Annotated in this window: 69 protein-coding genes, 1 tRNA gene and 4 pseudogenes; 24 read left to right on the top strand and 50 right to left on the bottom strand. The window is 56.7% G+C overall.

Features of this window, described 5'->3' with window-relative positions; all coding sequences use genetic code 11:
* Positions 1-122: 122 nt before the first annotated feature.
* The 11 genes and pseudogenes from AB7M29_RS14410 to AB7M29_RS14360 form a co-directional block, all read right to left on the bottom strand.
* On the bottom strand, positions 123-542 hold the full coding sequence (locus AB7M29_RS14410; RefSeq protein WP_454247108.1) for a hypothetical protein: 420 nt from the start codon (positions 540-542) through the stop codon (positions 123-125).
* 127 nt (positions 543-669) lie between these two features.
* A complete protein-coding gene (locus tag AB7M29_RS14405) occupies positions 670-1,452 on the bottom strand; it encodes a glycoside hydrolase family 19 protein (protein ID WP_454247107.1) in 783 nt (260 codons plus the stop codon).
* Between the two features lie 100 nt (positions 1,453-1,552).
* Positions 1,553-1,948: a hypothetical protein gene (locus AB7M29_RS14400; protein WP_454247106.1), complete on the bottom strand. Its 396-nt coding sequence runs from the start codon at positions 1,946-1,948 to the stop codon at positions 1,553-1,555.
* 27 nt (positions 1,949-1,975) lie between these two features.
* Positions 1,976-2,215, bottom strand: a complete 240-nt coding sequence (locus AB7M29_RS14395; protein ID WP_454247105.1) for a hypothetical protein — start codon at positions 2,213-2,215, stop codon at positions 1,976-1,978.
* On the bottom strand, positions 2,199-2,501 hold the full coding sequence (locus AB7M29_RS14390; protein ID WP_454247104.1) for a hypothetical protein: 303 nt from the start codon (positions 2,499-2,501) through the stop codon (positions 2,199-2,201). The genes AB7M29_RS14395 and AB7M29_RS14390 overlap by 17 nt, the downstream gene beginning before the upstream one ends.
* Entirely contained in the window at positions 2,501-2,773 is a 273-nt protein-coding gene (locus tag AB7M29_RS14385) for a hypothetical protein (protein WP_258615238.1), read from the bottom strand. The genes AB7M29_RS14390 and AB7M29_RS14385 overlap by 1 nt, the downstream gene beginning before the upstream one ends.
* Positions 2,774-2,860: 87 nt before the next feature.
* Positions 2,861-3,472 carry a DUF2589 domain-containing protein gene (locus tag AB7M29_RS14380; protein ID WP_258615239.1) on the bottom strand — a complete coding sequence of 204 codons (612 nt, stop codon included), beginning with the start codon at positions 3,470-3,472 and terminating at the stop codon, positions 2,861-2,863.
* Between the two features lie 19 nt (positions 3,473-3,491).
* On the bottom strand, positions 3,492-3,989 hold the full coding sequence (locus tag AB7M29_RS14375; RefSeq protein WP_454247103.1) for a DUF2589 domain-containing protein: 498 nt from the start codon (positions 3,987-3,989) through the stop codon (positions 3,492-3,494).
* A 188-nt stretch (positions 3,990-4,177) separates the two neighbouring features.
* Complete coding sequence (locus AB7M29_RS14370) at positions 4,178-5,173, bottom strand: helix-turn-helix domain-containing protein (RefSeq protein WP_454247102.1); 996 nt, start codon at positions 5,171-5,173, stop codon at positions 4,178-4,180.
* Between the two features lie 289 nt (positions 5,174-5,462).
* Positions 5,463-5,571: pseudogene (locus AB7M29_RS14365) on the bottom strand (Y-family DNA polymerase); the annotation flags it as partial.
* A gap of 148 nt (positions 5,572-5,719) precedes the next feature.
* Complete coding sequence (locus tag AB7M29_RS14360) at positions 5,720-6,259, bottom strand: TetR/AcrR family transcriptional regulator (protein WP_454248712.1); 540 nt, start codon at positions 6,257-6,259, stop codon at positions 5,720-5,722.
* A 158-nt stretch (positions 6,260-6,417) separates the two neighbouring features.
* Between AB7M29_RS14360 and AB7M29_RS14355 the strand changes: the two genes are divergently transcribed.
* Together AB7M29_RS14355 and AB7M29_RS14350 are read left to right on the top strand one after the other, a co-directional pair.
* On the top strand, positions 6,418-7,497 hold the full coding sequence (locus AB7M29_RS14355) for a sugar phosphate isomerase/epimerase family protein (protein WP_454247101.1): 1,080 nt from the start codon (positions 6,418-6,420) through the stop codon (positions 7,495-7,497).
* A gap of 2 nt (positions 7,498-7,499) precedes the next feature.
* Positions 7,500-8,390, top strand: coding sequence for an alpha/beta fold hydrolase (locus AB7M29_RS14350; RefSeq protein WP_454247100.1), 891 nt, complete (start codon positions 7,500-7,502; stop codon positions 8,388-8,390).
* A 397-nt stretch (positions 8,391-8,787) separates the two neighbouring features.
* On the opposite strand, the pseudogene AB7M29_RS14345 reads toward AB7M29_RS14350, so the two are convergent.
* The 4 genes and pseudogenes from AB7M29_RS14345 to AB7M29_RS14330 form a co-directional block, all read right to left on the bottom strand.
* Positions 8,788-9,815: pseudogene (locus tag AB7M29_RS14345) on the bottom strand (IS110 family transposase).
* A 663-nt stretch (positions 9,816-10,478) separates the two neighbouring features.
* Positions 10,479-11,078: a reverse transcriptase domain-containing protein gene (locus AB7M29_RS14340; RefSeq protein WP_454247099.1), complete on the bottom strand. Its 600-nt coding sequence runs from the start codon at positions 11,076-11,078 to the stop codon at positions 10,479-10,481.
* Between the two features lie 467 nt (positions 11,079-11,545).
* Positions 11,546-12,109 carry a carboxymuconolactone decarboxylase family protein gene (locus AB7M29_RS14335; protein WP_454247098.1) on the bottom strand — a complete coding sequence of 188 codons (564 nt, stop codon included), beginning with the start codon at positions 12,107-12,109 and terminating at the stop codon, positions 11,546-11,548.
* Positions 12,110-12,122: 13 nt separating this feature from the next.
* Entirely contained in the window at positions 12,123-13,451 is a 1,329-nt protein-coding gene (locus tag AB7M29_RS14330) for an aspartate aminotransferase family protein (RefSeq protein ID WP_454247097.1), read from the bottom strand.
* A gap of 360 nt (positions 13,452-13,811) precedes the next feature.
* On the opposite strand from AB7M29_RS14330, the gene glnH reads away from it, so the two are divergent.
* The 5 genes from glnH (at position 13,812) to AB7M29_RS14305 (ending at position 18,006) form a co-directional block, all read left to right on the top strand.
* A complete protein-coding gene (gene glnH / locus AB7M29_RS14325; protein ID WP_454247096.1) occupies positions 13,812-14,555 on the top strand; it encodes a glutamine ABC transporter substrate-binding protein GlnH in 744 nt (247 codons plus the stop codon).
* Positions 14,556-14,587: 32 nt separating this feature from the next.
* Positions 14,588-15,244 (top strand): glutamine ABC transporter permease GlnP, encoded by a 657-nt coding sequence (gene glnP, locus AB7M29_RS14320; RefSeq protein ID WP_454247095.1) that lies wholly within the window; start codon positions 14,588-14,590, stop codon positions 15,242-15,244.
* Positions 15,241-15,963: a glutamine ABC transporter ATP-binding protein GlnQ gene (glnQ, locus tag AB7M29_RS14315; protein WP_454247094.1), complete on the top strand. Its 723-nt coding sequence runs from the start codon at positions 15,241-15,243 to the stop codon at positions 15,961-15,963. Before glnP ends, glnQ begins: the two co-directional genes overlap by 4 nt.
* A 9-nt stretch (positions 15,964-15,972) precedes the next feature.
* Positions 15,973-17,013: a C45 family autoproteolytic acyltransferase/hydolase gene (locus AB7M29_RS14310; protein ID WP_454247093.1), complete on the top strand. Its 1,041-nt coding sequence runs from the start codon at positions 15,973-15,975 to the stop codon at positions 17,011-17,013.
* Between the two features lie 87 nt (positions 17,014-17,100).
* Positions 17,101-18,006, top strand: a complete 906-nt coding sequence (locus tag AB7M29_RS14305) for a MurR/RpiR family transcriptional regulator (RefSeq protein WP_454247092.1) — start codon at positions 17,101-17,103, stop codon at positions 18,004-18,006.
* A 118-nt stretch (positions 18,007-18,124) separates the two neighbouring features.
* On the opposite strand, the gene AB7M29_RS14300 is transcribed toward AB7M29_RS14305, so the two are convergent.
* A complete protein-coding gene (locus AB7M29_RS14300) occupies positions 18,125-18,565 on the bottom strand; it encodes a substrate binding domain-containing protein (protein ID WP_454247091.1) in 441 nt (146 codons plus the stop codon).
* Between the two features lie 392 nt (positions 18,566-18,957).
* On the opposite strand from AB7M29_RS14300, the pseudogene AB7M29_RS14295 reads away from it, so the two are divergent.
* From AB7M29_RS14295 to AB7M29_RS14285, 3 genes and pseudogenes are all read left to right on the top strand, one after another.
* A pseudogene (locus AB7M29_RS14295) lies at positions 18,958-19,245 on the top strand (creatininase family protein); the annotation flags it as partial.
* A gap of 74 nt (positions 19,246-19,319) precedes the next feature.
* Complete coding sequence (locus AB7M29_RS14290) at positions 19,320-19,595, top strand: GNAT family N-acetyltransferase (RefSeq protein WP_454247090.1); 276 nt, start codon at positions 19,320-19,322, stop codon at positions 19,593-19,595.
* 121 nt (positions 19,596-19,716) lie between these two features.
* Entirely contained in the window at positions 19,717-20,163 is a 447-nt protein-coding gene (locus tag AB7M29_RS14285) for a hypothetical protein (RefSeq protein ID WP_454247089.1), read from the top strand.
* A gap of 67 nt (positions 20,164-20,230) precedes the next feature.
* Here AB7M29_RS14285 and AB7M29_RS14280 read toward each other — a convergent pair whose 3' ends face one another.
* The 3 genes from AB7M29_RS14280 to AB7M29_RS14270 are packed head-to-tail and all read right to left on the bottom strand — an operon-like array spanning position 20,231 to position 20,822.
* Entirely contained in the window at positions 20,231-20,449 is a 219-nt protein-coding gene (locus tag AB7M29_RS14280; protein ID WP_454247088.1) for a hypothetical protein, read from the bottom strand.
* A complete protein-coding gene (locus AB7M29_RS14275; protein ID WP_204125469.1) occupies positions 20,446-20,634 on the bottom strand; it encodes a hypothetical protein in 189 nt (62 codons plus the stop codon). The genes AB7M29_RS14280 and AB7M29_RS14275 overlap by 4 nt, the downstream gene beginning before the upstream one ends.
* Positions 20,631-20,822: a hypothetical protein gene (locus tag AB7M29_RS14270; RefSeq protein WP_454247087.1), complete on the bottom strand. Its 192-nt coding sequence runs from the start codon at positions 20,820-20,822 to the stop codon at positions 20,631-20,633. The genes AB7M29_RS14275 and AB7M29_RS14270 overlap by 4 nt, the downstream gene beginning before the upstream one ends.
* Positions 20,823-20,954: 132 nt before the next feature.
* On the opposite strand from AB7M29_RS14270, the gene AB7M29_RS14265 reads away from it, so the two are divergent.
* Positions 20,955-21,296 carry a hypothetical protein gene (locus AB7M29_RS14265; RefSeq protein WP_454247086.1) on the top strand — a complete coding sequence of 114 codons (342 nt, stop codon included), beginning with the start codon at positions 20,955-20,957 and terminating at the stop codon, positions 21,294-21,296.
* A 53-nt stretch (positions 21,297-21,349) separates the two neighbouring features.
* Here AB7M29_RS14265 and AB7M29_RS14260 read toward each other — a convergent pair whose 3' ends face one another.
* From AB7M29_RS14260 to AB7M29_RS14245, 4 genes and pseudogenes are all read right to left on the bottom strand, one after another.
* Positions 21,350-21,664, bottom strand: a complete 315-nt coding sequence (locus AB7M29_RS14260) for a phage holin family protein (RefSeq protein WP_454247085.1) — start codon at positions 21,662-21,664, stop codon at positions 21,350-21,352.
* A 270-nt stretch (positions 21,665-21,934) separates the two neighbouring features.
* Positions 21,935-22,342, bottom strand: coding sequence for an alpha-pore-forming tripartite toxin MakABE regulator (gene makC, locus AB7M29_RS14255; protein ID WP_454247084.1), 408 nt, complete (start codon positions 22,340-22,342; stop codon positions 21,935-21,937).
* Between the two features lie 479 nt (positions 22,343-22,821).
* Complete coding sequence (locus AB7M29_RS14250) at positions 22,822-23,019, bottom strand: hypothetical protein (RefSeq protein ID WP_454247083.1); 198 nt, start codon at positions 23,017-23,019, stop codon at positions 22,822-22,824.
* 199 nt (positions 23,020-23,218) lie between these two features.
* Positions 23,219-23,756: pseudogene (locus AB7M29_RS14245) on the bottom strand (hypothetical protein); the annotation flags it as partial.
* Positions 23,757-23,837: 81 nt separating this feature from the next.
* Here AB7M29_RS14245 and AB7M29_RS14240 point away from each other — a divergent pair.
* Positions 23,838-24,233, top strand: coding sequence for a hypothetical protein (locus AB7M29_RS14240; RefSeq protein ID WP_454247082.1), 396 nt, complete (start codon positions 23,838-23,840; stop codon positions 24,231-24,233).
* A gap of 291 nt (positions 24,234-24,524) precedes the next feature.
* Here AB7M29_RS14240 and AB7M29_RS14235 read toward each other — a convergent pair whose 3' ends face one another.
* Positions 24,525-25,043: a DUF1993 domain-containing protein gene (locus AB7M29_RS14235; RefSeq protein WP_454247081.1), complete on the bottom strand. Its 519-nt coding sequence runs from the start codon at positions 25,041-25,043 to the stop codon at positions 24,525-24,527.
* 214 nt (positions 25,044-25,257) lie between these two features.
* On the opposite strand from AB7M29_RS14235, the gene AB7M29_RS14230 reads away from it, so the two are divergent.
* The 3 genes from AB7M29_RS14230 (at position 25,258) to AB7M29_RS14220 (ending at position 25,985) form a co-directional block, all read left to right on the top strand.
* Positions 25,258-25,470: a hypothetical protein gene (locus tag AB7M29_RS14230; RefSeq protein WP_454247080.1), complete on the top strand. Its 213-nt coding sequence runs from the start codon at positions 25,258-25,260 to the stop codon at positions 25,468-25,470.
* Between the two features lie 111 nt (positions 25,471-25,581).
* Positions 25,582-25,749, top strand: coding sequence for a hypothetical protein (locus AB7M29_RS14225; RefSeq protein ID WP_454247079.1), 168 nt, complete (start codon positions 25,582-25,584; stop codon positions 25,747-25,749).
* A complete protein-coding gene (locus AB7M29_RS14220; RefSeq protein WP_454247078.1) occupies positions 25,746-25,985 on the top strand; it encodes a hypothetical protein in 240 nt (79 codons plus the stop codon). The genes AB7M29_RS14225 and AB7M29_RS14220 overlap by 4 nt, the downstream gene beginning before the upstream one ends.
* Positions 25,986-26,076: 91 nt before the next feature.
* Here the strand turns inward: AB7M29_RS14220 and AB7M29_RS14215 are convergent, their stop codons facing one another.
* Both AB7M29_RS14215 and AB7M29_RS14210 read right to left on the bottom strand, forming a co-directional pair.
* Complete coding sequence (locus tag AB7M29_RS14215; RefSeq protein ID WP_454247077.1) at positions 26,077-26,583, bottom strand: hypothetical protein; 507 nt, start codon at positions 26,581-26,583, stop codon at positions 26,077-26,079.
* Positions 26,584-26,632: 49 nt separating this feature from the next.
* Entirely contained in the window at positions 26,633-26,986 is a 354-nt protein-coding gene (locus tag AB7M29_RS14210) for a hypothetical protein (protein ID WP_454247076.1), read from the bottom strand.
* 45 nt (positions 26,987-27,031) lie between these two features.
* Here AB7M29_RS14210 and AB7M29_RS14205 point away from each other — a divergent pair, with 45 nt between their 5' ends.
* Complete coding sequence (locus AB7M29_RS14205) at positions 27,032-27,970, top strand: DNA adenine methylase (protein WP_454247075.1); 939 nt, start codon at positions 27,032-27,034, stop codon at positions 27,968-27,970.
* A 287-nt stretch (positions 27,971-28,257) separates the two neighbouring features.
* On the opposite strand, the gene AB7M29_RS14200 is transcribed toward AB7M29_RS14205, so the two are convergent.
* The 10 genes from AB7M29_RS14200 to thrS form a co-directional block, all read right to left on the bottom strand.
* The gene (locus AB7M29_RS14200; protein WP_454247074.1) at positions 28,258-28,542 is read right to left on the bottom strand and encodes a hypothetical protein; all 285 of its coding nucleotides are present in this window, start codon (positions 28,540-28,542) and stop codon (positions 28,258-28,260) included.
* A gap of 192 nt (positions 28,543-28,734) precedes the next feature.
* Positions 28,735-28,811: transfer RNA gene (locus AB7M29_RS14195), tRNA-Pro, on the bottom strand.
* Positions 28,812-28,900: 89 nt separating this feature from the next.
* Complete coding sequence (locus tag AB7M29_RS14190; RefSeq protein WP_003179985.1) at positions 28,901-29,257, bottom strand: MerR family transcriptional regulator; 357 nt, start codon at positions 29,255-29,257, stop codon at positions 28,901-28,903.
* Positions 29,238-29,540 (bottom strand): integration host factor subunit alpha, encoded by a 303-nt coding sequence (gene ihfA, locus AB7M29_RS14185; protein ID WP_002553164.1) that lies wholly within the window; start codon positions 29,538-29,540, stop codon positions 29,238-29,240. The genes AB7M29_RS14190 and ihfA overlap by 20 nt, the downstream gene beginning before the upstream one ends.
* Before the next feature lie 3 nt (positions 29,541-29,543).
* The gene (pheT, locus tag AB7M29_RS14180) at positions 29,544-31,925 is read right to left on the bottom strand and encodes a phenylalanine--tRNA ligase subunit beta (protein WP_454247073.1); all 2,382 of its coding nucleotides are present in this window, start codon (positions 31,923-31,925) and stop codon (positions 29,544-29,546) included.
* A gap of 26 nt (positions 31,926-31,951) precedes the next feature.
* Positions 31,952-32,968: a phenylalanine--tRNA ligase subunit alpha gene (pheS, locus tag AB7M29_RS14175; RefSeq protein WP_007905876.1), complete on the bottom strand. Its 1,017-nt coding sequence runs from the start codon at positions 32,966-32,968 to the stop codon at positions 31,952-31,954.
* Positions 32,969-33,077: 109 nt separating this feature from the next.
* Positions 33,078-33,434, bottom strand: coding sequence for a 50S ribosomal protein L20 (rplT, locus tag AB7M29_RS14170; RefSeq protein WP_007905879.1), 357 nt, complete (start codon positions 33,432-33,434; stop codon positions 33,078-33,080).
* A 28-nt stretch (positions 33,435-33,462) separates the two neighbouring features.
* Positions 33,463-33,657, bottom strand: a complete 195-nt coding sequence (rpmI, locus tag AB7M29_RS14165; RefSeq protein WP_002553160.1) for a 50S ribosomal protein L35 — start codon at positions 33,655-33,657, stop codon at positions 33,463-33,465.
* A gap of 60 nt (positions 33,658-33,717) precedes the next feature.
* Positions 33,718-34,269: a translation initiation factor IF-3 gene (gene infC / locus AB7M29_RS14160; RefSeq protein ID WP_172435341.1), complete on the bottom strand. Its 552-nt coding sequence runs from the start codon at positions 34,267-34,269 to the stop codon at positions 33,718-33,720.
* On the bottom strand, positions 34,269-36,191 hold the full coding sequence (gene thrS, locus AB7M29_RS14155; protein ID WP_123498780.1) for a threonine--tRNA ligase: 1,923 nt from the start codon (positions 36,189-36,191) through the stop codon (positions 34,269-34,271). Before thrS ends, infC begins: the two co-directional genes overlap by 1 nt.
* 374 nt (positions 36,192-36,565) lie before the next feature.
* On the opposite strand from thrS, the gene AB7M29_RS14150 reads away from it, so the two are divergent.
* Together AB7M29_RS14150 and AB7M29_RS14145 are read left to right on the top strand one after the other, a co-directional pair.
* The gene (locus tag AB7M29_RS14150; RefSeq protein ID WP_217857915.1) at positions 36,566-36,868 is read left to right on the top strand and encodes a hypothetical protein; all 303 of its coding nucleotides are present in this window, start codon (positions 36,566-36,568) and stop codon (positions 36,866-36,868) included.
* 290 nt (positions 36,869-37,158) lie between these two features.
* A complete protein-coding gene (locus AB7M29_RS14145) occupies positions 37,159-37,371 on the top strand; it encodes a cold-shock protein (protein ID WP_007905882.1) in 213 nt (70 codons plus the stop codon).
* A 72-nt stretch (positions 37,372-37,443) separates the two neighbouring features.
* Here the strand turns inward: AB7M29_RS14145 and AB7M29_RS14140 are convergent, their stop codons facing one another.
* Positions 37,444-37,761, bottom strand: coding sequence for an I78 family peptidase inhibitor (locus AB7M29_RS14140; protein WP_038980107.1), 318 nt, complete (start codon positions 37,759-37,761; stop codon positions 37,444-37,446).
* Positions 37,762-37,925: 164 nt separating this feature from the next.
* A complete protein-coding gene (locus tag AB7M29_RS14135; protein ID WP_454247072.1) occupies positions 37,926-38,231 on the bottom strand; it encodes a hypothetical protein in 306 nt (101 codons plus the stop codon).
* 132 nt (positions 38,232-38,363) lie between these two features.
* On the opposite strand from AB7M29_RS14135, the gene AB7M29_RS14130 reads away from it, so the two are divergent.
* Positions 38,364-38,570 carry a hypothetical protein gene (locus tag AB7M29_RS14130; RefSeq protein WP_052965360.1) on the top strand — a complete coding sequence of 69 codons (207 nt, stop codon included), beginning with the start codon at positions 38,364-38,366 and terminating at the stop codon, positions 38,568-38,570.
* Between the two features lie 38 nt (positions 38,571-38,608).
* Here AB7M29_RS14130 and AB7M29_RS14125 read toward each other — a convergent pair whose 3' ends face one another.
* The 8 genes from AB7M29_RS14125 to AB7M29_RS14090 form a co-directional block, all read right to left on the bottom strand.
* The gene (locus tag AB7M29_RS14125) at positions 38,609-39,637 is read right to left on the bottom strand and encodes a nucleoside hydrolase (protein WP_052965361.1); all 1,029 of its coding nucleotides are present in this window, start codon (positions 39,635-39,637) and stop codon (positions 38,609-38,611) included.
* A 33-nt stretch (positions 39,638-39,670) separates the two neighbouring features.
* Entirely contained in the window at positions 39,671-40,075 is a 405-nt protein-coding gene (rbsD, locus tag AB7M29_RS14120; protein WP_217857916.1) for a D-ribose pyranase, read from the bottom strand.
* Positions 40,072-40,989, bottom strand: a complete 918-nt coding sequence (gene rbsK / locus AB7M29_RS14115; protein ID WP_454247071.1) for a ribokinase — start codon at positions 40,987-40,989, stop codon at positions 40,072-40,074. Before rbsK ends, rbsD begins: the two co-directional genes overlap by 4 nt.
* Positions 40,990-41,031: 42 nt before the next feature.
* Positions 41,032-42,051 (bottom strand): LacI family DNA-binding transcriptional regulator, encoded by a 1,020-nt coding sequence (locus AB7M29_RS14110; protein WP_052965364.1) that lies wholly within the window; start codon positions 42,049-42,051, stop codon positions 41,032-41,034.
* Positions 42,052-42,054: 3 nt separating this feature from the next.
* Positions 42,055-43,032, bottom strand: a complete 978-nt coding sequence (locus tag AB7M29_RS14105) for an ABC transporter permease (protein WP_052965365.1) — start codon at positions 43,030-43,032, stop codon at positions 42,055-42,057.
* Positions 43,029-44,582 carry a sugar ABC transporter ATP-binding protein gene (locus tag AB7M29_RS14100; protein WP_217857918.1) on the bottom strand — a complete coding sequence of 518 codons (1,554 nt, stop codon included), beginning with the start codon at positions 44,580-44,582 and terminating at the stop codon, positions 43,029-43,031. Before AB7M29_RS14100 ends, AB7M29_RS14105 begins: the two co-directional genes overlap by 4 nt.
* A 55-nt stretch (positions 44,583-44,637) precedes the next feature.
* Complete coding sequence (locus AB7M29_RS14095; RefSeq protein WP_123356334.1) at positions 44,638-45,594, bottom strand: sugar ABC transporter substrate-binding protein; 957 nt, start codon at positions 45,592-45,594, stop codon at positions 44,638-44,640.
* 179 nt (positions 45,595-45,773) lie between these two features.
* Positions 45,774-46,226, bottom strand: coding sequence for a hypothetical protein (locus AB7M29_RS14090; RefSeq protein WP_454247070.1), 453 nt, complete (start codon positions 46,224-46,226; stop codon positions 45,774-45,776).
* Between the two features lie 336 nt (positions 46,227-46,562).
* Here AB7M29_RS14090 and AB7M29_RS14085 point away from each other — a divergent pair, with 336 nt between their 5' ends.
* The 3 genes from AB7M29_RS14085 to AB7M29_RS14075 all read left to right on the top strand — a co-directional run bounded on the left by AB7M29_RS14085 (position 46,563) and on the right by AB7M29_RS14075 (position 48,798).
* On the top strand, positions 46,563-47,651 hold the full coding sequence (locus AB7M29_RS14085) for an asparaginase (RefSeq protein ID WP_217857920.1): 1,089 nt from the start codon (positions 46,563-46,565) through the stop codon (positions 47,649-47,651).
* A gap of 162 nt (positions 47,652-47,813) precedes the next feature.
* On the top strand, positions 47,814-48,104 hold the full coding sequence (locus AB7M29_RS14080) for a DUF1654 domain-containing protein (RefSeq protein ID WP_052965370.1): 291 nt from the start codon (positions 47,814-47,816) through the stop codon (positions 48,102-48,104).
* A gap of 4 nt (positions 48,105-48,108) precedes the next feature.
* Positions 48,109-48,798, top strand: a complete 690-nt coding sequence (locus AB7M29_RS14075; RefSeq protein ID WP_217857922.1) for an endonuclease — start codon at positions 48,109-48,111, stop codon at positions 48,796-48,798.
* 73 nt (positions 48,799-48,871) lie between these two features.
* Here AB7M29_RS14075 and AB7M29_RS14070 read toward each other — a convergent pair whose 3' ends face one another.
* Positions 48,872-49,237, bottom strand: coding sequence for an SPOR domain-containing protein (locus AB7M29_RS14070; protein ID WP_123720990.1), 366 nt, complete (start codon positions 49,235-49,237; stop codon positions 48,872-48,874).
* A gap of 248 nt (positions 49,238-49,485) precedes the next feature.
* Between AB7M29_RS14070 and csrA the strand changes: the two genes are divergently transcribed.
* The gene (csrA, locus tag AB7M29_RS14065; RefSeq protein WP_007905913.1) at positions 49,486-49,680 is read left to right on the top strand and encodes a carbon storage regulator CsrA; all 195 of its coding nucleotides are present in this window, start codon (positions 49,486-49,488) and stop codon (positions 49,678-49,680) included.
* A gap of 191 nt (positions 49,681-49,871) precedes the next feature.
* Here the strand turns inward: csrA and AB7M29_RS14060 are convergent, their stop codons facing one another.
* Complete coding sequence (locus tag AB7M29_RS14060) at positions 49,872-50,327, bottom strand: DUF2214 family protein (protein ID WP_454247069.1); 456 nt, start codon at positions 50,325-50,327, stop codon at positions 49,872-49,874.
* 112 nt (positions 50,328-50,439) lie between these two features.
* On the opposite strand from AB7M29_RS14060, the gene AB7M29_RS14055 reads away from it, so the two are divergent.
* Complete coding sequence (locus tag AB7M29_RS14055) at positions 50,440-51,654, top strand: MFS transporter (RefSeq protein ID WP_454247068.1); 1,215 nt, start codon at positions 50,440-50,442, stop codon at positions 51,652-51,654.
* A gap of 54 nt (positions 51,655-51,708) precedes the next feature.
* Here the strand turns inward: AB7M29_RS14055 and AB7M29_RS14050 are convergent, their stop codons facing one another.
* Positions 51,709-52,194, bottom strand: a complete 486-nt coding sequence (locus tag AB7M29_RS14050; protein ID WP_454247067.1) for a hypothetical protein — start codon at positions 52,192-52,194, stop codon at positions 51,709-51,711.
* 177 nt (positions 52,195-52,371) lie between these two features.
* Positions 52,372-52,839: an anti-virulence regulator CigR family protein gene (locus AB7M29_RS14045; protein WP_123356320.1), complete on the bottom strand. Its 468-nt coding sequence runs from the start codon at positions 52,837-52,839 to the stop codon at positions 52,372-52,374.
* Between the last annotated feature and the right edge of the window lie 74 nt (positions 52,840-52,913).

Genomic DNA, 52,913 nt, shown 5'->3' with positions numbered 1-52,913 from the left:
AGATTAAAAGCTGCCGAACTTTAGCGAGGCTGCGATGGTGTCAGTCCTGCCAACATTGATGTTGGATGGGGCATTGCCATCGCTGCCTCGCTAACGCTCGACAGCTCCCACAGGAGACCGACTTATGCCGTAGCCTCCCGGTGATGGCTCAGGTCGACCGCCATATCGGTATCACCTTCGCAACCGAACAAGCGCAGGTTCGGAAGCCCGGCGCGAATCAGCGGGAGTACGTTCTGGGCAAAGGCATAACCGTTGCATATATCGAAGTACAGGCTGCCGCTCCACCCTCCCGGCGGGTATGCCAGCAGTACATCGGCGAACTGACGGGGGGTGAAATCGGTGAAGCTGACGCCTTCTTCACCGAAGGCTTGCGGTGAGCCGTGTGCGGTAATGATCAGGGTGTCGCCATTGCGCAGGCGCCCGAGTGTCGCCGGCAGGGCTGCGCGGCGGCAGCCGCTGTAGCGATAATCAGCGGGGAAATTACGCGCGGCGGCGGTGAGCTGGGTGTCATCGCGGCACCAGCAAAGCAGGGTTGTGCTCATGGTCTTGCTCCTTGCATGAGGTTACGAACATTGAGAGGTTGCTTTCACATCTATTCCCTTTTCAAAGGGGGGCGCGGTTGCGCCCTTCTCCCGCGCCTCGTAGCGCAGGAAAGCCGTCAAAACAGGATCAGCTCACCAGCAGCCACTTGGCCCGTTCGAGGTACGCGGTACGCTCGGCAAGGCCGTTGACACCGCCGTTGATTTTCCGCGTGACTTTTTCCACGTTGTCGGTATCGGCCAAGTCATTGAGGCTATTGCTCGACCAGAACCAGCCTGCGACGTCCACGGCCAGGCCACGGTCTGTGCTCACCAGGTCGGGTGCATCACGGTTCTCGAAGTCCCGGTGGCAGGCCAGCCCGTACTGGCGATAGTTGGCGCGACCGGTGAGCTGGATCAGCCCCCGGCCCTTGAACAGCTTTCCATCGCCTGTTTGCGTATTGCCGAGGCCTGCGCGGCCTTCATAAGCAGCGCCCGAAGCCAGCTCTTCGGTGTAGAGCAGGCACCCACTTTCGTGGGCGATCTGCGCCAGGAAATGCGCGATGCGCAGCGGTGTATTGATCTTGTAGCGCGCGAGCACATCGACAATCGGCTGGTAAAACTCGGCGACGCGCGAGGCGCTGGCGGTGGTCATGATGATGCGCAGCTTTTCCACCGTCAGGCTTGGGGGCAGCCCTTTGCGCAGCGCCGCCATCGTCTGGTCGCCCGGCGCCACCAGCGCGCCCGGGGCCACACCAACGCCTTGCTGGAAACTCTTGAGGGCCCCGCGTGAACCGCTCCCCCACGCACCATCGGTGGCGAGATTGCAGGCCAGGCCGTGTTGGCCGCTATTGAGGTTGAGCAGAAATTGCAGGCTGCGAACATCTGCCGGAGTATTCTTGCCGCCGTCGCCGACCGTATTGCTAATGCACATGGCTTGCTCCTCGCCGCAGGCATACGTTCCCCGTCAGACGACGGAAAACGTGCCTTACTGGATTTGACTGAAGGTGGAATTCAGGAAGCGGTGGTGATCGTCAGTTGCTCGGAAGGACCAGATCGACGGTGTAGACTGGGTCCTTGTGGGTACGATCAAACAGTTGAATGACGGTGCTGCCGTCAGCACCTGCCCCCCGGTGCAAATAACCGGATGCCAGGGCAATGCAGCGGCCCGACCCTGCCCCCTGCAAGGAATAGACGTCGACCTTGTCGCGGTTTTTGGAGAACTGCAGCGCGAAGCCGCACTTCCACTGGTCCTCGAAGCGGATCTGCCCGGCAGCGCTACCCGGTTGCTTGGTAGCAGTGATGGTCAGGGCGACCGGGATATCGTCGTTACCGTCGCTGATGGTGCCTGCGAACTTTTCATCGGCAGAGGCCGGCAGGATGCTGGCCAGTAACATCGCGCCGGCGAATATGGATGTGATATGTCTCATGTTGACTCTCCTTGTTAAGTGATTGGTTTAGAACCACAGCTCCAGCAAAAGGCCCGCCAATTTGGCAATGGCTATCGCCATATCGGGCTTGACCATCCCGAGTACCACCAGGGCGAACAGGAAGACAGCGCTCAACCCGCACAACGCACGCTTGGGCAGCGACATCCGTTCGGGCCCTTCAACTTTTGGCTTGATGATGTCTCTCAACGTCTTCGTCTCCTGTTCCGACAGGGTCAACAACATCGAACGGTCAGCGCGCTTCGCCATCACCATGCCCCCTGTAGCGCCCAAGCAGATCGCCGTCGAGGCGAACGGTGATCGCCTCGGCACCATTGCCCGGGACCTCGATAAACAGCTGATGAGAGGTCGCCGTGCCCCGTGGTGCGCGCCCAATCCGCAGCGCCAGCGCCCCGGATGCAGTCCGCTCCACTGTGGCGTCCATGACCACCTCCATGCCCGCCACGTAAGTACCGGGCCACAAGCGGCCTGAGGCCACCTGCGCCTGGTGCATTTCGCCGCCCAATGCCCGGATGAACTCCTCCAGGCGGGTCATCAAGACTGTCCTTCGTCATCAGGCAGCCAGTACGGTTTGCGGGCAAAGCCCAGGTGATAGATCAGGGCTTGCAGTACCACCTGGTGCTCACCAATGTTGAGCAAAGTGAAATTCTTTTCGATGCCAACAATCCGCCCCTTGGGGGTTTCGGTCAGGCAACGATTGAGCAGCGCGGCCTGCGCCTGCACCACCACTTCGGGAGTCAGCTTTTCCGGATCGATACTGCCGACCACGATGCGCTTCACGTATCCCACGTCCGTCAGGTCAAACATCCTGGGTCTCCTTTCCGGAAAAGCCTGACGACCAGCGCCGGGTTAATCCCCTATAGCCGCTGGCTGTTAAGCGCTAGCGATGCCGGCTTACGCCGCCTGGGTAATCGCCTTGGGCGCGACGGACTGGGCGATCATGTCGAGCACCCGGGCCAACCCTTCAGGCATGCCATCGTCCGAGGCATGTACCTCGACGTGATACTTGGCAGACTGGTCGCTTGATCGCGTGTTTTCCTTGTGGGAAGACACCGAGCCCGAGATGTTCACCTTGGCGCTGAACGGGCCCCAGCCGATCTTCGCCTCGGCCGACAACGCCGCCTGGGAGTCGCTGGACTCGCGGGATTGCTCGGAGTTTTTCACTTCCATGTCGAAGCTGATGTCGACCTTGTTGATGGACAAGTTCGGCACCTTGACCACGGCCAGAAGCGGTACTTGCAGCTCCACCGTTTCCATCGGGTTCGCCCCGGCCGTGCCTGGGTTGGCTTGTGAAGGTCGATCGAAACGGAACATCACCGTTCGCACACCACCGACCGCGTTGGGATCGTCGTCGGTAGCGGGCGGCAGAAAGCCAATCACCTTGATGAAGTCAGCGGTGGCATTGGCCAGGCGTACTTGGGCATCGCAAGCGGCGGTCAGGGGACCGCCGATCAGGTCACCCATGGGAAGGCCGCGGAATTGGTCACCCATCGAGAAGTTAGGCATAAGTCATCTCCATTTGTACTCAGATCAATTTATCGAGGTTTTGAACCAGCCGAGCCATCCCCTCGGACGAGGGTTGGGTTTCGACTCTGAGGGTGACGCGCGCGAGTGGCCCGCCTTCCCCATTACGGCGAGCGCCGAGATCGACGCTCAAAGGCTTGTGGGATTCAGTCGGCCATGGGGAATCGGCATCGCCTGCGTCGGGCACCGCGTTTTGCACAGGGGTCGGTGCGCCACTTTCATCGGCGTTGAGGCCAACCTCGAAGGAGATTTCCATGTCCTTCACGGCAAGCAGCCGTGAGCCTACGAGGGAAAGCAGTGGTATGGAGACCACGCGTTCCTCACCTTCCTTTGCCCCATGGGACGTGGATGGCAACCGGACCTCGATACTGACCGGCCGGTTATCTTCATCGAAATACTGGCGCACCGTGGACACCTGGAAGCGCTGGATCTTGTCCTGTGCTTCGGCGACGGCCCCAGCGATGCTCTGGATGAGAAGGTGCAGAGATTGGTTCGCCACGCGAGACACTCCTTGTCAGATGTCAGTGCCAATGCAGAATGCTGTGCCTGGCAACGCCACTTACTAATGGGTTGGTTGGTGAGTCGAGGTTATGCCCGGGGGCCTGGCGATGTCTGTGGACGTGCGTCCCGAAAACCTGGATGCGCGTCCCAAAAAGCGGTCGTCCGGTTGAACGGCCGCTGAAGGGTTTAGCTGCTGGTCAATTCACGCACCCAATCCGCAAGCCCGGGCGTATCGCCCGCGTATGGCACCAGAGGTGCAACCCCCGCCAGATCACCGCGCTGCATGGCGGCTTTGGCAGCCCGCGGCGACAGCCCGAAGGCCTTGCGAAACAGCCGGCTGAAATGCGCTTCATCGGCGAAGCCATGGTCGTAGGCAAGGTCCGAAATGCGCCTTGCGGCGTTGCCCGGATCGCAGAGCGCGAACAGACACCGGCGCAGGCGACGTTGAAGGAGGTAGTGGCGCACACCGCCAAATTTTTCGAACTCCCGATAGAGCTGGCTGCGAGAAACCCCCAGCTCCTTGGCAAGCACGCCGGGCGTGAGGTCTTCGCGCTGCAGATTCTGTTCGATGTAAAGGCGCACTCTGCGGCCAAGATGGGCTGGGCCGGAGCGCGGCGCAGCGGCTGTACGGGCCGCTACCTGGCCCAGGCAGGCGGCGACCATGCCGAGCATGGGCAGGGTGAGCCTGAAGGCCTCATCCATCGAAAGCCTCGGCACCGCGATCGCCAGTGATGACAACAGTTGGGCCAGCAGTGCGCCGGATGCGCTCTCCCGGCGCAGCACCAGGCCATGCAGTTGGCCAGTGTCATACAGCAAAGGCGACAGTGCCGTGCGCGGAATCAGCAGGCTGACGCCCTCGCCTGCCGCCATGGAAAAGCCGGCCGGTTGAGACAGGTCAAGCACCACCACATCCAGCGGACGCACCCGTAAGCCATTGCCGCACACCAGGCCTCTGTGCAAGGGAAGATGAAGCAGGTAATGATCCAGATCGCACCATCCCAACCGTGCCCTGTCGCGGCAGTAGCGGGCGCCATCCAGGCTACCCATGCAAAACAGAAAACGGTTGAAATGGTAAACCGCCATTGAGGCGGAAAAGTCGTTGGTATCAAGAGCGCTTGCGTCAAACAGAACCTCGATGGTCTGCCGCCAAACTGCAAAGCCTTGATTGCTGGAAGTGCCCACCGTTGCACTGTGGAAACTCGGAATCGCTGCGTCACCCTGTCCTTCGTTGTTGCTATTACCCTTAGCAGAATAAGATTCCATCGTACCGACCCATCCATAGTTGAGTCGGTTAATGGCTTAGAGAGGGAACGGGGAATACGCCACTAATTTGGCATCACGCCCCCACAAATAAAATTCTATGCCCGGCCGTTATCGATCTGCCTGGCCGACGCTCAACCTCTGCTTCGCGCCGCTGTTGCATGAAATTGAGGCTTGGCAGCGCGCGCCCCAGCCACCAGTGCCTCGAGTGATCACCTGGTATACCGGCTAAATCTGCGAAGGCCTCATCAATGCTATAGACCTCAACTTTCGGCACAATCGACTCGATAACACTCATTACCGCGTTCGCTCATATCGGCGTTTATGTGGAATAGAAAATCAACAGGACATGTCGCTACCATCCGATCTGTGGTTATTACGGCCCGCCCGGCCCATGATCACGCCCGATTTGAGGGTATCGTGAAGCCTCGAACTTACGTTTTGGCCTGTGCAGTCAAAACATTTCCTCTAGGCCTTCACTGGCAGTAAGCCCACTGCGTAGTCAACAGCTTCAAGCAATGCATCTCTTGATACGCCATCACGCGCTTGGACAGAAATCCCATGCAAAAATGTTGCGTAGAAATTTCCTAGTGCCTGAACATTTACCATTCTGCTCAACTGCCCATCTCTGCTGGCCGCTTCCAGGCGAAAGATGATCGACTCCGTCCGGTGGCGCCGATGCTCCGAGAGCCAAGCGAGTACCGGCGTATTTTCGGGTGCCACGCTATTAGCTGCGCTGACCACAAGGCACCCCCAAGGCCTATGCGGGGAGGTGTAGGTATTGACGGCCTCGCACAGCATTTGCCGGATCGCCTGACTAATATCAGCTAGCTCCAGGGTGCGCTCTGCAAATCCTCCCTCTCCAGCCTCATAAAGCCCGACAGCCTCTTCAAACAGCCGCTGCTTACTACCGAATGCTGCATAAATGCGGGCAGATGCAATGCCTAACGCATCGACAAGCGCTGACATGGAAGTACCTTCGTAGCCGTGCTCCCAAAAAAGGAGCATGGCCTTTGTCAACGCCTGTTCTTTGTCGAATTCCCGTGGTCGCCCTGCCATACCGTTATGCCCAAAAAATCAGATGGCGCATTTTAGCGCAAATCAACTTGACGAATATCGCTTAGCAAACCTATTCTTTGTCGATCAACAAAGAATAGGTTTGCACGATGAAAACATTAAAAGGCCCAAGCCTACATCTGGCTCAGTTCAGCACCTCCCAAGCCCCTTTCGATAGCTTGGCCCACATCAGCAAGTGGGCAGCGGGCCATGGGTTCAAAGCATTGCAGATTCCCGCCTGGGATGAGCGATTGTTTGACGTCGCCCAAGCAGCACAAAGTCAGGTCTACTGTGATCAGATCAAGGGCACACTCGCAGAGCACGGATTACAAATCAGCGAATTGACGACGCATATCTATGGTCAACTTGTCGCGGTGCATCCAGCCTATGATGCTATGTGGGATGCCTTTACACCGGCCCGCCTGCAGGGTCGCCCCCAAGCTCGCACCGAGTGGGCAGTAGAGAAAATGAAGTTGGCTGCACGCGCATCTGCTCGCCTTGGCTTGAGCGAGATGGGTACGTTTTCCGGGTCGTTGGCCTGGCCGTATCTGTTCCCATTCCCGCAGCATCCAGAGGGATTGATAGACGCCGCTTTCAGCGAACTTGCAAAGCGCTGGCGCCCTATCTTGAATCTGTGCGACGAGGTGGGCATCAATCTCTGCTACGAAATTCATCCCGCCGAAGATCTGCATGACGGTACCACCTTCGAACGTTTCTACGCGCTGGTGGATGAACATCCACGGTGCAACATCCTGTTTGACCCCAGTCACTTCGTACTCCAGCAGCTCGATTACCTGAGCTACCTGGACATCTACCACGAGCGCATTCGCATGTTCCACGTCAAGGATGCCGAGTTCAATCCCACGGGACGCCAGGGTATTTACGGCGGCTACAGTAACTGGAACGATCGTGCCGGCAGGTTTCGCTCCCTAGGCGATGGTCAGGTGGACTTCAAAGGGATTTTTTCCAAGCTTGCCCAGTTTGACTATCCGGGGTGGGCGACTCTTGAATGGGAGTGCTGCCTCAAGAACCAGGAAGACGGTGCACGGGAGGGCGTGGCATTTATCAATCAACACATTATCCAGGTGACTGACCGCGTGTTCGACGACTTCGCTTGTGCACCCGTCAACTTTCAGCAAATTCAGTCAATGCTCGGTATGGCCACTGCGCCCATGGAAGGAATAGCGTAAATATGAACAAGGCCGTCGATCTTACCTCCCCCATTGAAGCTCACTTCACTCACCGTTATGTGCGAATCCAGGGGATCCGTATTCATTGCGTAGTTGCCGGAACCGGTGATCCTGTTCTGTTGGTGCCTGGCTGGCCACAAACCTGGTATGCGTGGCGTCATGTGATGCAAGCATTGGCCACTCAAGGATATATGGCGATCGCCGTGGATCCGCCTGGACTGGGTGATTCCGACCGCCCCGAACAGGGGTATGACACCGGCAGCGTGGCGCAAATACTGCACCAAACGATGGAACAATTGGGTTTCGGTCGTTACCACTTGATCGGGCATGATGTCGGTATGTGGATTGCGTATGCTATTGCTAGTGACTACCCGGAGGCGGTACGGACATTAGCTGTAACGGAAGCCGTCATACCCGGATTAGCCGAAGCACCGCCTATATTCGTAGCCCCGGAGGAAAACATCTTTCTGTGGCATTTTTTGTTCAATCAGGTCAGGGATCTGCCCGAGCTGTTGATCACAGGAAGGGAGGCCACCTATCTCAACTTCATGTTTGACCGCTGGGCGTTCAAGCGTAATGCGGTCGCCTCCGAAATATACATTCAGGCCTACTCCTCACCTGGCGGGCTGCGGGGAGGGTTTGCTTATTACCGTGCGATCCCCGAAACAATTCGTCAGAACAAGCAACGCTCCCTACGACCGCTGACGATGCCGGTGCTGGCGATAGGTGCCGAGTACGCCACGAAGGATGCCCCATTGCTCACGCTCAAAGATCACGCTAGTAACTTGCGTGGCGCGATTATCGCCGAGTGTGGCCATTTTGTAATGGAGGAAGCAGCTGATGATTTTATCCACCATCTAATGACGTTTCTTGAAGACCATATCGCCATATGACCTTTCGCAGTGCCTAGGAGCAGACCGCGTCCATGTAGTGTGGTTCCTGACTTTGAAAGCTATTATCGGCTGGCACAAAGGGTCGCGGTAGGGATGGCAGTTACCTGCCACCCCCCGCACATACATGGACGCCCCCGGGTTGCCAAGCTTTCAATCTGTGACGGCTCGATGGTAGAGATTGCACTCATACATCCGGACTTTCGGTGCAGCGTTGCCGCTGTCCCTGATGGAATCCGCTGGCCGAGTTCTCAATAGATCCGTGTGCTCATGGCACGCTGTGCGGGTCAGATTTTCTTGGCCACGGTCTTACCAGTTTTTCCATCAATTCATGATCACCTGAGCAACCAATAGCGTTGGTCTACTACAGGGTTGAGTTGACGTCTTCAAGCCGCTCCGATTACGCGACGACGGTCGTGTAATCGGAGCGGAACTCGCGGTCGCCGGCCAACAAGACCCATATAATTCGGGCGTTTTTATTTGCCAGTGCAACGGCTGCCACATTGGTGTTACGCCGCTTAAGTAGCCGGCCAAGCCAGCTGTCAGAGATATCTTTTCGTTGTGCTGCGTAGATCATCGACCGTGACCCCTGGATCAGTAGCGTCCGTAGATAGGAGTCCCCCCGCTTACTCATCCCCAACAGCACCGTCTTACCACCAGTGGAGTTCTGCTTCGGCACCAGCCCAAGCCAAGCACTCACCTGTCGGCCATGCTTGAAACTCTTGGCATCGCCAAGAGAAGCTACCATCGCACTGGCCGTGATTGGCCCGATGCCTGGAATCTTGGCCAGCTTGCGGCTGTTTTCGTTCACGCGATGCCAAGCGACAATTTTACTCTCGATCTCATGAACTTGATGATCGACCCCCTTCAACTGTTCCAGTAGACGCTGCACAAGCAGACGAAACGAGCCCGGCAACTCGTTGTGCTCATCCTCAATAATCTCCGGTACATGCTTGGCGATATGTGCGATGCCCTGTGGGATTACAAGACCAAATTCGGCTAGCAACCCACGGATCTGATTAGCCTGCGCTGTCCGAGCCTTAACGAATCCCTGACGAACCGATGCAGCGACAGCACAGCCTGTTGCTCAATGTCCTTAATCGGCACAAAACGCATGTTTGGCCGACCTACCGCTTCGCAGATAGCCTCAGCATCAGCTACATCGTTTTTGTTCGTTTTCACATATGGCTTTACGAATTGCGGGGCCATCAGCCTCACATCATGACCAAGGCTGCGCCGCTTGCGAGCCCAATGGTGGGCGCTTCCACAGGCCTCCATACCGATCAGGCACTGCGGCATGATGGCAAAAAAGGTGGCAACCTGGTCGCGCTTGAGTTGCTTCCTCAGAACGGTCTTGCCATGTTCATTAACACCGTGCACCTGAAATACATTTTTCGCCAAGTCGATACCAACGGTCATAGTTTTCATGCCGGATGCTCCTCTTGGTTTATGGTTTCTGAAGCCCTTCTACCATGGCACGTTGAAGCCACTGGCTTGTGGATGGGAATGGGGGCGTCCATACCAATAGATCCGTACGTGCGGAACTACCGCATACGGCTCCTGCCTTGGGTGCGTGACGCGAAGCGATCCTCAGGATACGGGTGTGCGTTCTTTGGGCTCGGTATGTAGTGATCTGTGAGCAACCCGAAGCGTGACCATTGAAGCCGATTACGCTGGCTGCGACGTTTGAGGGCTTGCCACCATAGACGGCAAACCGCCAGACGAAATCCACCAAGACGTATCAGATTTCCCGGCACCGCGTGGTAATTGAAGTAGCCCGTGACCACTCGGGTAAGCCACTGACCCACGACTTGAACAGACTCGTGGCGTCGGCGTTTCAGCTCATCCCGAATGGCCAGCAGCGTCGCACGCATTCGCTTCTTGACCGTCAGTCGCAGTATTTGAAACCCACCGCTTCTGTTGGTACTACAACAGTGCGTGAAACCCAGGAAGTCAAATGTCTCCGGTTTACCTAAGCCTCCGCTTCCTACGATTTCTCGCAGCAAAACGACCAAACTCAATCAGTCGTGTTTTCGAGGCATTGAGGGACAATCCGAACTTGGCCAAGCGCTCCTGCAGCTGCACCAGAAACTACGGCGAGATCACCGCGCCTTGGGGAGTCCCCTTGGTCGCAGCCACCCTACGGCCATCCTCCATAACACCCGCTTGAAGCCATTTGCAGATAAGCCCGAGCATGCGCCGGTCTGCAATCCGGTGTCCCAGAAACATCAGCATCCATTCATGGTCGATCTCATCAAAGAACGACGTGATATCCGCATCCACTATCCAGTTCACCTTCTGGCCCTTGAGCGCGACCGTCAACGCATCCAGCGCATCGTGCTGGCTACGTCCCGGCCGAAACCCATACGAGAATCCTAGAAAGTCTTCTTCATAGATCGCATTCAAAACGGTAACGACCGCCCGCTGTACGATCTTGTCCTCAAGAGAGGCAATGCCCAGCGGACGCTGCCTGCCGTCGGCTTTGGGAATATAGACCCGCCGCGACGGCGTTGCCCGATAGGCTCCACTGTGAAGCCTTGCGTGCAAATCGGTCACCCGCTGGAGAAGATCCTCCTCATATTCTCGCCACGACATGCCGTCCACGCCCACTGCTGCATCGCGGCGAAGTGCATAGAAGCTCTGCGCCAATAACTGCGGTGTGATGTGGTGCAGCAATGCCGTGAAATGCATGCCCTTGTTCCTTCGGGCTGCTTCACGTACACCTTCAAGTCCCATCGACGCGCAACTGATCCGGCTCAGTGTCCGGGGCGCGGGGGCCCGTTGGTGTTTCCCTTGGCTACGTCCCTTTCCTCCACTATCTCCGCCGGGCCAGGCCCTTTGTTCGATGGCTTCTCAGGTACTACGGACGTATCCGACTTCTCGGCGGCGTAGACAGCAGGGTTACGGCTTTTGGCCTTTCCTGCTCCGCCCGGTGCTTGCGCACCGGGCGCCGCCGAGATCTCCCAGTTTCTGTGCGAAGGACTTCCCGACGTGCACAGGGTCTCCGACCGCGCGGGATCAGAGCATGACTGGCGTATACCCGCCAACAAGTTGCCCCCTCCCCAATTCACAACTGACTGTTGGCGACCCAGAGCTACTTGTGGTGACGGGCAGCAATCGCCAAAAGCAGTCATTCGAGCCGGTCTGATCATAAGCAATTATGGTTCAACGAATGGGAGCGGTGCATCGGTATCACGGCGAACAGAGAAGACATTCAGGGTCATCGCAACCAGTGCGTAATAGCCGAATACCCCCGTCAACTCGACGACAGCAGGCTCTCCAAACGCTTGCACAGCTTGCGCATAAAGACCGTCGTCGATACGTCGAGTCTCGTACAACGTCTTGCCCAATCGATAAACCAACAACTCATCTTCGCGAGTGAATGGCGGGACCGTCTGCTGACGCAGCGCGTCGACTACCTGTTCAGATACACCCGCCGAGCGCGCGATCGGTTCATGAATCTGCCACTCGGCCTGTGACTGCCACCATGAAGCCGTGAACAGGATTGCGAGTTCGGTCAACCGCAACTCCAGCCGAGTGCTATAGCGGCAGAACGCGCCCAGTCGCTGAGCATGACGGGCCAGTTCAGGGCTGTGAATCCAGGCCAGGAAGGGGCCGTCCAGATTACCTCGCGGGCCGCTGAGGATCTCCTTGAGAACGGCGCGTTGGGCCTCATCCATGTGTGCTTCATCAAGCGAGGTCAGACGCGATTGAATAGCCATGACGATAAATTCCTCAGAGACCTTTAAGCGTACTGTTCACCGCGCTCAGGAGTTTGTCGGCGATCTCGTCCAGGTGATGGTCTTCGAGTATGAACGGTGGTGCCAGCAGGATGTGATCGCCATATTGCCCGTCGATGGTTCCACCCATCGGGTAACACATCAGGTCTTCAGCCATAGCGGCTTTCTTGAGTCTGGCGTGCAATTTCAGCGCTGGATCGAACGGCGCCTTGCTGTCGCGATCGGCCACCAACTCAATGCCATGGAACAAGCCACGCCCGCGAATATCACCCACATGGGGATGGTTGCCCAGCCGCTCGATCAGGCGCGTACGCAGCCCCTCGCCCAATTGATTGACCCGCGCCAGCAAACCGCGCGACTCGATGGCTTTCTGTACCGCCAGCGCCGCGGCGCAGGCCGTGGCGTGGCCGATATAAGTGTGGCCGTGCTGGAAAAATCCTGAGCCATTGGCGATGGCGTCGCGGATTTTCTTGCTCACCAGGGTCGCGCCGATAGGCTGATAGCCTGCGCCCAGCCCTTTAGCAATGGTGATCAAGTCCGCGGTAATACCTTCCTGCTCTGCGGCGAACAATGTCCCGGTCCGGCCCATGCCGCACATGACTTCGTCGAGGATCAACAGAACGCCGTGGCGATCGCAAACCTCGCGAACTCGCTTGAAATAGCCAGGCACCGCAACGACCGCACCCAAGGTCGCCCCAACCACGGGCTCGGCAACGAACGCCATGACGTTTTCCGCACCCAGACGCAGAATTTCGGCTTCAAGTTCGGCGGCCAGGCGCACGCCCATTGCCTCGGCGGTTTCCCCACCTTGTTGCTCGCGGTAGGCGTAGCAAGGGCTGACATGACTGACGCCGATCAGCAGCGGTTCGAACTGCTTGCGTCGCCATTCGTTGCCCCCGGTGGCCAGCGCACCGAGTGTGTTGCCATGGTAACTCTGCCGACGGGCGATCAGATGCTTGCGCTGTGGCTGGCCGATCTCGATGAAATACTGGCGGGCCAGTTTCAACGCTGCTTCCACCGCTTCGGAACCACCCGAGACGAAATACACCGACTCAATGCCTTCAGGCGCCCGGGCCACGAGAAAATCCGCCAGCTCCTCCATCACTTGTGTGGTGAAGAACGACGTGTGTGCATAGGCCAACTGGCCGACCTGCCTGCGCACGGCCTCAATGACATCGGGATCACTGTGGCCCAGGCACGACACGGCAGCACCGCCGCTGGCGTCCAGATAGCGCCGACCGTTGCTGTCGATCAAATAGGGACCATCGCCCTGGACGGCCATTGGGTAGCTTTGTGTAAGGCTGCGATGAAAGACGTGGCTCATGATCCCCTCCCGGTTAGTAAGGCAAATAATATGTGCAAACCCGACAATTGCAATATTTTTTTGCGCTAGAAAACCGCCCCTCAGATACGCAAAAACCCATACAACACTCGATATTGCTGCTCTAAAGCCCAAAAGCAGGACAAAAAACAGATGCAAAATATAGTTGCATTTAAAAACAATGCACGTATATTTTGCTTAGAAGCATACGTTTCGTGCGCCTCCTCATTCAGGTGGCTAGCCGGGCTAAAAAACAAAAAAAGTCGAGCGAATCTCGCGATTCACTCAAAAAATTGACTGCCGCTACCCCCAACCGCCCCAGGCTCGTCCCGGGGCTTGTACTCCCCTGAAGAGAAAACAGGTATGAAGAACTTTCTGAAGGCATCACTGGCTGTAATTGCACTGGTCAGCGCGTCGGGTTCCTTTGCGGCCAGCAAGGAACTGCTGGTGGCAACAGACACTGCATTCGTTCCTTTCGAGTTCAAACAGGGCAACGAATACGTCGGTTTCGATATCGATTTGTGGGCAGCGATCGCTAAAGAGATGGGCGTCACCTATAAGCTCAAACCGATGGATTTCAACGGCATCATTCCGGCCCTGCAGACCCGTAACGTCGACTTGGCGCTGGCCGGGATCACCATCAAGGAAGAGCGCAAGCAGGCCATCGACTTCTCCGATGGCTACTACGACAGCGGCTTTCTGCTGATGGTCAAAAGCGACAACGACACGATCAAGGGTGAAGCGGATATCGCCGGCAAGACCCTCGCCGTGAAAAGCGGCACCTCGGCAGCCGACTATGCCAAGGCGAATCTGAAGGCGAGCGACCTGCGCCAATTCCCCAACATCGACAACGCCTACCTGGAACTGCGTACCGGCCGCGTCGATGCAGCCATGCACGATACGCCCAACGTTCTGTACTACATCAAGACGGCCGGTGAAGGTCAGGTCAAAGCCGTGGGCCAACAGATGATGGCCCAGCAATACGGCATCGCGTTCCCCAAGGGCAGCGAGCTGCGCGAACAGGTCAATGCCGCGCTGAAGAAAGTCCGTGAAAACGGCACTTATGCGCAGATCTATCGCAAGTGGTTCGGCACCGATCCGCAATAAACCCCTGCCCTTCATTCAATAGAGAATTCAGCATGCATTTCCAATGGAGCGCCATTTGGGATGCGCTGCCGGTCCTGCTCGAAGGCGCCAAACTGACCTTGTGGATCTCGATCCTGGGTCTGATCGGTGGCGCCATCATCGGCGTAGTCGCGGGTTTTGCCCGCGCCTACGGCGGTTTTTTCAGCAGCCGTTTAGCGCTTGTGTTCATCGAACTGATTCGCGGCACCCCGATCATGGTGCAGGTCATGTTCATCTACTTTGCCCTGCCGATGATGATACCGGTGCGCATCGACCCGTTTAGCGCGGCGGTGGTGACCATCATGCTCAACTCCGGCGCCTACATCGCGGAAATCACCCGCGGTGCCGTGTTGTCGATCCATCGAGGGTTTCGCGAGGCCGGGCTGGCACTAGGCCTGTCGAAGCGCGATACGTTGCGTTACGTCATCGCTCCGCTGGCCTTCCGGCGAATGATCCCGGCACTGGGCAACCAATGGATCGTCAGCATCAAGGACACCTCGCTGTTCATTGTCATTGGTGTCGCCGAGTTGACCCGCCAAGGGCAGGAAGTCATTGCCGGTAATTTCCGCGCGATGGAAATCTGGTCAGCGGTGGCGGTCATCTACCTGATCATTACGCTGGTACTGAGTCACGTGCTGCGGCGCATGGAATCGAGGCTGAAAATCCTATGATCGACTTCAAAGGTGTCTCCAAGCACTTCGGCAGCACCCAGGTGCTGCACGACATAAACCTCCAGATTGCCAGTGGCGAAGTGGTGGTCATCATCGGCCCTTCGGGCTCGGGGAAATCGACGCTGCTGCGCTGCATCAACAAGCTCGAAGAAATCACCGAGGGTCAGTTGATGGTCGATGGCCTGGAGGTCAACAACCCCAAGGTCGATGAGCGACTGATTCGTCAGGAAGCCGGTATGGTCTTCCAGCAATTTCACCTGTTCCCGCAGATGACTGCGCTGCAGAACGTCGCTTTCGGTCCGGTACGGGTGCGCGGCGCCAGCCGTCAGGAGGCCGAGAAACTCGCCGCCGAATTACTGGCAAAAGTCGGCCTCGCGGATCGCGCCAATCACTACCCTTCCGAGCTGTCCGGCGGGCAGCAACAGCGCGTAGCGATTGCCCGGGCGCTGGCGGTCAAACCCAAGCTCATGCTGTTTGACGAACCGACCTCCGCACTGGACCCGGAGCTGCGTCACGAAGTGTTGACCGTTATGAAAGCGCTGGCAGAAGAAGGCATGACGATGGTGATCGTCACCCACGAAGTGGACTTTGCGCGCAAGGTCGCCACGCGCCTCATTTTCATCGACAAGGGCCGCATCGCCGAGGATGGACCGCCCGCCGAGTTGATCGCCAACCCGCCCAGCCCGCGCCTGCGGGAATTCCTGCAGCACGTGTCCTGAGGAGATGTCATGACGTTGTCCCGTATTGATCTTGGTGGAAACGCACACGCCATCGGCCGTGGCCTGGGCGTCTTCGGTCGTGAGGCGGTGCTTCGGCACTTGCGCCCTCTGCCGCTCTGGCAACACTTGGCCACGCTGGCGCAAACACCGAAAGCCGTGCAGATGCGCCAGGCGGTGCAGACTGAGTTCCCGCGCTACTGGCAGGAAATCGAAGGGCTGGCGGCCGGTTTGCAATTGCCGGTCGATGAAGTGTTCATGTGGAACTGCCGGGGTGACTATGTTCATCAGCAGAGCGTTGACGGCTGCACGACCGTGTTCGGTCCCACCAGCGACGGCATGCTTATCGCCCATAACGAAGACGGATTCCCTCAACTGAGGGGCCATTGTGCATTGGCGCAGGTCAAACCGGATTCAGGCCTGGCCTTCAGCAGCTTTATCTATCCGGGCTCCCTTCCTGGGCACACCCTGGCCGTCAATGAGTGTGGACTGGTGGCGACCGTCAACAATATCCGTCCGACCGATATTCCGGCCGGTATTCCTCGACAGATTCTGGGGCGCGCAACCCTCGACGCGCACACCCTCGACGAGGCGATTGCCGTAGTGACTCGTACCGATCGCGCCGGCGCTTTTCACCACACCTTTGGCCAGGCCGGAAGCAACAGAGTGGTCAGTGTCGAGGCCAGCGCCGAAGGCAGCAACATCAGCGAAATCCAGCGGCCGAGCGGGCATTCGAACCATCTGATCGCGCCGTCGCTGAGTCAGCTCCAACAGCGCATTACCGCCAGCTCCGGCGCCCGGCAACAGTGTATTGATCAGAGCCTGAAGCAGCTGCCAGGCGATCTGGATGCCGATGTATCGCTGAGTATTCTGCGCGATACCTCGGGTGGTCACCTGCCCGTTTACCGCACCGCCGCAGATGATCCAGACGATGAAAACACCCTGGCCACGGGGGTCTTTCTGGTCAGCGCCAACTCTGTGGAGTGGCGAATTTACACCAAGCAAAATACCGAACAGCCAGACATTGAAGGCGTAGTGTCTCTCTCGCGGTAGAATGGCCAATTTTCACGCGGCTCAGCACCGATCACCCGAACACTCAAGGTGGAGTGGCGACCGCTCAATAGCAAATGGATGCCTCTGATGACCAAAGCCCTGGCAGAATTACCCGACACTTTGGATGGCCTCAAGCAATTGCTCGAAGCCATCGAGCGGCGCGAAGTGGATATCGTCTTGGGAAGCAGCTCCAGACGCGTGTTGATGGCGCTGATCGAATCCCCACAACGCACCGCTGTTTCCTCGATCAGTGAGCTGGCGGAGCAACTGGACGTCAATGCCTCGACACTGTCCCGGCTGGCCCAACGTCTGGGCTATGGCGGCTTCAGCAAATTGCAGGACGTGTTTCGCCGGGAGATTACCGAAGGCAAGCATTTCTACAGCGACCAGGCCTCGCGGCTGGTAGTTAATGCTGACGACAAGGACATCCTCAGTCAGTTGACGCGTCTGGGTCGCCAGGAAAGCGCCAATCTCGCCAGCATGATTGAACAGGTCGATCCCGACGTATTTGTTCAGACGGTCGAACTGCTGGCCAGTGCCCATCGGGTACGGATCCACGGCATGCGCCAGTTCAATTCACTGGCGCTGTTCATGTCCTACGGGCTGGGCATGTTGCGCCCGGATGTGACGGCCCTCGATTCCAGTCGCCAAGGGGTGGCGGACGCTCTTGCGCAACTGGATGAGGGCGATGTACTGGTGGTGTCGAGCTGCTTTCCCTACACCCCCAGTGTGCTGGCTACGGCCGAGGTCGCGGCCCGGCACGGGATCAAAGTCATTGCACTGACCGACTCGGCCAGCTCGCCGCTGGCCAAGGTTGCGCTGCATAGTTTCTACGTGCCCAACCACAGCCTGTTTTTCAGCAACAGCATGTGCGCCTTCATGCTTCTGGCTCAAGGTTTGTTGAGTGCCGTTGCCAGCAAGCTTGGTGAGGTGTCGGTATCGGCATTGAAGTATCGGGAAACCTTGATCGACGAGCTCAATGCTTCACTGTGAGGCTAGCCCCCATGAACTTCCGAGTCCTGTTCATCCTGGCCGTCGCGTTAATCCTCGCGGACTTGTTGATCAATCTCTACTGTTCATGAACGCAATGGATTTCCAGGCCACAACAGCATTACCCCTCCAACCAACACAATCGGCCAGAACCCATTTTGTCGGTTCCTGGCTGCCGAAAATGCCAGCGCTGCGCCCCTCCCGTTCCTTTGTAAACCAGACAAGCATGGTTCTGAAGATCTTGCGGCGAGCTGGGATGGCCATACCGTTCCAAATAATCTGCACTAGCGCAGAGCACGTACAGCTGGTCGCAGACTTTTCGACCAATCAACCCGCAATCCTCTAAATGCCCGACCCGGAAAATGATGTCTGCACCTTCCTGAAGGGGATTAATAAAGGCGTCTGTGACGGTAAGCTCTACAGTCAAGTCCGGGAACTTGTCATACAGACCATTCAATAGCTTTCCGATGTGTAGACTGCCGAACGCGACGTGTGCATTGATCCGGACAAGTCCACGAACCTCTCTGATGAGCCTCGGTGGAAAGTTCCGGCCTAGCAGCAATACTCCATTCTGCTTCGAAAACTATTCGAGTATAGCGTGGGGCAATAAGTCATTTGCTCTGCCGCAAACCGAACAGCACGGCGTTGCTGTTTACGGTGCTCAAGCCACGCTATTGGATTCTCCATTGCTTGCAGTTGACCGGGTGAAGCGTGGGAGTTGCGGCCCTTCAAGTAACAATCCGACAAGAACCGACATGGGGCGAGCCAATCGTGCGCATGCTTTTTTTGATCGACACCATGGTGCAATATCCTCGCTTTAATCCCCGTGCTGTTATTGCCATAGCGGGCAATGTAAGGCAGTTGCCATCGGATTAGGCCTGCAGCCCGACATTGTCATGCGCAAACGATGCTCCATCCCGCTCCGAAAGGAGTCCGTTGAGTCGCGAGGCTAAAATGCTTTTACACATGTCAACCTGGTCTGAAATCGAGCAATTTCTTAATCGTTGCCGCACCATTGTCATTCCCATCGGCTCGAATGAGCAGCATGGCCCAATCGGTCTTTTGGGAACCGACTGGATGTGCCCGGAAATCATTGCTCACGAAGCTCAAAAATCTGCAGATATTCTGGTCGCGCCCACCTTCAATATCGGCATGGCTCAACACCACATTGGTTTTGCCGGGACCATCACGCTACGGCCTTCAACATTCATCGCCGCCATCGGCGATTGGACACGCTCGTTGCCGCTTCAGGAATCGATAGGGCACCCGCACATCACTGCTGGCTCATAGGCTCAAAGATTAACTGGTCGAAGCCAATGCCTATTTCCGGCAAGATCGGTGCGGAGCTCCAAAAAATTTACTTCCTCAAGACCCAAGCAGGCAAAGGCTACGGGAAGCAGCTTCTGCAATTCATCCGCCAACTTGCCGAAGATCGTAAAGAGCATTTCATTTGGCTCGACGTACTAAAAACCAACGCCAGTGCGAGACGCTTCTACGAGGGCTTCGGCTTCGAAGTACTAGGCGAGATCCCATTTACCACCGACAAGATCGAGATCGGAATGGGTGTGATGTGCTGCGACATTTCCCGGTAGGCACGCTCGATCGACTCCCAGTCGGGTTGCTTGGTTGTCATAGGTTCACTCTGATACTTGAAATAATTACGGGTTGCCGGTATTGGTGCGCGTCTTTTGAATAGTAAGGAAGCTCAATTTCATGTCTCGCACGCAAATCAGATCTCTCGCAGCCTGCACGCTCGCAGCCGCAACTCTCCTTGGCTGTGCTGCAACGCCCAAGGCAACGTGGACCAACAAGGGCCCTGTAGAGATCGCCACGGAACGTGGAAGAATCGCCTGTTACACCGATGCAAACATCATCGATGGCGAGCGAATGGAAGGCTCCCTATGTGCCACTGCAGCATCTGGATTTTTTAGTGACGGCGAGCCTGAAATATACTTTGGTCCATGGAATCAGCGATTCATGCAAGTGCCAGTAAGCCAAACCACAGTAGGGGTCACTGTCCCTTACAAAGACAAAACCGTCTTCTTACAATGCAAGCCACTAGCGTCAACAGATAGTAAGGTGGAGGCGGCACGCGACTGCAAAGTTACGATCAATAACCAGTTGCTAGTCAGCGCCAAGGTTACCTATCCGTCTAAGTAACCGCCTATCCGTGCCGCATTAACCCTGCGGCACACCTACCCTTCCGTATCTTCCAGAATGATTTCGATCAACTTCTGCTCGCGCGAAACAGGGCAAGCGATTGCATGTCGTCAGCCATCGGGCCAAAGCCGAACACATCAATGCGACCGCTCTCAGTACGCATGCCGATCACACCGACCGAGCAGGCTTCACGCTCACCCGACTCAAGGTCATCGGCAATCTTGCGCAGCGTGCTGACCGCGTCTCGCCAGCCCTCCCGCTTGAACTCAACGATCTTCGCGGTCATGCCGTCACCTGCTGTAGCCACTCTTCAATGATCCGGCGCACTACTGGCTCAGTCAGGATGGCGGATGGCTTGTCTCCAGTGATCACTGAGCGCACCAGGTCACAGGGCAGCACGTGGACAGCGTCACTTGCCACCACTGTCAGGTGCGGTCGCTGGTCCGCGATGTCGTGAATATCTGCGGTCATTGGCTCACCATGATGTGCGTTTGTCCGTGTGCATGCCCATGCAAAAGTGATACGACCAACCCTTGAGGGAGACCCGCAGCCTTCGCAGCGTCAATTGCTTTGGCGATGACGCTATCAAGCTCAGTAATCGCCTCATTGATGGCAGGGCTCAGCGGTAATGCGTGATGCGTTCGGGTGACGTTGCTCATACCCTTCTCCAATGTCGCGACACAATTTGCTGATTCGCGAAACGTGTCGCAACACTTGCCGTTCGGTGATGAACACCAGGAACGCGCCTACACTGATATGCACTACGATTGAGCGGACATGGAGCTACACGCATGCCGACTAGCACTGTTGTGTTACTCCTTTTGAGTTATGCCGTGCTGATGGTGGTTTTTTTTAAGCTAAATGCTCGAAACAATCGACGCCGCAGAGAGGTTCTTTACGAAGCCTTTGAAACCACAATGCGACTGCGTGAGATCAAGTCTTTCGAGATCCTCAAGGAACGTATTTTTATCGGCAACAACTTCCGGCCATCAGAACTGTACCGGATATTGTTAGTCGATTCCGGGCACTACTTTCTTTACCTGCACGCCAGTAATGCACAGCCAACTTTGACGCCGCTGACCGAAGAACGAGCGTTACAAGCTGCACAGGGTGAGATAGAAATTCAGGCATAGACACGTCGCAACCTAAGACTTCTGTGCTCTACTTGGCCCTTGCGCAGATCGCGCTAGATCTCATCTGCCTTTCTTTCGGCCCAGCGCTTACCGAGCTGACGAGCCTGCTCAACACCGAGTACGCCAATGAAGCCAGCCGTGGCGAATGACCAGGCAATGCTGAAGCCGAACTCTTTCACCGTAAGGCCTACCACCATCACGATCAGCGCGCCGAGTGCAGCCTCGATGATCTGCCGCCAAGGCTTGGTCTCTTTGCCGTCGTACTGAATGCGGAGCCATGTCAGGGCGAAGGTCAGCCCCATGGCTAGGCCGTTCTCTCTCAGGGCGGTCAGGACCAACACCCAGAACGACGGGTCCTTTTCTGGCATGTGCGGTATCTCGATTTCCTCCCAGTCGGGAGTTGAGGGATTAAAAAGGGTCTGTGTTGGCCTGCGCACAGCCCAAAAAGAAAAAGCCCCAGCAAATGCTGAGGCGCGAAAAAAACCTCTTTGAGCCTGACGCTCAGAGGCTCTGAGGGCTTTGGGAATCTTGGACAATAAAAAGCCCGGTGCAATAACCGGGCTTTCTTTAAGGCGTTGCACTGAAACAGCTAAACAAGTTATTACAGGAATACTTATATAGCGGCCCAGACAATCCTTCTACAGCGATTGTTTTACAATAAAAAGGAATGGATCAAAACTCATCGTGTGCTTCCCGTCCATTAGCAGCTCCACGCTGTACTGAACTTTATCACCAACAGTTGTATCATTGACGCGGCCTTGCCAGTAAGTTCGTCCTTGACTAGGTGTCTTCTGAGGCGAACAGATGTTGTCTTTAATCATGTTGCCAGAAAAATTATTAATATCGACTTGGTTTTCAGCTACAACACCAACGACACTCCAGTTGATGAGCTGCCCGTTAAAGCAAGCTGTAACCAGCTCATCATTACCTTCATAACTAGACCCAGAGTTCTTGTTGTTATCTATCAAATACACATTACCGCCCAGATCATTTGTTGCCAGTGCATTCTCAACATCAACCACAATCAAAACACTAATATCTTTCATCACAATACTCCTTTTGTGCAAGTTATCCGCCTACTTCCATTTACAACCCTGACGGAAATCTGAGAGTAGCACTGGTTTTTTTAAAGTAAAGCCCTGAACGCTTTCAATTATGAAACATTGAGCGCGCCATATTTTTGGCTAAATCACTCCATTATCGACGAAACTCTACATACACCCGGATGCAACTTATTGATACCGCGTAGATCGTCGATGTTAACAATTCGAGCAACTGCACCAGCCTCTCCGAAACGCCTCGTTCACCCCTATGAAGCGCAGTCAAGGGATGCGCAAGAACTGCGGAGCATTGTACTGCCGGCTTTTCAGTGTCCAGGCCTTCCGTGAGGCCGCCCTGGCTGCGGTGAATTTGCTGCGAATCAAATCGGCTACAGCAGCACTCCCAGCTCGGAGCAATGGGTGTGGCTGAGCCGAAAACGAAAAAGCCCGCCACAGTGGCCGGGCTCATTAACTAGAAGTAATCATCAGGGCTTAGGATGCTCGCTCGACACCGAATTGTTGGCATCCACATCGGCCATTTCTTCATCGACAGGCGCTTCGTCGTCCGGAGGCAGCGGAACCTCAGGTTCATTCCGCTTAGGATCATGGCCGGCTTCATTATCCGTCGTGCGCGTTACTTCCTGCTGGGACTTGTTCCCAGGTGCGTTCTCGTCAATGTCCATGCTGGTTCTCCGTTCTGACGCGCGGGATGTCCGTGCTTGATCATGAGAGACGGCAAGGCATTGCAAGTGCCGAGCACTGGACAAACGGTGCGGGAACAAAAAACCCGGCGCGATGGCCGGGCTCAGGAATTCATGTGCGTGTTGCGTGAATTGCGCACTATGGGAAAAGCACGCACAAAACCCCACCATGTCAATATATTTATGCCGCCTCTTCGTCATTTTCCGAGTGAATCACCTGCCATAGTGGGTTCCTGCGCCTGAATATCCACTTCAGCGATCACCTTCTTCAGTGATTCCCATAGATCCAGCCAATCCCTATTCCAATGCTTCGGTTCAATCGACACGCCGAAGAAATCCTTCATCTCTGCGGCGACCCGGGCCGGCCCCCACTCTGCCGCCCCGACTACCTCCCCCTTGTACGATTGCAGAGCCAGGGTCACCAGGTACTGCGCCTTCACGCGTTTGGCCGAAGTAAGGTCTGGCAACTCGGCCTTGGCGGTGATCAGCAGTACCGCGTTCATAACGTAGCGCATGGTCATCGCCGGGTGATAGAGGTAGTGCCCGAACTGCTGCACCTGAAACGGAAGCGTGTCTATCGCGCGCAAGACCTTGCCGATGGTGGCCAGGTGCGCAGCGCGGGCGGTGGATCGGCCAATCGGCGTGCGGCGCGTCTCGCTGATGCTGATCTTCTGCCGAACGATCTGGATGCGTTCTTCCTTGTCATCGCCCAGGGCGGCATGGTCCGCCGCGCGTAGGAGGCAATCGACGAAGTTTTAACCAAGGATCAGATGCCGGATGTGATCAGTCTCCGAGACCTCATGGACGCTTTCATCGAAGATCATAAGGAAAGCGCTGCCGAGGAGCGCTGGGAGCGTCCGGATATCCGTTTCCAAGAATCCGACTACGGCGGCATGCATATCTACTTCGACAAAAAGCCGAAGGATGACTCATCGTTCTACAGCAGTCGCGAGCGTGACGAGTACAGCCCGGATAACGCCATCCATATCTCATTCAGTAAGCGCGGCACGGATCGTGAAAAAAAAGATCGCGAAGTCGGCACCGTCTACGCCGTCAAGATCGACAACGAGAAGATTGGCCAGACCCTGCGATTCAGAACGAAGTTCGAGAAGCTTCTGGCTGCGCTCTACTTCGGCGCTTCCAAGATTCTGGTGGACTGCGAAGAAGACGAGTTCAGCTACGGCATTTACGACTGAACAAACAGCGCCACGACAGCCTGTCGTTAACTGCCCGATCCTCTCTTATGAGAGCGCATCGGAGTGTGATCTGCAGCAAAGCAAGCACCTGACTTGTAATCAGACCCGCCACTGAGCACGCCGGGCAGAAACCGGCGCAGGCAGAGCCAGAGGTGACGACCTCGAGCAGATCACACCCCGAACACCGGCATCAGATTAAAGATTGCAGCTGTTCTGATACTCGACGGAAAAAATACCGTGTCGACCACCAATGAAAGCGGACGCCCTTATTGGGGCGCGGCCGAGGGCCTATTACTGCCGCTGGTAGGCGAATATGTGCTGTACGTAATCAGCTTTCCCGAGAGGTACACCGTTATGACGAAGGATGTTGTACGCCGTGACTAGATGAAAATAGAACTGTGGCGTGACCCAATTCACCGCGTATTCACTGCCGGTCATATCGAAAGTTATGCCATTTGGTAGCGCGATAGCGATTTGTCGCTCTGCACCTTCATCCACCTGGGCACGGTCCACCGAAGCAAGAACCGCCAGAGTACGCTCGATCAGTGCCTTCGCTGCAGCCAAGTTTTCGGGGGGAGCGAGCGATTGCAACGGCTGTTGTGTAAGCCGCTGGACCGCCTCCTGCGCCTGAGTACAAGCATACTGAACTTGTCGAGCTAGATTGTGCATATCCGGTGCAAGCCGAGCTTCAAGCAGAATTTGCGAACCATAGCCGCGTTCACGAGCGCAAGTCTCACCCTTAGACAAAAGAGACGATAGGGATCGCAGCATCTGTGCGAAACAGGGGATGGTAACTGAGTAGACCGACATATCTTTTCCCTAAGTAGTCATTCAAAGCGGGCACAAGCGATCAGCCTTTCTTCCGCCCAGCGGGCTGAATGCTAGCAGATCGCTGCACTTCATCCGCCAACAGCAGCGTCCTCTTCCCCGACACCACCCGCATGCACTCCCCTCCGCGCCCAACGGCAACCAGCGGAACGGATGAGTGCATCCGAGTTTTGTTGGATTAACCGAGGACAAGCATATGCGCGGCATAATGACGCTCAAAGCAACAGTCAACGAAAACGGCCGAATCACCGGCAGAGAGGATGACCGCGATGGCGTCTTCCACTGCTGGGGGGCCGAGGCCGAAGACGGCGAAAACAACTGGGGCAACTTCACCGTAGCCATTGTTGAGTTTGCGGACGGAAAGGTTGGGACGTTTCGACCCGACTACATCCGCTTTATTGACCGCTAACCCCGTCCATTTGGATGCAACGGATCGGGCCGAATACCCCGCGGTCAATATGTTTAAAAAGGATGCAGGGCGGCCCTCGCCCTAATCCACCTCGCCGATCTGGAGGCGATCATGAACACCCCGCATAGTTCTCTGCCCAAACACCATCGCAAGCCGCCTCCAGTGAGCGATAGCCCCCGGGATGCGGCACGAGCGGAATGGCTGTACAACGCCGCCGAAGATCTGCTGCGCGGCACTGACGTGTCCTTCCAGCGCCGCATGCACAAGCTCAGGGCGTGACCGCCGCTCAGTTCGCCCTGGCAGTAGATGAATACGTGAACAGCCGCCTTGCCGATTGCGAGGTCGACACCCCGGCACTCGGGCGGTTGTTGATATCCGTGGAGCGCGGAAACGCTGACAAGACCGCAGCGGCAGAACTGCTGGGCAACAGCGATCACCCGCTGGACATGCTTGGCGAAATAGCCGAGGCACTGCTTCAGCCACTCGCCGATGACGCGCTGATAGCCAAGGCTTAGGACGACGAACTGTGAGCCCGCACATCCTGATCGATCAGGCGCTCGACGGCGTGGCCACGCCCTCTGGTCAAGAGGACATCAGCCTGCTGGTTCAATCACTGATCACCCGTCTGTTCAACGGTCTGTACAGTCTGGAGAATTTTCGTGCATTGGGCCTCATCCAACCCTCCGGAAAGATGGAAAAGCACGTTTTCTGACTGACATGCAGCAGCGGTGGCAGTACGCGCAGGATCAATCGGTGCAGTGCTTTATCGCCCGTGACCACTGCAGGTGTGCCAATAAATGAATAACCCTGCTGGCGTAGCGTCGGCAGTATCAACCATAGGTTCAAATCCCCCGCCCGGTTGCGCAGGTACGGCACTGTGATGTGGCTGCCCTCAACCTTTTGTCCCGACTGGAAAGCCAGGAAGGAATCCAGATACGAGTAGGCAGGCTTCGTATCCCCGTCGAGTTTGAGCGCCTGCTTACTTTTCAGCACAACCCCTAAGGCAGTCAACATAAGGCTGGAAGTGAAGCGCGGAATATCAGCCTGCCCAATTCGATCAAGCTCAGCCAGCGCCGTATCCACCGGCATCTTCCTCGACAGCAATGATTTCATGATCACCACATAGGGAAAAATGAGGCAGAACTGCGTCTTCAGTGCCGCTTCATTCCTGCGTAAAAGGGGCCACTTGTTGCTCGGCGAAATTCGCTCGAAAGTTAAAGCCCAAATCGCACAAGGTTTGGGTCATCGCGTCTATTCGGGTAATCGGGTCAGCGCGAAACTCTGGATTGGAAAACCACTGTTCCATCAGCGCCGGCAACGGATTCAGAATGGACTGGTCTCGGACGTGCTGCGGCAGCACCAAGAAACGCCACCGATGGTGGAGCACCTCTTTGAGGGCCAAATGTAACCCAGATTTTTGGATCATCTTCGGGGTAGCCGTACGAATCCCAATGAGCCATTGCGCTTCTCCTTGATTCGGCCCATACCGGACCATCAACCAATAGCCCACAAACACATTTCACGCCAGCCAGCGAGGCCGGCATCTGCCTGGAAATCACCTATGACCATTACCGCACCGGTCATCCGATACCACGGTGCCAAGTTCCGGCTTGCGCCGTGGGTGCTGCAACACTTCCCACCTCACACCTGCTATGTCGAGTCATTTGGTGGCGCAGCCGGAGTGCTGATGCAGAAGCCCCGGTCGTATGCCGAGGTGTACAACGATCTGGACGGCGACATAGTGAATCTGTTCCGCGTACTTCAGGATCCGGTTACGCGATCGGGACTCACAGAGCGACTGGTGTTCACGCCCTACTCCCGCGAGGAGTTCGAATTGTCCTGGGAACCGAGCGCTGAACCGATCGAACGCGCCCGCCGGACAATCATCAGAGCCCAGATGGGTTTCGGGTCCGCCGGTGCCACCAAGGGCGTCACCGGCTTTCGCATCGACACCAAGCGGCAATACGGCACGGCCCAGTCACTTTGGGCGACTTATCCCGAGCAACTCGCCGAAGTTGGCCAGCGGCTGACTGGGGTGCTGATCGAAAACAGACCGGCGATCGAGGTAATCAAAGCCCACGACGGACCACAAACCTTGCACTACGTTGACCCACCGTACGTACACGACACCAGGTACAAAGGCGCATCAAGCGGCCGGTACTACAAGCATGAAATGGATGACACGGGGCATCGTGAATTGCTCGGTATTTTACTCGAACTAGAAGGGATGCTCGTGCTGTCCGGTTACCCAAGCGAGCTGTATTCCGAGATGCTTCCGGGCTGGATCTGGCGCCGGAGTAAGGGAATCGGTATCAATGAGACTTTGATTGGACCTTGCCATCCACCAGTGTCACCGTCATGTAGACATACACTTCAGTGCCCCAAGTGTAGACCTGAACCCTCCCCGTACTTGCGGCTTCTTTACCGGGTATTTTCACGATTTCTAGTACCTCGTCATACGTCATTCCCGGTTGTATCGCTTGGTACTGCCGCTCACTGATATTAGGGCGTTGTGCCCTGATTGTTTCAGCGCTAGGGAACCCAGTATGCGACTGGTAGTTAACGGTATTGCCGTTCCCAGAAATGACCGGACTATTTGCCCCGCTGCTGCTCTGCGACACGGCGGTTCCTGGTAATACCAGCGCAGCTACTGACGCCAAAGCGCCTAAAATCCCAGCATACAAACCTATTTTTCTCATACTCACCATGCGACGCTCTAAGAAAGTAAATAAATAAGGAACGTTGCCCGCAGGCACCCGAGAAGCGACGCCATGGGACGTATGAAACCTAAACGCGGATCCACTCGCCAGGATCATCTGGTAATCCGAGAACAGAAGTATCCAGCAACTCAAATGTTTTGGGGTGCAGCACCGAGCTAGTTGCATCACTTGTCAGATCATTGATCGCATGGGTAATGCTTCGATAGCTGTCCAGGCTCTCATCATCAAACACTGGGTGAAATCGCCCGTCAGTCGACTGGGCAATGTAGAAGGTGCCAACCTGCGTCGGATACCTCAAAAGAGCTCGCATCGATTTGCCTCCCTGCATCGAGGCCAAAATGCCGTCGATCATTAATGAGCAATGTAGAAAAAGCCATTATTAAGCCATCGCGCCTATTTCAATCCAATTAGCGCGATCAGGCAAGGGCTGGAGCAAGCCGTTCTGATAGAAGACTCCAGCAAGAGCCAGTCGTTTTGTAGGGGGAAAAACGCTATAAAATAAAAAGGGGTCGCGAGATAAAATCTCGCAACCCCTTGAATTATATGGTCGGGACGGAGTGATTCGAACACTCGACCCCTAGCACCCCATGCTAGTGCGCTACCGGACTGCGCTACGCCCCGACTAGGCGTTAAATCTGTTCCTCATCTCGAGGAACGCTCAAGAATATATCGCAAGCTTTTGAAAACTGGAAGTATTTAAAAGCAGGAATTTATTTCTTGAGAACCACCAGAACATCTTCCAGCTCGGCAATCATCTGGCGGATCATTTGTTTGTATTGGGTGGTGTCGTCTTTGGCTTCATCGCCGGACAAACGCAGGCGTGCGCCGCCGATGGTAAACCCCTGATCGTAAAGAAGCGCGCGGATCTGCCGGATCATCAGCACGTCCTGGCGCTGATAATACCGGCGGTTTCCGCGGCGTTTGACGGGGTTGAGTTGAGGAAACTCCTGCTCCCAGTAGCGAAGCACGTGCGGTTTTACGGCACATAGCTCGCTGACTTCACCAATGGTGAAGTAGCGTTTTCCCGGGATGACGGGTAGTTCGTCGTTATGACTTGGTTCCAGCATAAGCCTCAACTCGGGCCTTCAACTTCTGCCCTGGACGAAAGGTGACCACACGGCGAGCCGTGATCGGGATTTCTTCTCCCGTTTTCGGATTGCGGCCAGGCCGCTGGCGTTTGTCCCGAAGGTCGAAATTGCCGAAACCGGACAATTTGACTTGTTCGTTGTCTTCAAGAGCGTGCCTGATTTCTTCAAAGAACAGCTCGACCAATTCCTTGGCCTCCCGCTTGTTCAGGCCCAGCTCTTCATACAGACGTTCCGCCATCTCAGCTTTCGTCAAAGCCCCCATACGTCACTTCCTTAACGTGGCGTTCAACCTTTGTTCGAGCGAGGTGAGGATGTTTTGCGTCGTGGTATTCACCTCATCATCATTAAGAGTGCGCGATGGATGCTGCCAGGTCAAGCCAACTGCAAGGCTTTTTCTATCAGGATCAATGCCTTTACCCTGATACACGTCAAATAGCCTGAGGTCTGTGAGCCATTCGCCTGCATTTTCACGGATTACGTCCAGTACAGCGGTGGCCGCAACGTCTTTATCCGCCAGCAGTGCAAGGTCACGACGCACTTCAGGAAAGCGCGATAACTCCTGGAATTCAGGCATTTTGCCCAACGCCACTTCGGCCAGAACCAGCTCGAATACGAAGACCGGACGGTCGAGACCGAGGGTTTTCGACAATTCAGGGTGAATCGCGCCAACGAAACCTACCAAACGGCCTTCACGTTCGATGCGCGCGGTTTGACCCGGGTGCAACGCAGGGTGTTTGCCCGGCACGAAAGTGAACGAATCCAGTGCACCGGCGAAGCCCAGTACTGCTTCCACATCAGCTTTGACGTCGAAGAAATCGACGACATCGCGACCTTGCGCCCAGCCTTCCGGCAGACGGCTACCGCATACCACACCAGCGAGCATCGGCTCTTGCTTCAGGCCTTCCAGCTGACCAACGAAGCGCAGGCCGCTTTCGAACAGGCGGACGCGATCTTGTTGACGGTTCAGGTTGTGCTGAAGCGCCTTGACCAGACCAGGCCACAGGGACGAACGCATGGCAGCCATGTCGTTGGAAATCGGGTTGGCCAGCAGCAGAGGCTCGACACCTGGATTAAACAACTCGAATTGTTTCGGATCGATGAAGCTGTAAGTGATCGCTTCCTGATAACCACGAGCCACCAGCAGGCGACGCAGTTCAGGCAGATCGCTCCGCGCTTCGGCCTTGGCTTGCGGCGCCAGACGGGCTTGCGGGTAGCGAACCGGCAGACGGTTGTAACCGTACAGACGGGCCAGTTCTTCGATCAGGTCGACTTCCAGGCTGATATCGAAACGGAAGCTTGGCACTTCAACGCGCCACTGCCCTGCCCCATCGGCGGAAATGGCCAGGCCCAATGCGCTGAGCAGACGCTCGACTTCGGCCGAATCCATCTCCATGCCCAGCATCTGGGTGATGCGCTGGGCACGCAGGGTGATCGGCGCGATCGACGGCAGGTGTTGCTCGCTGACGGTCTCGATGATCGGACCCGCTTCGCCGCCGGTGATGTCCAGCAGCAGGCCAGTGGCACGCTCCATGGCTTCACGGGCCAGCTGCCAGTCCACGCCACGCTCGTAGCGGTGCGAGGCATCGGTGTGCAGGCCGTAGGAACGAGCCTTGCCAGCGACAGCAATCTGGTCGAAGAACGCGCTTTCCAGGAAAATATCGCGAGTGGTCGCGGTGTTGACACCGCTGTGCTCGCCACCCATGACGCCGGCGATAGCCAAGGCACGGGTGTGGTCTGCAATCACCAGCGTATCGCTACGCAAGCTGACTTCCTGACCATCAAGCAGAACCAGCTTCTCGCCTTCTTCGGCCATGCGTACGCGGATGCCGCCATTGATTTCGGCGAGATCGAACGCGTGCAGCGGTTGACCCAGTTCCAGCATCACGTAGTTGGTGATGTCGACGGCGGCGTCGATGCTGCGCACGTCGGCACGACGCAGACGCTCGACCATCCACAGCGGCGTAGGCTTGGACAGGTCGACGTTGCGGATCACACGACCCAGGTAACGCGGGCACGCGGCCGGTGCCAGTACTTCAACCGAACGCACTTCGTCGTGCACGGCCGGAACGCTGGCAATCGCCGGGCGCACGACTGGGGCGGCATAAAGCGCGCCGACTTCGCGGGCCAGACCGGCCAGGGACAGGCAGTCGCCGCGGTTCGGGGTCAGGTCGACCTCGATGCTGGCGTCGTCGAGGCTCAGGTACTCACGAATGTCCTGACCGACTGGCGCATCGACCGGCAATTCCATCAGGCCATCGTTGCCTTCGCCGATTTGCAGCTCAGCCTGGGAGCACAGCATGCCGTTGGATTCAACGCCACGCAGCTTGGCTTTCTTGATTTTGAAGTCGCCCGGCAGTTCGGCACCGATCATGGCAAACGGGATCTTCAGGCCGGAGCGCACGTTTGGCGCACCGCACACTACCTGGAAGGTCTCCGAGCCATTGCTGACCTGGCAAACACGCAACTTGTCGGCGTCCGGGTGTTGCTCGGTGCTCAGCACCTCGCCCACGACCACGCCACTGAATTCACCGGCGGCCGGCGTAACGCTATCGACCTCAAGACCGGCCATCGACAGACGAGCAACCAGCTCGTCGCGACTTACCTGCGGGCTTACCCAGCCACGCAGCCATTGTTCACTGAATTTCATCCTGCTCTCCTAAGAATTCGTTACGACTAGCGAAATTGCGCGAGGAACCGCAAGTCGTTGTCGAAGAACAGACGCAAGTCGTTCACGCCGTAACGCAGCATGGCCAGACGCTCAACGCCCATGCCGAAGGCAAAGCCCGAAAACTCTTCCGGGTCGATCCCGGACATGCGCAGCACATTCGGGTGAACCATGCCGCAGCCCATCACTTCCAGCCAGCCAGTCTGCTTGCAGACGCGGCAGCCTTTACCGCTGCACATCACGCATTCCATGTCGACTTCAGCGGATGGCTCGGTGAACGGGAAGTACGAAGGACGGAAACGCACGGCCAGTTCTTTTTCGAAGAACACGCGCAGGAACTCTTCGATGGTGCCTTTCAGGTCGGCGAAATTGATATCGCGGTCGACCAGCAGGCCTTCGACCTGGTGGAACATCGGGGAGTGAGTGATATCGGAGTCGCTACGGTACACACGGCCTGGGCAGACGATGCGGATCGGCGGTTGTTTCGATTCCATGGTGCGGACCTGTACCGGAGAGGTATGGGTGCGCAGCAACATATTGGCATTGAAATAGAAGGTGTCATGCATCGACCGGGCCGGGTGATGGCCTGGGATGTTGAGCGCTTCGAAGTTGTGGTAATCGTCTTCGACCTCAGGGCCTTCGGCGATGCCGTAGCCGATGTGGGTGAAGAATTGTTCGATACGTTCCAGAGTGCGAGTAACCGGATGCAGACCACCGGAGGTCTGACCGCGGCCAGGCAGGGTCACGTCAATGGACTCGGCGGACAGTTTGGCGGCCAGGTCGGCCTCTTCAAACAGTGCCTTGCGGGCATTGAGAACCTCTGTGACACGCTCCTTGGCAACGTTGATCAGCGCGCCGACTTGCGGACGCTCTTCTGCCGGCAAATTCCCCAGGGTCTTCATCACCTGAGTCAATTCGCCCTTTTTGCCAAGGTAGTGAACCCGGATTTGCTCCAGGGCATTGATATCTTCAGCGCTTTGCACAGCCTCTAGTGCTTGAGAGACGAGCGCATCCAGGTTTTCCATGTACAGACTCCAGATACAAAATAGGGGAAGAGCTTGAAGGCTCTTCCCCTATTTATGACGTTTAACACCTGACCCCACAGAGGTGAGGCCGGGTGACTGTCGGGGGTACTTAAGCCAAGGTGGCTTTAGCTTTCTCGACAATCGCAGCAAACGCCGCTTTTTCGTTCACTGCCAGATCAGCCAGAACCTTGCGGTCGATCTCGATGGACGCTTTTTTCAGGCCGGCGATGAAACGGCTGTAGGACAGACCGTTGATACGTGCACCAGCGTTGATACGAGCGATCCACAGAGCGCGGAACTGACGTTTTTTCTGACGACGGTCACGGTAGGCGTATTGGCCTGCCTTGATTACCGCTTGCTTGGCAACACGGAATACGCGCGAGCGAGCGCCGTAGTAGCCTTTAGCAAGTTTCAGAATTTTTTTGTGACGTTTACGGGCAATGACGCCACGCTTTACACGAGCCATGAGTTACTTCCTCTATTCTTGACTAAAATTAACGAAGGCGCAGCATGCGCTCGACTTTTGCCACGTCAGACGGATGCAGCAAGCTGCTACCGCGCAGTTGACGCTTACGCTTGGTCGACATTTTAGTCAGGATGTGGCTCTTGAAAGCGTGCTTGTGCTTGATACCGTTAGCAGTTTTCAAAAACCGCTTAGCAGCACCACTTTTAGTTTTCATTTTTGGCATGTTCGGATACTCCGCATTCAGTTGATAAACATAATCAGAAGGCCTGCCGTGCCCTATTGATTACTTCTTCTTTTTCGGGGCGATGACCATGATCAGCTGGCGTCCTTCCATCTTAGGATGCTGTTCGACCGAACCGTACTCGAGCAAGTCACCTTCAACTCGCTTGAGGAGTTCCATCCCCAGCTCCTGGTGGGCCATCTCACGGCCGCGGAATCGCAAGGATACCTTGGCCCTGTCCCCATCACTCAGGAAACGTACCAGGTTGCGCAGTTTTACCTGGTAATCCCCTTCCTCCGTCCCTGGACGAAACTTGATTTCTTTAACCTGAATCTGCTTCTGGTTTTTCTTGGCCGCGGCAATCTGCTTCTTCTTCTCGAAGATCGATTTGCCGTAGTCCATCAGTTTGCAAACAGGGGGTACTGCATCGGCGGAAATTTCCACCAAATCCAGTTTGGCCTCTTCAGCCTTAAGAAGCGCGTCTTCAATTGACACAATCCCAAGCTGTTCACCTTCAGCTCCAATTAACCGAACCTCGCGTGCCGAGATATTCTCGTTGATCGGGGCTTTCGGTGCAGCTCGTTTATCTTGTCTCATTTCACGCTTAATAATAATTACTCCGAATCTGGGCGACCACGCCGGGAAACCGCTTGCGCGAGAAACTCAGCGAACTGGGCGACGGGCATCGAGCCCAGGTCAGCACCTTCACGAGTACGCACAGCGACAGTCTGCATCTCGACTTCCCGATCTCCGATAACCAAGAGATAGGGAACCTTGAGCAAAGTATGCTCGCGGATTTTAAAGCCGATCTTTTCATTTCTCAAGTCAGACTTGGCACGAAATCCGCTTTCATTGAGGGTTTTTTCAACCTCAGCGGCAAAATCAGCCTGTTTATCAGTGATATTCATGATCACTGCCTGGGTCGGAGCCAGCCACGCGGGGAATGCACCCTCGTAGTGCTCGATCAGGATTCCGACGAAACGTTCGAACGAACCCAGGATCGCCCGGTGCAACATAACCGGGTGCTTGCGACTGTTGTCTTCGGAGACGTATTCGGCTCCCAGACGGACAGGCAGGTTAAAATCGAGCTGAAGGGTACCACATTGCCAGACGCGGCCGAGGCAATCTTTCAGCGAGAACTCGATTTTCGGACCGTAGAATGCACCCTCGCCCGGCTGCAGATCGTACGGCAAGCCAGCACTATCAAGGGCTGCAGCCAGTGCAGCTTCGGCGCGATCCCACAGCTCGTCGGAACCGACGCGTTTTTCCGGACGAGTGGACAGCTTCATCTCGACGTCTTTGAAGCCGAAGTCGGCATACACGTCCATGGTCAGCTTGATGAACGCAGCGGATTCGGCCTGCATCTGCTCTTCAGTACAGAAGATGTGCGCATCGTCCTGAGTGAAGGCGCGCACGCGCATGATGCCGTGCAGTGCACCCGACGGCTCGTTACGGTGGCAGGCACCGAACTCGGCCAGACGCATCGGCAGTTCGCGGTAGCTTTTCAGGCCCTGATTGAACACCTGCACGTGGCACGGGCAGTTCATCGGCTTGATGGCGTAGTCGCGGTTTTCCGACTGAGTGGTAAACATGTTGTCGGCGTAGTTGGCCCAGTGCCCGGATTTCTCCCACAGGCTGCGGTCAACGACTTGTGGAGTTTTGATCTCCAGATAGCCGTTGTCGCGCTGAACCTTGCGCATGTACTGCTCGAGCACCTGATACAGAGTCCAGCCGTTCGGGTGCCAGAACACCATGCCCGGCGACTCTTCCTGGGTGTGGAACAGGCCCAGACGCTTGCCGATCTTGCGGTGATCGCGCTTCTCGGCTTCTTCGATGCGCTGGATGTAAGCCGCCAGTTGCTTCTTGTCCGCCCATGCGGTGCCGTAAACGCGCTGCAATTGCTCGTTCTTGGCATCGCCACGCCAGTAGGCGCCGGACAGCTTGGTCAGCTTGAAGGATTTCAGGAAGCGCGTGTTCGGCACGTGCGGACCGCGGCACATGTCGACGTATTCTTCGTGATAGTACAGGCCCATGGCCTGCTCGTTCGGCATGTCTTCGACCAGGCGCAGCTTGTAGTCTTCGCCGCGGGCCTTGAACACTTCGATCACTTCGGCGCGCGGAGTGACTTTCTTGATCACGTCGTAATCTTTCTCGATCAGCTGTTGCATGCGCTGTTCGATGGCGGCCAGGTCATCCGGCGTGAAAGGACGCTCGAAGGCGATATCGTAATAGAAGCCTTCGTCGATGACCGGACCGATGACCATCTTGGCCGTCGGGTACAACTGCTTGACCGCATGGCCAACCAGGTGGGCGCAAGAGTGGCGAATGATCTCCAGCCCCTCTTCATCCTTTGGCGTAATGATTTGCAGCGAGGAATCGCTGTCGATGATGTCGCTGGCGTCGACCAGCTTGCCATCGACCTTGCCGGCCACGGTGGCTTTGGCCAGACCTGCACCAATGGATGCGGCGACCTCGGCTACGGAAACCGGGTGATCGAATGAACGTTGACTGCCGTCGGGAAGAGTAATAGTTGGCATGGCGCCTCCTCTCCTAGTGGTGACCCCTACCAAAGGTCACGTGGGTTGGGATGAGCCAGTACAAGATCCGATCCAGGCCATTCAATAACGAACGCCTGCCTTACAGCGGCAGGAGCCTTGCGGCCAACCGGAAAACCGAACCAGAGTGACTGGGATTCAAATCAGGGTTATTCGAGCCGCTGCCGCTGCCGGGACTGAAGGTCATCCGGAGCCTGCAAACGCCCGAGCGAAGCATGCTAGCACAGATGAACGGTCATCGCGGCGGCAAGGTTTTCTGCGGGGGCAAATCAGGCATTTTTATGCCAGAGTGCTGAACTTGAACCATGCTTTACCCCTCAGATAACAAGACATTGACCCAAAAGGAGCATCTCAGCATGCGTCTGAATCGTTTATTCGCCATCGTCGCACCCGTCGTCCTGTTGCTGCCGCTGGCTGCCCATGCCGACTGGCCAAAGGGCGAGCGCGAGAAATACATGGCTCAGTGCACTCAGGCGGCCACTCCGCAGATCGGCGCTGCAGCTGCAAAGTCTCACTGCGCTTGCGGTGCCGACGCGATCAAATCGTACCCGGCTGGCGACATTCAGGCCCTGATGGATAACAAGGCCAGCCCGGAACTGCAACAGAAAGCGCTGGGTCAGATAGCTAAATGCAAGGCCGATGCACCGGCGAAAAAGTGAGAAAAAAGTCCTTTTAACTCGGCTCACTGCCGATAAAAAGTGATGAAATTGAGCTTTTTCGTACAAATTTTTCAGGTTTTTCAGCTTTTTTTCTTGTCTTAACTTTCGACTGAAAGCCTTTTAAACCGGGGCTTTCAGCCACACGAAGCAACAAAGCAAACGTGACTGTAGGGCAAACAGCACACCCAGGGGGCTCCCAAAGCGAACATTTCGACTATGATAGTCCGGTGTGCCCAGTTGGCCTGAGCAGCACAGTACTACTGAAAATATATGTTTCTTGGAGATACACCATGTCTAATCGCCAAACCGGCACCGTTAAATGGTTCAACGATGAAAAAGGCTTCGGCTTCATCACTCCTCAAGGTGGCGGTGACGACCTGTTCGTACACTTCAAAGCTATCGAAAGCGACGGTTTCAAAAGCCTGAAAGAAGGCCAGACCGTTTCCTTCGTGGCTGAGAAAGGCCAAAAGGGTATGCAAGCTGCACAAGTCCGCGCAGAGTAATTTTCTGCCGCACTAAAAAAACCCCGTCCATGTGACGGGGTTTTTTATGGGCGTAACAAAAACCTGAAGCAATCAGCCGCAGTTGACGCGAGTGACCACCAGGTTGTTGTCGGTGTTCAGGTTCAGGCGATCGGAGCGGTACTCCAAGGTCACCATGTCATCAGGCTTGAGGAACCGGGCATTCTGCGCGCCTGCACGGGTACGTGCCTGCTCCAGCAATTGGGGCGAAGCCTTTTTGCCAATGGTGAATTCGGCAGCCTTTGCTTCACAACGGCTGTGGCCGGTGTCGGTCGCCACAGGGTCCTTTGCCGACTCGGTGGACGTACTGCTGCAACCGGCCAGCAGGGTGGCGGCCAACAAAGTACCCAATGACGCGAGCTTCCAAGGCATGAAGCCTCCTTTTTTCAATAATTAAGCTGAGATCGTGCGACCGCCATTTTGGCGTTTGGTTTCAGAGTGGCGCTATCGCCCCGCCCTCGATCCGGGCAGCGGCGAGTGTGCCTGAGCATCGGTGCGCCGTTCATCCCTCAATCATGACTGAATATGAACAGAGCTCAATAGACGTCGATGTAGTCGAAAGGCGGTTTCGGCCAATTTTGCTTGAGCGCATTGAAAATCTGCATGACCCAGACCTCGTCGCTGGCTGCTACCAATCCGACATAACCGGAACCCTTGGCCCAGGTCTCCAGGCGAAACAGCAACCCGTCGATGTCCGTGCCGCCCACAATACCCGACGAAATGTAGGCGATGCCGCCCTTGGTGACCCGCAACTGAGTGTGTTCATCATCATTGGCAGAGGCCAGTAGCTGACGCACCGCTTCCAGGGTCAAGCCGTCAGGAGTGTTCAAATCGATCTGCACAGCACGGTCCTTGAAAAATCGTCAAAGACCAAGTGTCGCATAGCCCTCCCCTCATGCCTAAGTCGGAGTGCCAAACGTCCCGCAAAATGGTTAACTCGACACTCAGACTTTCCCGACTTCACGAGCGCCATCATGACCACCGTAAGTATCGACGCCGACATCAAAGCCAAGTGGCCACAGGGCCACAGCTCTTACAGCCCGGGTAGCCCGGAAGAGTTGGCGATCATTGGTATCGATTTGCTGGTCAAGGAACTGGGGACGCAAGCCGCCCAGACATTCATCAAACAGGTTCTCGAGAAGTACCCCGCCGACTATATTGGGGCAACAGAGACCGAGTAGCGTAAAAACCCGCAGGCCGGCACCTGCGGGCCTGTGACTTACTTCAAACGAGCCAGACGCTGGGTCAACAGGTCGAAGAAGCCCTGAGCGTCGCCGCTTTCAACCCAGAAGGCATTTTTCGGGGCCTTCAGGCCGTCATACCAGTCGACAATGGTCTGGCCGAAGGTCGGCCCTTCGCGGCTATCAACCACTACGTTGACCGAACGCCCGGTGAACAGCTCTGGCTTGAGCAGGTAAGCGATGACTGTGGCGTCATGCACCGGGCCACCCGGAATGCCGTAGTGCTCCATGTCACCTTTGACGTACTCGTTGAGAATATCGCCCACCAGTTTGCTGGCATTGTTGTTCAGGGCGGCGATCTGCTTCAGGCGCGCTTCACTGGTCAGGATCTTGTGGGTCACGTCCAGCGGCAAGTAGGTCAGCTTGACGCCACTTTTCAGCACTACTTCCGCCGCCTGAGGGTCGGCGAACAGATTGAATTCGGCCACCGGGGTGATGTTGCCGCCGTTGAAGTGCGCACCGCCCATGATCACCACTTCCTTGATGCCCTGAACGATTTCAGGCTCCTGGATCAGCGCCAGGGCCAGGTTGGTTTGTGGACCGAGCATGGCGATGGTGATGCTGTGGGGCTTGGCGGACTTCAGGGTATCGATCAGATAGTTGACCGCATTGCCTTCGGCCAGGCCTTTCTTCGGCTCGTGCACCGTGACACCCGACAAACCTTCCTTGCCGTGGATGTTCTCGGCATAGATCGGCGTGCGCATCAGCGGTTTCGGTGCTCCCGCGTAAACAGGCACCTCCTCGCGCCCCGCCCACTCGCGCGCCAGACGTGCATTACGCGAGGTCTTGTCCAGACGCACGTTGCCAGCAACGGTGGTCAGCGCACGAATATTCAACTCTTCCGGCGATGCCAGGGCGAACAGCAAGGCGACCACGTCATCGGCACCTGGATCAGTGTCGATGATCAGGTCGATCTTCTCCGCCGCTTGGGCGCTTGTTGCGGTAATCAGGGACAAAAGCAGCAGACTCCGGAGCAGGTGGTGCAGTTTCTGAGCATAGCGGTGCATAGCGCACTCCTTGTGCGTGGGAAGAACGGAAAGTTAAAACGTTACTCCAGCCACCAGGACGATGTTGCAGTACGGCTGACATTCGCCTGTACGAATAATCGCCCGTGCCTGTCGGCTGAGTACTTTGAATTGGTCATGACTGAGCAACTCACGTCGGCCCAGCGCACCTTCGGCATTCAGTTCATCCAGCGCGCTCAAGGCCGACGGTTTCTTGTCCAGAATCTCATGGGCCAGCACATGGCTTTCGACCTGCATTTCGCTCAGCACGACCTTCAAGGTACTGACGAAATCCGGAATCCCGTGGGTCAAGGCCAGGTCGATCAATTCAACGCCGGGTGGAACCGGCAGGCCGGCATCGCCGATCACGACCGCGTCGCCATGGCCAAGGGAGGCAATCAGCCGCGACAGCGCGACGTTGAGCAAAGGAGTCTTTTTCATGGTGCTTTAAAGGCCTGTACGTCGGACAAGGTAGGAATCGAAGGTTGCGCGCCAGCCCGGGTAACCGACAGCGCTGCGGCGACTTGGCCGAAGCGGATCGCCTCGACCTCGCTTTTGCCGGCCGCCAAGGCTGCTGCGAAACCACCGACGAACGTGTCGCCGGCTGCGGTGGTGTCGACCGCCTTCACTTTCGGTGCCGGGAAATGCTCGAAGCGTTTGCCATCGGCGAACAGTGATCCTTGAGAACCCAGGGTGATGATCACTTTGCCAGCGCCCATGGCGATCAAACGGGCCGCGGCGGTTTCGGCGGTGCTCAGGGAGTCCACCGGCAAACCGCTGAGGGCCGAGGCTTCGCTTTCGTTGGGGATCAGGTAATCGATGGCCGCATACCAATCCGCCGGCAGCGGGCAGCTGGCCGGCGCCGGATTGAGAATCACGGTTTTACCCAGCTCATGACCGCGCTTCAGAGCATGGCCGACCGTGGCATCCGGTACTTCCAGCTGACAGATGATGACATCCGCCGCTTGTAACACCGCGTCGAAACGGTCGATCACTTCGGGCGTCAGCGCACCGTTGGCACCGGCAACAATCACGATCGCGTTCTGACTGTTGTCATCGACCACGATCAACGCCACGCCGCTGGAATCCTCGACCGTACTGACCGCCTGGCAATCGATCTGCTCGGCCAACAGAGCCCCGCGCAGCGCTTCGCCATAGGCGTCGCTGCCGACACAACCGACCATCGATACCTGCGCCCCCAGCCGCGCCGCGGCCACGGCCTGGTTCGCGCCCTTGCCGCCGGAAACCGTGGCAAACGATTGGCCGATCAGCGTTTCACCACCACGGGGCAGCCGTGGCGCCCGGGTTACCAGGTCCATGTTCAGGCTGCCTATTACCACTACTTTTGCTGGCATACATCACTACTCGTCAATTCTGTTTCTGCGGTGCTTTTGGTTTCAGCGGAATTGGGCGAACACACTAGCCAGCGGCGCAGTCGATTCTCGCAAGACAATACTGGGGGTCACGATGCGCTGATCGGTCGCCAGAGCCGGCGTGGCGATCCTGCGCAACAGCACTTCGGCCGCCATCTCGCCAAGCTGCAAGATCGACTGGCCCACGGTGGTCAGCGCCGGATAGACGTATCGGCTCATCTGGATATCGTCGAAGCCGATCACCGACAGCTCGGTGGGCACACGGATATTGCGCTCGGCAGCGGCGCGCAACACACCGATGCCAATCATGTCGTTACCGGCGAAGATCGCGCTGGGTGGGTTCTTTTCCAACAGGATCGCGGCGGCGTTGTAACCGCCCGTGCTGGTGAAGTCGCTCTCCAGCATGCGCTCGCGCGGCACTTCGACACCCGCCTCTTTCAAGGCACGGCAATAACCGGCCAGACGCATCTGCGCCACGCTGGTACTCGCCGGCCCACCAATCGTGGCGATGTCCCGATGCCCCAGATCCAACAAGTGCCGGGTCGCCAGATAGGCACCGTATTCGTGATCGATGCGCACCAGATCGGCATCGAGACCTTCGAGCCCACGGTCGACGATCACCATTGGCGTACGCACACCCGCCAGACCTTCGGCCAGGCCGCTGTCACCACCGGCAGACGCAACGATCAAGCCGTCAATGCGTTTTTCCAGCAACACGCGAAGGTAGCTGCGTTGCTTGTCCGGGTTGTCGTCGGAGTTGCAGAGGATGACGCAATAGCCGTTGCGCTCGCAGTAATCCTCGATGCCACGGGCCAACTCGGCGAAGTACGGGTTGAGGCTGTTGGGCACCAGCAGGCCGATGGTCGCGGTGGTTTTCGCTTTCAATGACCGCGCCACCGCACTGGGCACGTAGTCGAGACTTTTGATCGCCGCCTCGACCTTGATCCGTACTTCCTCACTGACCGGCCGCGTCTTGTTCACCACATGGGAAACCGTGGTGTAGGAAATACCCGCGAGTGCCGCTACATCCTTGATTGTTGCCATGACTCAGGTCCGCCGGCTTGCGCGCTGACTGCGATAAGTATCAAGCACCACCGCCACCACGATCACCGCGCCGGTGATGATGCGTTTGGTGGGTTCGGTCGCGCCGATCTGCGCCAGACCGGCCGCCAGTACGGAGATAATCAGGACGCCGAAGAATGTGCTGATAACCGAGCCGCGCCCGCCCATCAGGCTGGTGCCGCCGATCACGACCGCGGCAATCACTTGCAGCTCCAGACCGGAGCCGGCGTTCGGATCCGCCGCTTCCAGGCGCGAAATCTGAAACAACGCAGCGATACCGGCCAGCAGCCCCATCAGGCTGAAGACCAGGATCTTGTAGGGCTTCGGATTGATCCCCGCCAGACGCACTGCCTCTTCGTTGGTACCAATGCCGATCAGGTAACGACCGAACACCGTACGCGTCAGCACGGCCTGGGCGATGAAGATAATCAGCAAAGCGATGATGAATGACGGCGAGATGCCGAACGCGATCGGGTTGGACAGCCAGGCGAAGGCATCACCGATATAGGCAGTGCGCGAACCGGTCATCTGATACGCCAGGCCCCGCGCCATTTCCAACACGCCGAGGGACACGATGAACGACGGAATCCGCCACGCCACGGTGATCGAGCCGGTGATAGTCCCGGCCAATGCCGCTACCGCCATGCCGAGCAAGGCCGAAGGCAAGACGCTCCAGCCCCAACCGAGAATCGCCACGCTGACCGCGGAGGCCGCGAGCGCCAGCACCGACCCCACTGACAAGTCGATACCGCCGATGATCAATACGAAGGTCATGCCGACCGCCAGCACCATCAAGTCGGGAATCTGGTTGGCCAGGGTGCTGAAGGTGTCGTAAGACAGGAAGTGGCTGCTCAGGACCGAGAACAGCGCGACCATCGCCAGCAAGGCACCGGCCAGGCCCAGATAAGTGCCGAGGCCGTAAAAATTGCCACTACGTTTGCCGGCCAAAGATGCAGTATTCATGGAAGATCCCTAGGCGCTGCTTCGTTGAGCAACGCATCACGTTTTTGGTAGCCGGCGAAAGCGGCGGCAAGCAAATCATCCTGGGTCCAGCTGTCACGCTCGAAAGTGTCGATCAGACGCCCTGCCGACAACACACCGATGCGATCGCAGATCAGCATCAGTTCGCGCAGATCGCTGGAGACCACTACCAGCGCTTTGCCCTGACGGGTCAACTCACCGAGTAATGCGTAGATATCGAACTTGGCGCCGACGTCGATGCCCCGGGTCGGCTCATCGAACAGCATCACCGTGCAATCGCGCTCGAGCCAACGGCCGATCACGACTTTCTGCTGATTGCCGCCGGACAATTCCGAGACCAATTGCGTCGGGCTGGAACTGCGAATCCGCATGGCGTTGATCTGACGCTGGGCCAGAGACATCTCGTCACCGTTATTGACGAAGCCACCGCTGGAAATCACCGGCATATTGCCCAAGGCAATGTTGGCGCTGATTGATTGCGTCAGCAGCAGGCCTTCGCCTTTACGGTCTTCGGTGATCAGCGCGATGCCGTGACCGACCGCGTCGGCCGGCGAACGAATATTCACCACCTGAGCCGACGCCCCCAGCGCGACGGTGCCGCTGTCGGCTGTATCCGCGCCGAAGATCAGGCGCAGTAACTCGGTGCGCCCTGCCCCGATCAAACCGGAAATCCCGAAAATTTCGCCGGCGCGCACCTGGAAGGACACATCGCGAACCTTATCGGAACGGGTCAGCCCTTTGACCGTCAAGGCCGGCGCGCCGATCTTGCGCGGCCCCATGTCGATGTGCTCACCCAATTCACGGCCGACCATCAGGGTGACCAGTTGCTCGCTGTTGTAATTGGCCATCGGCTCGACACAGACCAGGTTGCCGTCGCGCAATACCGCAATGCGCTGGGCCACCCTTGCCAGTTCTTCGAGGCGGTGGGAAATGTAGATGATCGACACGCCACGCGCCTGCAGACGAGTGATCTGCTCGAACAGCATTTCGACTTCACGGGCCGTCAGCATCGCTGTCGGCTCGTCGAGGATCAGCACGTGGCAATCGCCGATCAGGTTGCGGGCGATCTCCACCATCTGCTGATGGCCGATCCCCAGTTCGCCGACCAACGTATCTGGATCGATGGCGTCCAATCCGACCTGGGCCATGGCCTCGATCGCCGCCTTGCGCAGCTGCTTACGGCTGATCCAGCCACCGTGGCTGGGCAGGTTGTCGAGAAACAGGTTTTCCGCCACCGACAACGTCGGCAACAGATTGAGTTCTTGCATGACCATGCGGATGCCCAGCTCTTCGGCCTGGCTTCGGCTGCCGGGACGGTAATCCTGCCCCTGGAATTGCATCTGGCCGGTGGTCGGCGTGACCAGTCCGCCAATGATTTTCGACAGCGTGCTTTTACCGGCGCCGTTCTCGCCGGTCAGCGCCAGCACTTCGCCGCGCATCAGCGTCAGGTCGATACCAGTGAGGACGGGTTGGGCATAGGTCTTACCGATACCGCTGACCGAGAGGACAGCGTTCGGGGCGCAAACAGACATAAAACTCTCCATGTGCTCGCCCCAAGAGGCGAGCACCGTTGTGTCGCCAGAAGGACTACTTGGTAACCAGCTCTACCGGAGTTTCGATGACGCCGTTGACGCCGCTATCGACTGTCTCGCCTTTGATGATTTTCAGCGCCGTCTCGATGCCGAACACCGCTTGCCGGGCAGCAAACTGGTCGGCGGTGGCCAGGACGCGGCCATCCTTGAGCATTGGCTTGATGGCGTTGATGTTGTCGTAACCAACCACTTGCACCTTGCCGGCCTTGCCCGCCGCGCGTACGGCAGATACTGCGCCAACCGCCATGCTGTCGTTGCCGGCCAACAGGGCCTTGATGTTCGGGTATTCGCTGAGCATCGATGAGGCAACCTTGCCGCCCTTGTCGATTTCCCAATCGCCGGACTGCAGGGACACGACTTTGATCTGCGCCGCTTCCATCGCATCCTTGAAGCCTGCCGTACGCTGCTGGGCATTGGTGGTAGTGGAAACGCCTTCGATGATGCCGACTTCGTCACCGGCCTTCAGCTGTTTGGCCAGGTACTCACCCACCAGACGCGCGCCTTTGCGGTTGTCCGGGCCTACGAACGGAACGGTGATGTTTTTGCTTTTGACCACCGCCGGGTCCAGCTGGTTATCGATGTTGATCACGGTGATGCCGGCATCGACCGCTTTTTTGATGACCGGAACCATGGCCTTGGAATCTGCCGGAGCGATGACCAATGCGTTGACCTTGGACAAAATCATTTGCTCGACGATGCGCGTCTGGCCGGCCGTGTCCGTTTCGTCCTTGATGCCGTTGGAGATCAGCTCGAAGTCGCCGGAGTGGTCTTTCTGGTAAGCCTTGGCGCCGTCTTCCATGGTCAGGAAGAATTCGTTGGCCAGGGATTTCATGACCAGCGCGACTTTAGGTTTTTCAGGGGTTTCGGCGAAAGCCGAAGACACGGGCAAAGCGGCGGATGCCGCAGCCAGCATTGCGACAGCGAGAAGACGTCCAGCGAATGGCAGCTTCATGGGTTCACTCCGATCTTATGATTATTCTGAGCAACGCTTGCGCTAGACCCTGCCCTTACGGGATCAAGCCATCTAGGGCGACCGCGCAAACGTTTGCGTAGACCGAACTATGCGAACCCTGTCGAAATTTGTCAACGATCTGTTTTGTGTCTCGATTGGCAAAAGCCAACCCTTTTGCATCACGCCATGGTGCTGACCAGATTGCCACTCATGGAACCCTTGGCCAGCTCTTTAACCAGATTGCCTGTCACTTGCGCGAGCGCACCGCTGGTATCGGCGATTTGCCCCTGAATAGACATGACAGCGGTGGCTTTGGCTTCCGGAGTCGGATAATTCGCTGCCTGAGCGGCCGCCAGTTGTTGCTGCTGTTCGCGCAGTTGCTGCTGTAGTTCCTGCATGCGCTTGAGCAAAACCTGCACCGCAATACTTTGACCGCCGCTTTTTTCGGATTTGCTTTCGCCCTGAGTCTGCGCAGCGCCACCGGTTCTGACCTGGTTGTCGCTCCCCTCCTCTTTGCCCAGCGCTTGGGCCGAGGCGTCGGACGTCGCTTCACTCAAGGCATTGATGGTCGCAGGGGACTTGCCCGCGATAGTGATTGCGGCTGCATTTGGAAAACCGACAGTAAACGACATGTGAACTCCTGGAAAAGATCCCTTTAAAGGAGCATCGACCTGCGCCAGGGTTTCTTTAGCACTGATTTCAGATTTTGCAAGGCGACTTTCTCAATGAAGGTCGGAGAGCCGAACGTAAAAGCTGCACATGTTCGGAAACCCGGACGACCAAGTCCGAATACTTTTCCAGACGTTTCAATAATTCATATAAGAATCATCAGGTTAAAAGATCTTATTGTTGATTATCAGGCTGGTACAGATCCTGCTCTTCTCCTACACCCCCAGCGTTCAGATCTGCTTGGGGCCGTGTCTAGATGAACCTGCATCCGCAACGTTTCACTACGAGAGAAAACAATAATGAAATCTGCCTTCAACACTTTTATTCCGGGCGCTTTGGCCCTCCTGCTACTCCTTCCGTCCGCCCTTCAGGCAAAAGAAGTCGAAACTCAACAGAAACTGGCGAACGTGGTGATACTGGCCACCGGCGGCACCATTGCTGGCGCGGGAGCCAGCGCCGCGAACAGCGCCACCTATCAAGCGGCGAAAGTCGGTATCGAACAGTTGATCGCAGGGGTTCCAGAACTGAGCCAATTGGCCAACGTTCGCGGCGAACAGGTCATGCAGATCGCGTCCGAAAGCATCACCAACGACAACCTGCTGCAATTGGGCCGTCGGGTGGCTGAGCTGGCCGACAGCAATGACGTCGATGGCATTGTCATCACCCACGGCACCGACACCCTGGAAGAAACCGCTTACTTCCTCAATCTGGTAGAAAAAACCGACAAGCCGATCATCGTCGTCGGCTCCATGCGCCCTGGTACCGCCATGTCGGCCGACGGCATGCTGAACCTGTACAACGCCGTCGCCGTGGCCAGCAGCAAAGACGCGCGCGGCAAAGGCGTACTGGTGACCATGAACGATGAAATTCAGTCGGGTCGCGACGTCAGCAAAATGATCAACATCAAGACCGAGGCGTTCAAAAGTGCCTGGGGCCCATTGGGGATGGTGGTCGAAGGCAAATCCTACTGGTTCCGTTTGCCAGCCAAGCGCCACACCATGGATTCGGAATTCGATATCAAAACCATCAAGAGCCTGCCTGACGTCGAAATCGCCTACTCCTACGGCAACGTCAGCGACACCGCCTACAAAGCCCTGGCTCAATCAGGCGCAAAAGCCATCATCCATGCCGGCACCGGCAATGGCTCGGTCTCGTCTCGCGTGGTTCCCGCCCTGCAAGCCCTGCGCAAGGACGGCGTACACATCATTCGTTCTTCCCACGTCAACGCCGGTGGTTTCGTACTGCGTAACGCCGAACAGCCTGACGACAAGTACGACTGGGTTGTGGCTCACGACCTGAATCCGCAAAAAGCCCGCATCCTGGCCATGGTCGCGTTGACCAAGACCAACGACAGCAAAGAGCTGCAACGGATGTTCTGGGAATACTGATCTACCCTCGCCCGACCTGTTCCGGGTCGGGCACCGCTGTCACCACTCGCCAGCCTTGGTGAGTGGTTCACGACCTTTCCGACAAAAAAATCACCATCGTCCTACACCAAACGGAAAAAACTACTGTCAGAGGATTTTCTTGAATTTTAAGCAGTTGCGAAAATGCTTACAGTTAAATACTGTATGCACGTACAGCTTAATAAGGATAATTCCGTGGCCACTCCCTCTGCCTCTCCTGACGCCTATGAACGCCTGGGTATGCGCGTTCAGAAAATCATCAATTCCCCCACCGCCCAGAAAGCCAAAGCTGCGCTGATCTTCCGTCTTCCGGACGAACCCATGGATGAGTGGGAACGCTTGCTTGAAGAAATCGACGAGAACGACAACGTCACCCTCGCCCATCGCGACGATGGTGGTGTACAGATTTTCTGGGTTGTGCCGAAGGAAGATTGAGTCAATGAGTGTCCGCTGGTTTGCTTTACTGCTTCTGTGCATCACCCTCGGCGCCCAGGCTGGCGCCCCACGCACCTTCAACGAAGCCAAGAAAGTTGCGTGGAAGTTGTACGCGCCGCAATCCACCGAGTTTTATTGCGGCTGCAAATACACCGGCAACCGTATAGACCTTGCTGCCTGCGGTTATGTGCCGCGTAAAAATGCCAAACGCGCCTCGCGCATAGAGTGGGAGCACATTGTCCCGGCCTGGCAGATCGGCCATCAGCGCGAATGCTGGCAACAAGGCGGTCGCAAGAACTGCACGCGGTACGATCCGACCTATCAGAAAGCCGAGGCCGATCTGCACAATCTGGTGCCAAGCATCGGCGAGGTGAATGGCGATCGCAGCAACTTCAGCTTCGGCTGGCTGCCGGTGCAAACCGGTCAATACGGTTCGTGCCTGACACAGGTCGACTTCAAGCAGAAGAAGGTCATGCCCCGCCCTTCCATTCGCGGCATGATCGCCCGGACTTACTTCTACATGAGCAAGCAGTACGGCTTGCGCCTGTCAAAACAGGATCGGCAACTGTATGAAGCCTGGAACAAGACCTATCCGGTACAGGCCTGGGAACGTCAGCGCAACCAGAGCGTGGCGTGCGTGATGGGGCGCGGCAACGAGTTTGTCGGCCCGGTAGACATGAAAGCCTGCGGCTGACCGACCGCTGAAAACACAAAGGCCTGGGGCATTACACCCCAGGCCTTTGTTCGTTTCTAACCGCTGTTTTTGCTTATTGAGCCGTCGGATGTTCGACCACCAGCGACTCGATATTCCTTTTCTTTGCCCGGGTAAGCGCTGCCGTCACCTCAGCTTGCTTGGCTTCTGCCTCGGTTTTCGAATTGAACGGCCCTATCAGGATACGAACCTTTCCGTTCTCCCTGATGACGCTGGAAACGAAGCTATGCTCAATCAACCAGCCGCTCAGGTCGCTGACCGCCTGGGGCGTTTCGCCGCGTACCTCGACGTCCCATTGCGGACCGGTTGTCGCCGCGGGTGCGGAAGCGACTGTCGGTTGCGGCTTTTGCGCGTCAACCCCCTTACCCTCATCGCACCCGGCCAACGTCAATACTGCGATTACCAAGGCCATTTTGCGCACAACGCTTCCCTCTGGATGCTGAAAGCGGCGATTTTAACACTCATGGATCCTGTTCGAGCGCCGCAAAATGGGCGCAAAACAACGAGAATGATGGTTGCGGCCTCTGTATAGTTACGCCTTGGGAATTAATGCAGCATCTGCGCGTCAGAAAGAGGCACCCAAACTGCGAGACTTCGCACTAATCTATACCTATACCGACCTCTGCACTGTCCGAATCAGGTGCCCCACAAGCAATCAAGGAGAAAACCATGCTGATACTCACCCGCAAAGTCGGTGAAAGCATAAACATCGGTGACAACATAACGATCACCATTCTGGGCGTTAGCGGCCAGCAAGTCAGGATTGGCATCAACGCCCCGAAAGACGTTGCGGTGCATCGCGAAGAAATCTATCAACGCATTCAGGCCGGCCTGACCGCCCCAGACAAACCGCAAACACCCTGAATCCTGCAGTGGTCAGTAGCCAGCCCATTCTGCCTCGAATAACGGCTGGCTAAAGATTCAAGCACCGCATCGCCCTCTGCCCAGCCTCTTTACAATACCGTCGCAACGTGGAGCCGATACTACCGCCCATCTCATGCCATGACTGTCAGACGTTTCGGATTTGCAGCGAGAAAGAGCTTCCTCCTTCCCGGCTAACCAAACGTTACCCCACGCGCCATGCCCGTGGCAGCTACGACCATCAGCACCAACAGCAGCGCTTCGATATGACTGATACGGGCAAACAGCGTTGCGCGCCCGGTATCGATAGCCGCCCCACGCCCCTGCGCAATCCGCCATTTGATCAGCGTCACCATCGGCGCAATTTCAAGCAACAGGATAAGGACGAAGAGCGTCATTTTGAGATGAAACAGCGGTTGGTGAAGATAGTAATCAGTGCCTTTTTCATATCCGCCAAAGGCTCGCATCCCACCCGTGATCAAGAGAATGACTGCAGAGATCCCCCACAGATTATCCGCCACCAAAACGCTGCGCGCCTCTCCTGCACCGGCAGTCAGACGACGTAAAGCCGTGCCGCGAGTCAGTACCGCCCAGAAGCCCAGCGCAAAGGCCAACAGGTGAATCGCCGCCAGAAACCAGTGAGCCAGCATCGACATACTCCTTATAGACGAAGTTGAAATAGCCCTACAGTAGTAGTTCATCGGCGGAGATTTGCCCACGCACGCGGCCCCGCTTATACATCGCCATCGACATGGAGTCACTATGCGCAAGGATTACCTGGCTTTCTTTATCTCGCTGTTCCTGTCCCGGCTGGCTGACCAGATCTTGCTGTTCATCGTCCCGCTGATTGTCTTTCAGACCACCAACAGTGTGTCTTTGGCAGGCCTGGCTTTTTTTGCCGAGTCGTTGCCGCGCTTTCTGGCATTTCCGGTATGCGGTGCACTGTGCGACAAATTTCCGCCCATTAGTATCCTGCACATCAGTCAGGTCTACCGCGCAGCGGCCTGCGTCGCAGCCGTGGCACTGTATGGCATGTTTGATGGCATCTACTGGATCGTGATTCTGTCCGTGCTGTGCGGCGTGCTGACCACCCAGGGCATCATGGCCCGCGAAGTGGTCATGCCCTACATTTTCAAGCAATACACCTACACCAAGACCCTCTCCTATTCGCAGATCGCCGATCAGACCGGGCTGGTGCTCGGCCCACTGGTCGCGGCGCTGATGCTGGAAGTCTGGGCGTGGCACTGGGTGGTGCTGGGGATTGCCGGACTGTTTCTGCTGGCTGATCTGGCGATGCTGATCTGGCAACGCAGCAATTCGATCACTCTGGAGTCGTTCGAGCAACATCAAGACATCTGGCTGCAACCGCTGCGCATTGCATTCGGGCATATTCGCGACCTGGTGGAACTGCAGAAGGTGATCAGCCTGGCGGTGGGCGTGAACCTGATCATCGGCATAACCCTGGCCACATCAGCAGCCATGGTGATCGGCCAATACAGTGCCAGCAAAGACTTTTATGCAGGGCTGCAAGCCGCAGGGGCAGTGACCACCATCGTCATTCTGTTCTTCCTGGCGCGGGTGACCCTACCGTTGAGAGTACTGGGAGTCGTTTCCTATACGATGATTGCCACCGGCGCTCTGATCACTGCCTTCAGTTCGAACGCTTGGGTGTATGTCATCGGCTTCCTGCTGATCGTCGGTTTCGACAAGATGTTCAACGTATACATACGCAGCACCCGCCAGCGGGTGATTCCACCCAAGGACTTCGGCAAGACCGTGGGCGTCATTACCTTGCTGAACAATCTTTCTCAACCATTGGCCGGATTGCTGATCGCCTTGTTGGCCGCCCCTCTGGGAGCACAGAAAGTCATTCTGCTGCTGGCGGTGATCACCGGCTTGATCGGGGCAGGTGTGGTGTTTTTCGCCAGGGCGAGCAATGCACCTGCTGTCTCAGTGCCCGATTCAATTGGCAAATAGCGGGCACAAAAAAGCCGGGTTCCTGATGGATACCCGGCTTTTAGAGTCTTGGACTTAATCCGTTCTTTTTGAAGTCGAAGTGCGAGCGTTGCTTAGTCCTTTAGCATTGTGATCGCCAGGCGTAGAGGTCGAAATGGCAGAGGCCTTCGTCACCCCTCGCGTGTCCTTGGAATTCGCGATGCCCGACGTCACCGAACCATGGCCGTTATCATCGTTTCGATCGCTACCGTAGTGATTGCCACTGGCGCCTCGGTCCCGAACGGCCTTGCCTGCGTGATCGCTGCTCAAGCCATTGCCGTGGCCATTGCTGACGCCGCCGGAGTGGCCGGAACCACTGTGCCCACCGCCGCCACCGTTACCGCCGCCATTGCCACCGCCGTTACCACCACCACCACCACCACCACCACCACCACCACCACCACCACCACCCTTCGCGTAGGCGGAGCTCATGATGGACAGATCAGCGGGCAATAATGGGGCGGCTGCAAGCATCATCACGCATGACATGACAGCTGCAAAACTCTTGTTTTTTAATAACATGGGTGGGTTCCGTGAGGTTGATATCGCACGAAGTAATTGACCGTTTCGGCCCCACACAGTTCAAAGGTCAACGACCAACGGGCAGGCAATGTGCAGTTATCGAACAATGCACATTGCTTCCCGTAGTTTTACTGATCGTTATGCAGCGAGGGCGCGATTGGAGTTTGTCGTTTCACTTCAATCGAATGCGCCATTGAGAACCTCGTAGATGATCCCGGTAGCGATGGCCACCAGTATCAAGTCAGTGCCAGCCTGCCGCCACTCGTAGCCATCGTAATGCGGAAGCCTGCCGAGCAATCGGCCATCGAGCTTTTTGGCGATCCCCGGCGGTAGCGGTTTTCCGCGAGCGAGGTTTTTTTGAATGCCGGGTGGCAACGCCGGCCCGGGGCTCCAGTAGTCGCGATAACCACCCACGACTCCAAGAACACTTCCGTGATTGATGCTCGGGCCGTGACTCCAATCGTCACCCCCTGAACCTTTGCCTTTGTTTCCATGGCTGGCGTTGCCATGGTCCTGGATGTTTTGTGGATTTCCCTTGCCGCTTCCCTGGCCCTTCCCGTTTCCCGGGTCGGCCAATGCAGTCATTGAACCGGACGCCAAGGCAAGACACGTCATAGCGGCAATCAACGAGCGAGATCTAAACATATCCGTTCTCTCAGAAAGGGGATGCCCCCTGCAATGTAGACGGTTATGGCTGTGTTAGTTCAGAAAACGTGTGC

The sequence above is a fragment of the Pseudomonas sp. F-14 TE3623 genome (genome assembly GCF_053629015.1).
This window is presented reverse-complemented; position numbering and strand designations above follow the sequence as displayed.

Bases quoted from the DNA above. Each gene is read 5' to 3' on its own strand.
- AB7M29_RS14410 (WP_454247108.1), bottom strand. From the start codon at position 542: ATGAGCACAACCCTGCTTTGCTGGTGCCGCGATGACACCCAGCTCACC.
- AB7M29_RS14405 (WP_454247107.1), bottom strand. From the start codon at position 1,452: ATGTGCATTAGCAATACGGTCGGCGACGGCGGCAAGAATACTCCGGCA.
- AB7M29_RS14400 (WP_454247106.1), bottom strand. From the start codon at position 1,948: ATGAGACATATCACATCCATATTCGCCGGCGCGATGTTACTGGCCAGC.
- AB7M29_RS14395 (WP_454247105.1), bottom strand. From the start codon at position 2,215: ATGGCGAAGCGCGCTGACCGTTCGATGTTGTTGACCCTGTCGGAACAG.
- AB7M29_RS14390 (WP_454247104.1), bottom strand. From the start codon at position 2,501: ATGACCCGCCTGGAGGAGTTCATCCGGGCATTGGGCGGCGAAATGCAC.
- AB7M29_RS14385 (WP_258615238.1), bottom strand. From the start codon at position 2,773: ATGTTTGACCTGACGGACGTGGGATACGTGAAGCGCATCGTGGTCGGC.
- AB7M29_RS14380 (WP_258615239.1), bottom strand. From the start codon at position 3,472: ATGCCTAACTTCTCGATGGGTGACCAATTCCGCGGCCTTCCCATGGGT.
- AB7M29_RS14360 (WP_454248712.1), bottom strand. From the start codon at position 6,259: ATGCTCCTTTTTTGGGAGCACGGCTACGAAGGTACTTCCATGTCAGCG.
- AB7M29_RS14355 (WP_454247101.1), top strand. From the start codon at position 6,418: ATGAAAACATTAAAAGGCCCAAGCCTACATCTGGCTCAGTTCAGCACC.
- AB7M29_RS14350 (WP_454247100.1), top strand. From the start codon at position 7,500: ATGAACAAGGCCGTCGATCTTACCTCCCCCATTGAAGCTCACTTCACT.
- AB7M29_RS14340 (WP_454247099.1), bottom strand. From the start codon at position 11,078: ATGCATTTCACGGCATTGCTGCACCACATCACACCGCAGTTATTGGCG.
- AB7M29_RS14335 (WP_454247098.1), bottom strand. From the start codon at position 12,109: ATGGCTATTCAATCGCGTCTGACCTCGCTTGATGAAGCACACATGGAT.
- AB7M29_RS14330 (WP_454247097.1), bottom strand. From the start codon at position 13,451: ATGAGCCACGTCTTTCATCGCAGCCTTACACAAAGCTACCCAATGGCC.
- glnH (WP_454247096.1), top strand. From the start codon at position 13,812: ATGAAGAACTTTCTGAAGGCATCACTGGCTGTAATTGCACTGGTCAGC.
- glnP (WP_454247095.1), top strand. From the start codon at position 14,588: ATGCATTTCCAATGGAGCGCCATTTGGGATGCGCTGCCGGTCCTGCTC.
- glnQ (WP_454247094.1), top strand. From the start codon at position 15,241: ATGATCGACTTCAAAGGTGTCTCCAAGCACTTCGGCAGCACCCAGGTG.
- AB7M29_RS14310 (WP_454247093.1), top strand. From the start codon at position 15,973: ATGACGTTGTCCCGTATTGATCTTGGTGGAAACGCACACGCCATCGGC.
- AB7M29_RS14305 (WP_454247092.1), top strand. From the start codon at position 17,101: ATGACCAAAGCCCTGGCAGAATTACCCGACACTTTGGATGGCCTCAAG.
- AB7M29_RS14290 (WP_454247090.1), top strand. From the start codon at position 19,320: ATGCCTATTTCCGGCAAGATCGGTGCGGAGCTCCAAAAAATTTACTTC.
- AB7M29_RS14285 (WP_454247089.1), top strand. From the start codon at position 19,717: ATGTCTCGCACGCAAATCAGATCTCTCGCAGCCTGCACGCTCGCAGCC.
- AB7M29_RS14280 (WP_454247088.1), bottom strand. From the start codon at position 20,449: ATGACCGCGAAGATCGTTGAGTTCAAGCGGGAGGGCTGGCGAGACGCG.
- AB7M29_RS14275 (WP_204125469.1), bottom strand. From the start codon at position 20,634: ATGACCGCAGATATTCACGACATCGCGGACCAGCGACCGCACCTGACA.
- AB7M29_RS14270 (WP_454247087.1), bottom strand. From the start codon at position 20,822: ATGAGCAACGTCACCCGAACGCATCACGCATTACCGCTGAGCCCTGCC.
- AB7M29_RS14265 (WP_454247086.1), top strand. From the start codon at position 20,955: ATGCCGACTAGCACTGTTGTGTTACTCCTTTTGAGTTATGCCGTGCTG.
- AB7M29_RS14260 (WP_454247085.1), bottom strand. From the start codon at position 21,664: ATGCCAGAAAAGGACCCGTCGTTCTGGGTGTTGGTCCTGACCGCCCTG.
- makC (WP_454247084.1), bottom strand. From the start codon at position 22,342: ATGAAAGATATTAGTGTTTTGATTGTGGTTGATGTTGAGAATGCACTG.
- AB7M29_RS14250 (WP_454247083.1), bottom strand. From the start codon at position 23,019: ATGGACATTGACGAGAACGCACCTGGGAACAAGTCCCAGCAGGAAGTA.
- AB7M29_RS14240 (WP_454247082.1), top strand. From the start codon at position 23,838: ATGGACGCTTTCATCGAAGATCATAAGGAAAGCGCTGCCGAGGAGCGC.
- AB7M29_RS14235 (WP_454247081.1), bottom strand. From the start codon at position 25,043: ATGTCGGTCTACTCAGTTACCATCCCCTGTTTCGCACAGATGCTGCGA.
- AB7M29_RS14230 (WP_454247080.1), top strand. From the start codon at position 25,258: ATGCGCGGCATAATGACGCTCAAAGCAACAGTCAACGAAAACGGCCGA.
- AB7M29_RS14225 (WP_454247079.1), top strand. From the start codon at position 25,582: ATGAACACCCCGCATAGTTCTCTGCCCAAACACCATCGCAAGCCGCCT.
- AB7M29_RS14215 (WP_454247077.1), bottom strand. From the start codon at position 26,583: ATGAAATCATTGCTGTCGAGGAAGATGCCGGTGGATACGGCGCTGGCT.
- AB7M29_RS14205 (WP_454247075.1), top strand. From the start codon at position 27,032: ATGACCATTACCGCACCGGTCATCCGATACCACGGTGCCAAGTTCCGG.
- AB7M29_RS14200 (WP_454247074.1), bottom strand. From the start codon at position 28,542: ATGATCGACGGCATTTTGGCCTCGATGCAGGGAGGCAAATCGATGCGA.
- AB7M29_RS14190 (WP_003179985.1), bottom strand. From the start codon at position 29,257: ATGCTGGAACCAAGTCATAACGACGAACTACCCGTCATCCCGGGAAAA.
- ihfA (WP_002553164.1), bottom strand. From the start codon at position 29,540: ATGGGGGCTTTGACGAAAGCTGAGATGGCGGAACGTCTGTATGAAGAG.
- pheT (WP_454247073.1), bottom strand. From the start codon at position 31,925: ATGAAATTCAGTGAACAATGGCTGCGTGGCTGGGTAAGCCCGCAGGTA.
- pheS (WP_007905876.1), bottom strand. From the start codon at position 32,968: ATGGAAAACCTGGATGCGCTCGTCTCTCAAGCACTAGAGGCTGTGCAA.
- rplT (WP_007905879.1), bottom strand. From the start codon at position 33,434: ATGGCTCGTGTAAAGCGTGGCGTCATTGCCCGTAAACGTCACAAAAAA.
- rpmI (WP_002553160.1), bottom strand. From the start codon at position 33,657: ATGCCAAAAATGAAAACTAAAAGTGGTGCTGCTAAGCGGTTTTTGAAA.
- thrS (WP_123498780.1), bottom strand. From the start codon at position 36,191: ATGCCAACTATTACTCTTCCCGACGGCAGTCAACGTTCATTCGATCAC.
- AB7M29_RS14150 (WP_217857915.1), top strand. From the start codon at position 36,566: ATGCGTCTGAATCGTTTATTCGCCATCGTCGCACCCGTCGTCCTGTTG.
- AB7M29_RS14145 (WP_007905882.1), top strand. From the start codon at position 37,159: ATGTCTAATCGCCAAACCGGCACCGTTAAATGGTTCAACGATGAAAAA.
- AB7M29_RS14140 (WP_038980107.1), bottom strand. From the start codon at position 37,761: ATGCCTTGGAAGCTCGCGTCATTGGGTACTTTGTTGGCCGCCACCCTG.
- AB7M29_RS14130 (WP_052965360.1), top strand. From the start codon at position 38,364: ATGACCACCGTAAGTATCGACGCCGACATCAAAGCCAAGTGGCCACAG.
- AB7M29_RS14125 (WP_052965361.1), bottom strand. From the start codon at position 39,637: ATGCACCGCTATGCTCAGAAACTGCACCACCTGCTCCGGAGTCTGCTG.
- rbsD (WP_217857916.1), bottom strand. From the start codon at position 40,075: ATGAAAAAGACTCCTTTGCTCAACGTCGCGCTGTCGCGGCTGATTGCC.
- rbsK (WP_454247071.1), bottom strand. From the start codon at position 40,989: ATGCCAGCAAAAGTAGTGGTAATAGGCAGCCTGAACATGGACCTGGTA.
- AB7M29_RS14110 (WP_052965364.1), bottom strand. From the start codon at position 42,051: ATGGCAACAATCAAGGATGTAGCGGCACTCGCGGGTATTTCCTACACC.
- AB7M29_RS14105 (WP_052965365.1), bottom strand. From the start codon at position 43,032: ATGAATACTGCATCTTTGGCCGGCAAACGTAGTGGCAATTTTTACGGC.
- AB7M29_RS14100 (WP_217857918.1), bottom strand. From the start codon at position 44,582: ATGTCTGTTTGCGCCCCGAACGCTGTCCTCTCGGTCAGCGGTATCGGT.
- AB7M29_RS14095 (WP_123356334.1), bottom strand. From the start codon at position 45,594: ATGAAGCTGCCATTCGCTGGACGTCTTCTCGCTGTCGCAATGCTGGCT.
- AB7M29_RS14090 (WP_454247070.1), bottom strand. From the start codon at position 46,226: ATGTCGTTTACTGTCGGTTTTCCAAATGCAGCCGCAATCACTATCGCG.
- AB7M29_RS14085 (WP_217857920.1), top strand. From the start codon at position 46,563: ATGAAATCTGCCTTCAACACTTTTATTCCGGGCGCTTTGGCCCTCCTG.
- AB7M29_RS14080 (WP_052965370.1), top strand. From the start codon at position 47,814: ATGCTTACAGTTAAATACTGTATGCACGTACAGCTTAATAAGGATAAT.
- AB7M29_RS14075 (WP_217857922.1), top strand. From the start codon at position 48,109: ATGAGTGTCCGCTGGTTTGCTTTACTGCTTCTGTGCATCACCCTCGGC.
- csrA (WP_007905913.1), top strand. From the start codon at position 49,486: ATGCTGATACTCACCCGCAAAGTCGGTGAAAGCATAAACATCGGTGAC.
- AB7M29_RS14060 (WP_454247069.1), bottom strand. From the start codon at position 50,327: ATGCTGGCTCACTGGTTTCTGGCGGCGATTCACCTGTTGGCCTTTGCG.
- AB7M29_RS14055 (WP_454247068.1), top strand. From the start codon at position 50,440: ATGCGCAAGGATTACCTGGCTTTCTTTATCTCGCTGTTCCTGTCCCGG.
- AB7M29_RS14050 (WP_454247067.1), bottom strand. From the start codon at position 52,194: ATGTTATTAAAAAACAAGAGTTTTGCAGCTGTCATGTCATGCGTGATG.
- AB7M29_RS14045 (WP_123356320.1), bottom strand. From the start codon at position 52,839: ATGTTTAGATCTCGCTCGTTGATTGCCGCTATGACGTGTCTTGCCTTG.